A 57,083-nucleotide genomic window follows, 5' to 3' on the forward strand; every position below is an offset into this window, starting at 1 on the left:
GATTCGAACCCCCGACCCCCCGGGTATGAACCGAATGCTCTAGCCAACTGAGCTACACCGCCACGGTCGTTGCTGTTGTCATCTCGTTGCGTTATCCTGTACCGCTGACGACAGAACCTATAATATCATCCCCCTTGCACCTTTGCAAGTCTTTTTTCGAGAAAAAATGCACAAAAAAAGAACCAGAACGCAACGTTCTGGTTCTTGCTCTCGTTTCTTCACGAATTCGCGACAAGTCGTTTGTAGAGTTTCGCGTTCGTGCGTTGCTCCAAATCGTCGTTGAGCGAATCCAGACCTGCCGACAGATCGCGGCGGCGCAGCGCCAACTCGATCATATGATCGGCGAGCACAGGGTTTTTCGCCAACAGCGGGCCGTGCAGGTACGTGCCAAAGATATTGCCTTGGCGCACGCCTTCGAACTTGTCTTCCCCGCTGTTGCCGTAGCCCTTGAGCACACGCATCATCGGTTTGGCGTTCGGCCCGAGGATCGTCTTGCCGGAATGGTTCTCATAGCCGATGATGTTGTGCGCCACGCCGGCGATGTCCATCTCCGCCACGACGTTGCCGACCATGCGGGTTTTCGCGCCGATCGTATGAATGTCGAGGATGCCGAGGCCCGGAATGCGCTGGCCGGTCGATGTTTCAAAGTAATGGCCGAGCAGTTGGTAGCCGCCGCAAATTGCCACGATCACCGTTCCCGCGTCCACCGCCGATTGGATGTTCTCCCGGCGCTTTTGCAGGTCTGCTGCGACGATGCCTTGCTCGCGGTCCATCCCGCCGCCCATGACGAGGATGTCATAGTCGGCAAGCTTCGGTTCGTGGCCGACTGAAATCTGGTCGACGACGACGTCCATGCCGCGCCACTGGGCGCGTTTTTGCAAGATGATCACGTTGCCTCGGTCGCTGTACAGATCGAGGAGGTCAGGATACAGATGCCCGATTTTGAGCTGCAACTTCGCTTCCCCCTTGGTTCAAGAGATGATCGCGCACGGCGTACAGCGACGTGTACGTCGAGAGGATGTAGAGCATGTGTCCGGGCGGCAATTGATGCAGCGCCGTGTCGACGCAGGCGATGTCGCCTTCGACCACTTCCGTAATCTCGCCGAGATCGGCGTACTTCAAGCGAATGGCAAAGTCTTCCGCCCGCGTGCCCGCACAATAGATGCGGCGCAGATCGGCAAACTCTTGCAAGCGTTCGATGTTGGTGTCCCAAATCCACGACACGTCGGTGCCGTCCGCATAGCGGTCGTTCAAGATGATCACCAGTTCGACCGGACGCTTCTCGTGCTCCACGACTTTCAACACTTCGTTGAAGCCGGTCGGGTTCTTGACGAGGGTGAGCATCAATTCGCGGCCGTTGCCTGACATCAAGCGTTCCATGCGGCCGAGCTGGGTCTTCATATAGCTCATCTCGTTCACCAGCACTTTATCTTGCACCCCGAACACCGTCGAGGCCGTGATGGCGGCGAGCGCGTTGTAGACGTTGTAGACGGCCGGCGAGTTGATGAAACCGGTCACTTTGCCCACTTGAAACGCGATGCCCTCTTCATGCAGGCGCACGCGCTCGGCCGCGATCCCCGGCTCCGGGCGGGTGAAGTCGCAGGACGGACAGTTGTAGAACCCGAGTTGGCCGTAGTGGTAGAGCGAGTATTGCAAGTTGCCCCCGCACTTGCGGCAGAACTTGCCGTCGCGCACTTCCGAATGGTTCTGCGCGTCAAATTGGCTGGACTCGATGCCGAAATAGACGACGGTCTTGTCCTTCGGGGCGATCGACGTGACCAGCGGGTCGTCGGCGTTGAGAATGACGGTGGTGTTCTCCGGCGTTTTCTTCAGCGCGTTGCCGACCATCTCGACGACGGTGTCGAGTTCTCCGTAGCGGTCCATCTGGTCGCGGAAAAAGTTCGTGACGACGACCGCCTTGGGTCGCAGCGGCACGATGACGTTGCCGATGGTGGCTTCGTCCACTTCGAGCACGGCGGCTTGAGAGCGGGCGCGGTCGAACTCCACGCCCTCGATCAGCGTGGTCGCGATGCCTGCGATGAGGTTGGCCCCCAGCGAGTTCGAAATCACATCCCGCCCGTCTTGGCGCAGAAAATGCACGAGCAAGTTGCTCGTCGTCGTTTTGCCGTTGGTGCCCGTGACGAACACGATTCGCTCGCCGAGCAAGTCTCCATAGGATTGGAGCAGATCCGGGCAGATGTTGAGGGCGACCTTCCCTGGCAGGGTGGTGCCTTTGCGGCCGGTGAGTGTCAGTATGCGCTTGATCGTTCTCGCAGCCAAGACGGCTGCGCGAAACCGCCAACTAGACAAAAGCGATTCCTCCTAGCTGTCTTATCTTCTGAAACCTTTCCACCCATGATACACCTAGTCACCCGAAAATAAAAGAAGCGAGGGGACTAGGAAGTCGCCCCTCGCAAACTTTTTTTGTATTCACGCAAGATTCCCAAAACTTCATGAAACCACGGGCCGCCGTACGCCACCAGCACCCCGGCGACGCTGAAATCGATCAAGTTGGAAAGCCACGGCTGCAAATTCGTCCACAGCGGCTCCAACTTCAAAAAGGAAAGCGGATGTATATTGGCGCATGCGGCCAAGACCGCGCCGTTCACGCCGCAAAGCAGGTGGATGTTGCAGTGGAGTTTGCCGATCTTGTGCTTCTTAAGCTCTTCTTCCAACTCGTCGAACTCTTTGCTGTGTTCCAACCGGAAGACCTTGAAGCGGCGGCGCATCTGCTGCGTCATCGTCTGCGCCGATGCGGAGAGCGCAGACATCACGCCCAAGAACATGAGCAGATCATCCATCTTCCAATCCCCCCTTTTGACAAAGGGTTATGTCACTCCGCTTGCTCATATGCCGATTCCATGAGATTTCACGAGATTCCATGGATAAGAAAAAAGAGGAAGAGCGTCTGCCCTTCCTCTCTGAGTTTACGGCGTGCCGGTCGTCGGAGCCGGGGTTTCCCCCCCGCCGCCGGTTCCCGGTGTCGTTCCGCCGGTACCGCCGCCCGTTCCGGTGCCCGGCGTCGTGCCGCCCGTTCCCGGCGTCGTGCCGCCCGTTCCCGGCGTCTTGCCGCCCGTTCCCGTTCCCGGCGTCGTACCGCCCGTTCCCGTTCCCGGCGTCGTACCGCCCGTTCCCGTTCCCGGCGTCGTACCGCCTGTTCCCGTTCCCGTTCCCGGCGTCGAGCCGCCCGTTCCCGTTCCCGGCGTCGTGCCGCCCGTTCCGGTGCCCGGCGTCGTGCCGACCGTTCCGGTGCCCGGTGTCGTGCCGCCCGTTCCGGTGCCCGGCGTCTTGCCGCCCGTTCCCGTGCCCGTGCCCGTTTCCGGCGTTGTCGGACCGGTTTCCGGCTTCGTCGTTTCGGTCGGCGGAGGCGTCGGATCCGGCGTGTCCGGTTTGACATTCGGGTTGTTCGGGACGACCGGTGTCGGGTCGTAGTATTCCTTCGGTTGACTGGTTTCGTTCTTCTTCAACTTCGATTCGTCCAACCCGAGGAATTCAAATACTTTCTTCTGCGTTTCATACACATCCGGCAAGATGACCGCTTGTCCGCCTCCCGCCCAGCCGTCGCGGGACGTCTCGCGGGGCGGCACTTGCATCTGCTGAATGTCCGATTTGTCCACTTTGAGCATCAATTGGCCGAGCTTCAGCATGTCCGACGCGTCCATGTTCGTCTCGATGTACGGTTCCACCGCGGAGAGTACCGACGGGAGCTTGACGAGGCCGGAAGTCGAGATCATCTGGTCGGCGACCGCCTGCAGGAATTTGCGCTGACGCATCGTGCGGTTGTAGTCCCCGAGTTCGTCATAGCGGAAACGCACATATTGCAGAGCGTGGTTGCCGTCGAGATGCTGATAGCCCTTCTTAAGATGGATGTCGTAGATGCCGTCATCGGCGTAGTTCAAGTCTTTCTCGACGTCGATATCCACGCCGCCGAGGGCGTCGACGATCTTCATGAAGCCTTTGAAGTCGGTCTTCACGTAATAATGCAGAGGAATCTGCAAGAAATCGCGCAGCGTCTTCATCTGCAAATCCGGCCCGCCGATGGCGTTGGCCGCGTTGATTTTCTCAAAATCATGGCCGGGGATGTTGTACCACGTATCGCGCATGACCGACATGACTTTGGCTTTCTTGGTCTTCGGGTCCACGGAGATGACGAGGATGGAGTCCGCGCGCGGATTGGGGTCGTTGTTACGATTGTCCACGCCCATCAACACGATGTTCACCGGCTCGGTTCCCGTCCACTGTTCCGCTTGCACCGGAGTTTGGTGCGAGTCTTTCGGTTTCTGAATGCTGGTCATAAAATGCCCGATCGCATATGCGTAGATGCCGACGATGATCACAACAACCGCCAACAGGGAGATCATGATCCACTTGAATTTCTTGGTCTTCCAGAACCGCGGCTTTTGCCCTTTGGGTCCCTGGGCGGCCGCCGGCGGTTTTTTCACCCGGTTGTGCCGGTCCTTGCGACTTTCCATTCTATCAACTCTTTCTGCGTAGGCTGTTTCACGAGTGTCATAAGGTAAAACTGTTCCGATTATATCACAAATTCTCCACGGGACGTGTTACAAATCTGGAACAATATCCTTTAAAAAAAGTGCTCCGAAACCGCCGAAGCACTTACTCCACGATCTCCACCAAGGTGCCGACATGGACGTGTTCGTACAACCACGTCACCTCTTCGTTCTTCATCCGCACACAGCCGCTCGACGCATGTTTTCCGATCGAAGACGGGTCGTTCGTGCCGTGGATGCCGTAGATCGAGCCGTCCGTGCCCGGAACCTCCAACCCGATCCAGCGCACGCCGAGCGGATTCTCCGGGGCCCCGCCGGGGATGTTTTTTTTCAAGTACCAGGGGTTTTTCACGAGCATGACGACGGGAAATACGCCGTTCGGCGTATCTTGCACCGTCCGCCCGGTCGCCACGGAGAACGATTTGACTTTGACATTGTGTTGATAGTAGGTCAGGGAGTTTTCCGACTTGTCCACCACGATGTAACTGTCGCTCAGCGTCGGATAGGAGGAAAGAGTCGCCGTCAACGCGAACATGCCCGCCAAAAGTCCGCTTCGCACACGCATGAGTGAAATCACCTCTTGCGCAAAAGCGTTCCCGCCCCCGTCGCTGTTTATCCTGATTCTTCAATAGAAAAAGAGCTGCCTCCCCGATGGGGAAACAGCTCTCCTGTGTTCTCATATGGCGTGCCCTGAGAGATTCGAACTCCCGACCTTTTGATTCGTAGTCAAACGCTCTATCCGGCTGAGCTAAGGGCACAAGCAACGAGTAGTAGTATAACAAGCGGATAAGAAAAAAGCAAGCCCTCAAGTTGTTCAGGCTTGCTCCAGTTGCGCCACGCGGTGCAGCACGGTTTGTATCACGTCGCGCTCCCACAAGTGGCTGTTAAACGTATGATCGGCTCCTTCGATCGCGTGCAAGACGGCGCGCTCTCCGTAGCACAAGTCCCGGTAGCGCTCCGACACAACAAACGGGACGGTCTGATCTGCGGTGCCGTGCACCAGCAGCACGCCGCCGGTGTACGTTTTGGCGCGGTCATAGACGTTCAAACTGCGCACATCTTCGCCAAACGCACGTCCGATCAAGTTGCCTCCGTAGTCGATCACTTGCAGATTCGGATCGGACAGGTGCAGGTCGACCACCGGTTTGACGATGTCGTACATGTTGCCCGCCGGGCACAGCAAGATCAAATCGCGCACCTCTTGCGGACGGTCGCCCGCCACGACAGACGCGACCAACCCGCCCATGCTGATGCCCAGCAGCACGATGCGGTTCTCGTCGATGCGCGGGTCTTGGCGCACCGCATCCAAAATGGCATGCGCTTCGGCAATTTCGCCGGAGACGGTCATCTCTTCAAAGTGGCCGTCGCTCTCTCCGCTGCCGAGGAAATCGTAGCGAAACGCCGCCGCGCCGAGTTGCTCCAGCTCGCGGGATAATTTCCAAAACATGCGGTGGTTTTGCAGTTTGTTCGCGGTAAACCCGTGGTACAGAATCACGGCGGGCACACGACCGCCTGCCGCGTTCTCGGGAACATGCTCCATCCCGCGCAGAGTTTTGCCGTCGAAAGCCAATTCAATCGCTCGTTGCATCGTCGCTCTCCCCCACTCCACAATCATCCTCAATCGCCTCATTATACCATTCCCGTCGAAGGATTTCTGTCTTCTCTTGTCGAAGTGGGTCAAAAAGGAAATTGGAGGAATTGCAACCCAATGAACAGACCTACATTTCTCGCTTTGCTTACCGCATCGGTGTTGTTCGGAAGTACAGCTGTCCCGCTGGCTGTACCGGTTCCGGCTTATGCAGCCACCACTCTGACACCGCCGACCAATGTTCAATTGAACCCGGACGGCACCGTCCTGTGGATGCCTGTGCAAAACAACAGCGGCTATACGATCTATCTGTACGACGCATCCAACAACACGTTGCTCAAAACGCTTTTTGCGGGCACCAATTCGAATTCGTACTCGCTGACATCGCTTTTGTCGTTGCAAACGGCGTATTACGTCAAAGTCGTTACGCGGGGCAACGGTGCGTCCACGCTTGATTCTTCGCCTTCGAGCGCGTCCAACGTGTTGAGCATCTCGACCCAAGCCACACTCTCTCCGCCTAAAACTCCGCTTTTGTTCGAAAACGGCGTCACGCAATGGACCAACGTGCTCAACAACGGCTATCAGGTGAATCTCTACCATTCCCCGAGCAATACGCTCGTTGGGTCCCGAGTCTTGCCCAAAGACGTCACCTCGTTTGATGTCAGCGCACTGGTGCCGGGCACGGCGCAATATTATGTGAAAGTGATCGCGCTTGGAGACGGCAACCAGATGATCAACTCCGCAGAGTCCAGTTCTTCCGCTCCGATGACGCTCTCCACGGTGCAACTTTCCGCCCCGTCCAAGCCTTCGCTCTCCGAGGAACGTGTCGCGTCTTGGACGAATGTTCCGAACAACGTCGGGTACCGCATCACCGTCTACAACGCGGACAACGACCAGATCGTCGGTTTTGCTCTGGCGTCCAAAGACGCGCAATTTTACGACGTAAGCAAATTGATCACACAAGACGGGACGTATTACATCCGCGTATCGGCGCTTGGTGTCAGTTCCAACGCATCTCCGGATTCCCCGCCCTCGGCGAAACAAACGTATTATCTGGCGGACGACGTCTACTACGTCAAACCGGAGAAGCTGGTCACCACCAGCAATTCGACGCTCACCACGGTTGAACTCGACGTTCCCAACGTCATTTCCGACCTCAACAAAAAAACCACCGCCTACAACTTGCTGGTGAAGCTCGATACACCGAAGCAAGGGATGTTCCAATTGAATGTGCCGGGTATTGTGGTTGACAAAGTCGTGAACCGCCTCCCCGCTTCCTCAACGCTTCGCTTGCAAACCGGCGTCGGCAACGTCAACGTGCCGCTCAATGAACTCGTCAACCTCGCGAAGAAATCCAATCTGAGCTTGACGGACCTCACCGCACAAGTGGAGATCAGCCAGGGAAGCGCCCCATCCGCTCCGTTGAGCATGAACCCGGTCACTCTCAACGTGAAACTGTTGGACAAATCGAACAAGGAAGTTGCAAGACTGACCGATTCTTCCACCTACCTCTCGTTTGCCGTGCCGTTTACGTCCGACCCGTACGTCGACGTGCACATGTACGCCGGTGTGCGCGTGTCGGATGCCAATACCTATTCACCGATTCCGGCGACGTTCACGACCACCGCGGACAAACAGACGTCCGTCACCTTCCATTACCAAGGCACCGGGACGTTTGGCGTCATGAAAAAGGAACTGCACTTCCCGGATGTGCTGTCCACGCACTATGCGAAGAATTCGATTGAATCGCTGGCTTCCAAGATGGTGATCAGCGGGTTCGGAGACGGCACGTTCCGTCCAAACGACACCGTCACCCGCGCGCAGTTTGCCACGATGCTCGTCAAATCGCTCGGACTGCAAGACAAATCCAAACCGGCGGGGACGCAAACGTTCACCGACGTTCAACCCGACGCTTGGTACAACTCCTATGTCGAGACGGCGTTCTACACGAACTTGATCAGCGGTGTCGGCGACGGACGTTTTGCGCCGGACGACAAAATCACCGCTCAAGACATGGCCGTCATGGTCGCGCGCGCTCTCAAGTTCGCGGACCCGACCGTCCCGCAGCTGAGCGACGAGCAGCAAACCGCTTTGCTGGCCAAGATCGAACGCCGCTTTGAGATGGCTGCCTACGCATCTCCGGCTGTGGCGTTGTGCGTCTCCAAGAACATCCTCTCTCCCATGACGGTGAATTCCTTCTCGCCGACCGTTCCGGCCGACCGCGCAATGGCGGCGGACATGCTCTACCAACTCTTGAAGTCGCTGAACTTCACCAACTAATCTGGGAGCCGCAACGTGAGCAAAAACTTCCATTGTTGCGCGACGTGTCAACATTATCGGATTCTCAAAACCCCGTCCGGCACCGCCACCCGTTGCGACCGGCTCGGATACGAGACCAAACCCGCATACCAATTCAACTGCTGGAACCCGAAAGATCAGGTTCGCCAGTTGATCGACAAACGGGAGCAATCCTGAAGCGAAGCGAGGCCTTCCTATGGAGCAATCTCTGCAACCGCAACCCTCATCCCGCAAAAACCGAGCTTGGAGCCTCGCGGGGATCTTGCTCGCGGCGTTCGTCTTGATGCGCCTGCCGATCATCGGCACGTATCTGATGATCGTCGACACGATGATCCATGAGAGCGGGCATGCGCTGATGGCGCTGCTCACCAACGGCAAAGTCGTGTCGATGTCGCTGTTCATGAACACGGAGGGGCTGACGTGGATCGCCAGCGCCTCCCGGTTCGGGCAGATTCTCACGTCGCTTGCAGGCTATGTGTTCTCTTCTCTGGCTGCGTTTTTGTTTTTCTGGCTGTTAAAACAAGAACGCCACCATCTCATCTGCTGCATCTTGCTGGGATTTGTGGCGGCCGACTTGCTGCTTTGGGTGCGCAACCTCTACGGGATCATCTGGCTCGTGACGTTTGGAGCTCTGCTGATCGCCTTGTTGCGCGCCAAACGCGGCTGGTTTGTCCGCTACGGCATGCTGTTCATCTGCGGAATCGTGCTGGTCGATTCCGTGTACGCGGCGCTGCAAGTGCTGGAACTGTCGATGTTCTACCCCTATTCGGCCGGCGATGCCGCCAACCTCTCGCACTACGCCGTCCTCCCCGCGTTCGTCTGGGGCCTGCTGTTTTTCGCGCAATCGTTGTTCTTCGGCTGGCGGGCGGTTCGCTTGTGGCTGCGTTAACCCTCCCTACTCGGGAGGGTTTTTTGAATGGAGAAGCGAAATCTTCCGTAGTAGTCAGTCACGAACAACGCAAAGGGGGTGCATCCCGATACATGGTACGAGATTCCTCTATGGAAGCACTGAGTTTAACCACATCGCTCTCATCTAAAACACAACGCAAAGTCGCGTTGATCATCTCTTTGGCAAACTTGGCGGTCTTTGCGCTGTCCATACCGTTTGGCCGCACCGCCGGCCCCACCGTCGCGGCGTTTCTGCCCGCGTTTCTCACGGCCGTGTTTGTGTTCGATGTGCTCACCGCGTATCTGTTTTACAACCAGTACCGCATCAACCGCCGGGCCTCGCAACTGGCTTTGGCACTGACTTATTTGTACTCTGCTCTGATTGCCGTCCCGCATGCGCTCACGTTTCCCGGCGTTTTCTCTCCGACAGGGCTGTTGCACGCCGGATCGCAGACCGCCGTCTGGCTGTGGGTGTTCTGGCACGCCGGCTATCCGCTCGGCATCCTCGTCACCCTGTGGCTGGAACACCGACGCAACGATCCCTACACGGAGCAAGGAGCCAAACGCCGCGCCGCGCTCGGCGGCCCGGCCATCGTGCTCTTAGTCACGGGGATCAGCCTGTTGGCGATTTGCGGCCATGATCTCTTGCCCGTGATCATCAAAAAAGACAATTTCACCCTCTTGATCACATCCGGCGTCGGAGTCGTGGTGTGGGTGATCAACGCGGCGGCGTTTGCCTGCACGTTATTCTTCACACGCGGACGATCGGTCGCGCAACTGTGGCTGATCGTCGCCGTGTTCGCGATGTGGCTCGATGTGACGCTGACGTTGTTCTCCGGCAGCCGCTACAGCATCGGCTGGTATGTCGCACGGCTGAACACCCTGCTTTCCGCCAGTATCGTGCTCCTCGGGCTGATTCATGAAATCACCGCGCTCTACGTAAAAGTGGCGCGCCAAGACCAGCGTATCAAACACCAAGCGTACCATGACGCGCTGACGAATCTGCCCAACCGCACGCTGTTTTCCGAACGGCTGCAATCGTCCCTCCAACTGGCGGCGGAGCGGGACGAGAAAGTCGCGGTGCTGTTCATCGACCTCGACGGGTTTAAATTGATCAACGACACCTACGGGCACGACATGGGCGATCTGCTCTTGGTGGAAGTCGCGAAACGGCTGTCTTCCTGCGTGCGCGCCCACGACACGGTGGCGCGGATGGGCGGCGACGAGTTCACCGTAATCCTCCCGCACACCAAGCGGTTGGAAGATGCGGAGATGGTCTCGGAGCGCATCCTCAACCTGCTGCGGGAACCGATTCGACTGCAAGATCACCACTTGCACATCTCCTCGTCGATCGGGCTGTCGTTCTACCCGGACGACGGAACCGACACGCTGTCGTTGATGAAGAACGCCGATATCGCCATGTACAAAGCCAAGGAAAGCGGCAAAAACCAAAGCTTCCGCTTCCAAGGAGGCACCTCGAAATGATCGACACACACCGAAGCCCTGCTTTGGCTGAGCTCGCAACTGAACTCGCATCACTTGAGGGCAACCAACGCCGCACCCGCGTCGAGCAGTTCTGGCAAGAGATCGCCGCATGCGGCACGCCGCTTTGGGAGCGCGACGAGCAAGGTTTGCTCGTGACGTTTCTCTGGCGCTCTCTGCACGACGACCGCGTGGTCGTGCTCGGCGGGCCTGCCGGATTCGACGCGGCGCAAAACAAACTGGAGCGGCTCGAAGACACCGACATCTGGTTTAAAACCTGCCCCGCCGAAGAATGCCTCGCTTCCATGTACATGTTCGTCCCGCACCATGAAGAGGGCTGGGACTGGACGACGCGCCGCAACGCATGCGTCCGCGACCCGCTCAACCCGCATTCCTTTGAAGTTGCGCCTCATCAAGACCTGTTGCCGTTGACGGGCTACAGCGGCAGTGTACTGATGCCGCACGGAGCAAAGCGTTCTCCCGTTCTCACGCGGCAGACGAACACGCCGCAGGGAACGACGACAGAACACCGCTTTGCGAGCAAACGGCTCGGAAACGAGCGGAGCGTCTATGTGCATACCCCGCCCGGCTACACGGCGGACGGCGAGCCGTATCAACTGCTGCTGATGTTTGACGGGATCGCCTACGACACGTTGATCCCGTCTCCGGTGATTCTCGACAACTTGCTCCGGGAAGGAGCGATCTCTCCGACCGTCACCGTCTTGATCAACAACTTACACCTCACGCGAAACGAAGAACTGCGCTGCAACGACGAGTTTGTGCGTTTTGTCACCGAGGAAGTCCTGCCGTGGGTGCGGGGAAACTGGCACGTGACGGACGACCCCGCGCGAACGATCATCGGCGGAGCGAGCAACGGCGGGCTGTGCAGTCTGTACGCCGCGCTGAAGCACCCTGAACTGTTCGGAGGCGTGCTGGCCCAATCGGGCAACTTCGGCTGGAGCCCGGAAGGGTCCGCCCCCGCTCCCGTGCTTCAGGAAGTCCTGACGCGCACCGACCTCACGCTCCGTTGTTCGCTCGACGCCGGGACGCTGGAACCCGCCATCCTGGAGCCCAACCGTACCTTGGTGTCCCTGCTACGCGAACGCGGGGCGCAGGTGCTCTACCGCGAGTTTGTCGGCACGCACGACTTCCTCTGCTGGGCGGAGATGTTCGCCGGAGCCGCCAAAGCCCTTTTACGCTAAAAAACACCGTGCCCGCATCGATTGGATGGCGGGCACGGTGTTTTTTAGGAAGCGGAAAGTTTGAGAAACAGTTCGACGTCGCGCACAAGCAGGCTCATCGCGTCTTGCCAGAACGAGGGTGCGGTCAAGTCGACGCCGAGATGTGTGCGGGCGAGGTCTTCCACCGACATGCGGCCGGTGTCGCGCAACAGCGCGGCGTACTTGTCGGCGAAGCGTTCGCCCTCTGCGAGCGCACGGGCGTAGAGGCCTGTCGAAAACAAATAACCGAACGTGTATTGGAACGAGTAAAACGGAACTTCCGTCGCGTAGATCTGCCCTTGCGACGCCCATTGGTACGGATTGGTGCGGTCGAGAGCGCCCTGGAACGCTTCTTGCTGGCAGTCCGCCATCAGTTGGCAGAGCGCCGCGACGGAGAGCGGACCGTTTTGGCGCTGTTCATGGAAGCGCACTTCGAACAAAAACGCGCCGCGCACGCCGAGGATCAGCGGGATGATGCGCTGCATCTTGGCGCCGAGCAGTTTCAAGCGCTCTTCGTCGTTGAGGGCGTCGGCGATCGCCGCGTCCAACACGACCATTTCGCCGAACGTCGAAGCGGTTTCCGCCACGCTCATCGGATACTCCCGGGCGAGGTGCGGCAAGTCGTGCACGGCGGCGTTGTGATAGCCGTGCCCGAGTTCGTGCGCAAGGGTGAGCAGCGAGAGCGCGTTGTTTTGATAGCCCAGCGTGATGCGCGATTCGCCGCGCAGGTGAAACGGAATGCACACGCCGCCGCCCGATTTGCCGGGGCGTTCTTCCGCGTCGATCCAGCCCGCTTGGAAGGCGCGTGCCGCAAATTCTCCCATGTGTTTCGAGATGCGGCTGAACTGCGTCACGATGCGCTCCTGCGCTTCTTCATAAGGAACCGGAACGTTCAAGTCGCCGATCGGGGCGAAGATGTCGAAGTGGGAGACGACGCCGGTGCCGATCAGTTCGGCTTTGCGCTTCAAGAACGCCGTCAATCGGTTCGTGCTCTCGTCCACCGCGCTCCACATCGCCTCAAGCGTCGCTTCGCTCATCTGATTTTGCGCCATCGCTTCTTGCAAGACGCTCGTGTACCCGCGATGGCGGTAGACGTTCAAACGGAACCCGGCGAGGTGGTTGAGCGTCGACGCGATCAACTCCGCTTGCTGCTCCAACGCCGCTTCCATCGCGTCCGCCGCTTTGCTTCGCACGTCCGGATCGGGGCCGACCAAGAATCCCCACATCTGGCCGCGCGTATACGCTTTCACTTCTCCGTTCACGGAAAACGGGATGCGCATCGCGTTTAGCATTTGGAAGTACACCTCGCCCCACGCGTGGTAGCCGTCGGTGGCGAGGTCTTGGACGAGCAGTTCGCGGGCCGCGTCCATTTTTTGCTCCAGGCGGGCTTTGCGGTCGTTCAACAGATAGCGGATCGGGGCGACGGTCGGCGCTTCGAGCACCGCGTGCCACTCGGCTTCTGAAAGTTCCGTCATCCATTGCTCCAACTCGACCATCCGGGAGTTCCATTTCGCTTTCAGGCCGCCGATGCGCCCCTTCAGCTCTTTCACATCGGGATTCTCCGGTTGCTCGACGTTCAGGCAATAGCTGAACATCTCCGCATCGCTCAGTTGTGCGCCCGCGTGTTGCAGGTCGTCCAACGCCTGCACGAACACTTCCGCATTCACAGCTGGCGGCCGCACCTGTTGAAGACCCGCTTCCACCGCAGCCAACATCGAATCCAGCTCTTCGGAAGCCGCTCCGCCTGCGTACAACTCCTCAAGATTCCATCGCATGTATGCATACCCACTTTTTCTCAGAATTGATTGTTAATCCAGCTTACTACAACCATAATCTCCTGGGTGTGACAAAATTGGGAACAAAAAAACGCCCCGTGTCGAGGCGTTTTTGGCAGGTGCTTACGAAGCGGGTTGGCTTGCGCGCAAAACGCGGCGGAACTTGAGGAACGACGTGATCCGCCACAGCAAGACATACACGAGTGCCATCAGGTAAAACAGCCCGCCCAACGTCATCTGGTCAAGTCCGGTGATATACTCTTTTAACACCAGACGAATCACCACGACCCCGACGAGCGCGACGAGAAACATTTTGCTCTGCTTGGCGTAGATCAGACCGTCTTCGCGCACTTCGTACTGGGTCGTCCAGATCATCGGAATGGAGAGCAGCACACCGATGGCAATCGCCGCCAACACTTCCCAGACGTTGCCTTGAAACGACTGTTGCGGATTTAAGAACAACATAGGACCCGGCAACAGCAGGAAGATCAACGGCCAGATCATGTTGTAGCCCTTGCCCTTGATCGGACGGCGCATTGCAGACGTCCGCCGCCATACCATCAGCCCGAAAAACACGAGGAAAATAAAAATACCGATCATGCCGGAAGAAGAACTGTTCATCACTCACGACTCCCCTATTCTCATGTTGCTGTATCTGCTATACGAACGCCCTTCGCAAAAGTTTCACAAAAAAATGCAAAGGCTGGTTGTTTTGACGATCTCTACAAATCTCATTATACTTAGGATACAGAATCTGTTTACGACACGGGAGGTATTTTTGTTGAAACGTCTCGGTTTTTTCGTCCTTGCTGCCGCCCTGTTGCTCTCGTTGAGTCCTCTCGCCCCTCAAGCCGCGCACGCGGCGGACGACAACGCCGCTCCGGCGGTCTCGGTGACGGTGGACGACCACATGCAAATCTACGACCCGGCACCGGTGCTGCGAAACGGCCGCACGATGGTGCCGTTGCGATCGCTGTTTGAAACGCTGGGGGCCACGGTGTTGTGGGAAGACGCCACCCGGACGGTCACGGCGCTGAGTTACACCGCGAAGGGGCAGATCAAGTTGACGTTGCAAGTTGACAACCCGATCGCGTACCTCAACGGCAACCCGTTGGAGCTCGACCAACCTCCGACGGTGATCGACGATCACACGATGGTTCCGTTGCGCCTCGTCAGCGAATCGTTGCGCGCCGCCGTCGACTGGAAAGAAAACACGCAAACGGTGGAAATCTACTCGCTGAACTACCAGCTGTTTCTCTCGTCCCTTCGCGGCAACGTCGACCTCGTCACCAAAGAGCTCGATCTCGGCGCGAACCCGAACTACCGCAACCCCGACCGCGGCGACACGCCGCTGATCGCCTCCGTGGTGCTCAAGCGTCTCGATGTGGTGCAGTTGCTGCTCGACAACGGAGCGGACATCAACGCGCAGGCGTCCGACGGATACAGCGCGCTGCTCGCCGCCGTCAGCGGCCAAGATGTGGAGATGACGAAGCTCTTGTTGAAGCAGGGCGCCAACCCGAACTTGGCTTCTCCGAAAGGCACCGCCTTGCAGATGGCGCGCCAAACGCAAAACCAAGCAGAGATCAACCTGTTGCTGGCAGCCGGAGCGACCGAATAATCCCGCCCTGCCCGCGCACGAATAGGCACCAGACCCGCAACCGGGCCTGTGCCTTTTTTTTGCCAGATTTATTCTCAGTCCTTCACGGAGACGCCGGCCGTCATGCAGAAGCGCAACGCCGCTTCCACCGTCATGTCAACCGGCTCCAGCGATTCTTTGGGGAGCAAGAGCAAGTCGCCGCCCAATTGCGTGCCAAACGGAAGATAGACGGCGACGAGTTGCTTGGGCAGGTGCAATTCCTCCATCTGTTGCGCGGTGAGCAGACCGATGCGCTTGCCGCAGCCCGCCTCTTGGACGAGCACGACTTGCGTGAACGGGTCTTTTTTGCCGATGGCGGAGCGGGTGATTTCTTTGACGACCCGGTAGTACGACGAGACGGCGGGCACGCGGAGCATCTTGCGCTCGCAATACCCGACGCCGTGCCGAAACGGCGGCCAGCTCCAAAGCAATCCTGCCAGCACCACCAAGAGCAGCAAAACGAGAAGTCCTCCGCCCCGGAAGTGCGAGAAGCGGTCGGGGAGCATCATTTGTCCCACGAGGTTCCCCAGTTTTAGAAGGTAGATTCCGGTGTACACCGTCACGATCACCGGAAACGCCACCAGCATCCCGTCTTGCAAAAACCGCCACAACCGTCTCACGCGCGCTCCCCCGTTTCTTTTCCCGAAATAAGGCTCTGGTGCTAGGATGCACCGGAGTCTTTTTTCTTATTTTCACATGCCGCGTTCGGCGGCGGGTTTGGGGTTCTGGGCAGGAGTCTGGAATGGTGCTTGACCCGAGGGGGAATCGTACGAGTACAGGTCTTTTTTACTTTCATACTCTGGAGGACTCATCTATGAAAACTTGGTTTGGTTCTCGTTCGTTGCAAGGAGCTGCCGTCATCCTGCTGGCGTCCTCGGTCCTCGCGGGTTGCGGCAACCAAAGCGGTTCATCGGTGAACAACGCCGTGGACAATGCGCACACCAACACCGTGCCTCGCTTGTACACCGCGTCGAACCAACTGGGGTTGCCGGGGCTGACGCACGGCGCAAACTTGCGCAGCGACCGCAACATCGAAGCGCGCGTGAACGCGATTCCAGGCATCAGCACCACTTCCGTTCTGACGACGGGCAACACGGCGTACGTGTTGTTGGACGCCGGGTCGCGGACGGGCAAAGGCAGCACCGGAACCGGAACGACCGGCACGCGAAGCCTCGGCGGACACACAAGTACGATGAGAGGAACGTCATACAACCCGACACCGGGCACCGGCATGGCGTTTAACGGTCCGGCGAGAGCACGTTCCACGAATACGTACGGCGGCACGCGCGAGATCGGTGCAGGGCGGGGGGGCACGACCGGCGCCAGCGAGGGCACCGGAGTCCGTATCGACCCGCCCGGATTGGCCGGATCAAACGATCGCTCTTCCGAACTGACTCCCACCAACCCGATCACTCCGACGACTCCGAAGACCGGAAAGGTCGTAACCGGCAGAAGCGGGATGGGCACGTCCAGCGCAAACGCAAACACCAACGCCGGCAGCCGCAATCTGCCGCCCGTCGGCATCTCTTCGACGTCCAGCATCACGACCGATATGCAAACGCGGATCATCTCGACGATCCGCGCCGCCAACCCGGTGATTCAAAACATCTACTTCGTCACCAAAGTCCACTAAGAGTCCCGGTGCACGCCAAAAAGAGACCGCCCTGCCGCGGTCTCTTTTCTTCTTGCTTATTTCGATTGTTGCGCGCGATACGCGGTGAGCCACTCTGTCCCGAAGTCCACACACTTCACCAACGAGAACAGCCTCGCTTCTGCCGATCCCACGCGGCCGGTGCGGACAGGTTCGTTTTTTTCAAACGCGGTGCCGATTTCCGGGAACAGATCGGAGTCGCGGTGAATGTCGGTCATCGCCTTCCACACCCGCGCCCCGTCCTCCATCACCGGCGCGTACTGGGTCTGCAACTCCGCCCCCGGAGCCCGCAGCTCGGACAGGTGCAAGCAGGTGGCATTCCCGTAGCCGACGCCAAGCAGCAACACGTGCGCGTCAAGTTCGTACATCCGCGCCAACGGCGATTGTTCGCCGAACGCAAAATCGAGACTGTGCCCGGCGATGATCTGCTCCCGGTGTTTGCCCCAAGCGGCAAACGACACCTGCGGGTGCCGGCTTCGCAGGACGCCGGGAAACGTGCGGAACGCCTCGACGACGCGTCCCATTGAACGAGTCGGCGTGACGACAGGATCATAGGCGGGCATCGCGGCGCGAATCGTCTCCCACCAGCTCTCCGGCACGGGCGGGTTGCCCCACAGCGACGGATCGGACAAATCGGCCGATTGCGTCGGCATCACCAGCGTCCCTTCCTCCGTCAACACATCCATCAACGCTTGCACGACCGCGACAGGCCCGCCGCACACCCAGCCGAATTGGCTCATCGACGTGTGCGTGATCACCGTCATCCCCGCCCGCAACCCCAGTTTGCGCAGGTCGTCCGCCAAACTTTCGCGCGTGCGGGGCGATTCAATCGATTCTACCGCTTTCAGTTCACTCATCTTGCAACCCTCGATTTCTGCGGGTTAGATCCATTTTTCCAATTCCAGTTCGTCGCGGATCGGGAGGCCGTTGTCGGCGATCAGCGGAATTTGCGGCTTCACGCGGCGTGCCGCTTCGACGGCGCGGGGGTAGAGGCGGACGAGTTCATAGCCGCGCTTTTGGTAAAACGCCAGCGCGTTCAAATTGTCGTTGGTGGTGATCAGCCGGATGCGGGCGAGGCCCTGTTCGCTCGCCCATTGCTCAACGGCTTGCATCAACGCCGAACCGATGCCGCGTCCCTCCCGCAACGAGTCGAGGGACACTACTTCGCAGGCATCCTCTTGTGCGCTCAGCGTGGCCACGCCGACCACTTCTCCTTCGACAAACGCCGCGAAGCCCGGCAGTTGATCGCATTCATGAACACCCTTGCTGTATACCATCTGCGGACTTCCCCAGTGCTCGATCAAAAACGCCCGGAGCCATGCCCGATCGTCGGCGACCAACTCGCGAATTTCCACCTTCATCTGCTCTGCCCAACTCCCTTGCGGTTTCGTTGCTCTCTCTATTCGCAAAAAAAGAACGCTTCCCTTCCGGGCGCGTCCATTTTTTACAGATTCGTTTATTTTCCGTCGCGTTTTCGGTGGATTTCTATCGCCGCCGACGCTAACTCGCCCGGAATCGGGGCGCTCGGTTTGGTGATCTTGACCTGCACCCCGTGAATCAGCGGGAAGTGGGCGAAAATCGCCGACGCGATGCGCTCGGCGAGCGTCTCGATCAACTGCACCGGCTCCCCCGTCATGATCCGGTCGATGTGCTCGTAGACGGTGCCGTAGTTGGTCGTTAAGCGCAAATCGTCCGCCCGCCCCGCCGCTTCGAGGTCCGCTTCCATCACGACGTCTGCGTAAAAGCGTTGGCCGAGCTTCTTCTCTTCCGGGTAGACCCCGTGGTAGCCGTAGAAGACCATGCCGTTCAGAAAAATTTTATCCATGCCTGCACCCCCGTCCAGATTTCGGTTCGTGGACTAGGGTTGCCAAAACCGGCGGGCACTATTTTTCGCGGGCGAGCTTCAAGATGTCGCGGTACACTTCGTCGGTCGACATCTCGTCTCCCATGTTGTAGACTTTGCGAATTTGGTTGTCGGCGTCAACCAAGTACAGCGAGCGGGTGGAATGCACCCACGACCCGTCCGCTTGCTTTTCCAGATACACGCCGTACGCGTCCGCCACTTGCGACGTTTGCGCTTCCGTCCCGCGCAGGACCTTCCACCCGGAGCGGTCCATGCGCATGCGGTCGGCGTACTCGCGCAATACTTGGTCGGTGTCGCGCTCAGGGTCAAACGAGATCGAGAGGAACTCGACTTGCTTGCCGAACAGATCCTTTTGCTTCAATTGGTCTTGCACGTTCGCCATGTTCGACGTGGTCAGCGGGCAGATGTCCGGGCAGTTCGCGAAGAAAAACTCCACCAACCGCACTTTGCCGCGCTCTCCGTACAGGCTGGTCTGACCGCCGTCGATGTTTTGCAGGGTAAAATCAGGCGCGGGCATCACCGTCGGAAGTTTTTGCTGCTCGGAATGCCAATACCACCACGAACCTCCCGCCAATGCGAGAAGCACGAGGATCAGCGTACTGAACACGCCGACTCGCCGCTTTCTTGCCGGGTCCATTCTCCAGTTCCTCCTCTAAATTCCGCGCTCGTTTGTTCAGGGCGCGACTTGAAACTCCACCGTCGGCATCGTGTGCACGTCACGGGTGGTCGTGTGGATCGTGACGTGGTAGATGTCCGCTTTGGCGAATGTTTTTTTGATGGAATAATGTCCGTTGTCATCGCTTGCGGCGGGGAGTTTTTCATGGTTCGCCGCGTCGCTGTCTCCCCAGATTTCAAATTCCACGGTCGCTTGTTTGACCGGGTCTGTGTTGACGGTCACCGTTGCGGTCAGACTCCCTTCTTGGTTTACGTGCAGCGGAGTCGGATTTGTCGCAAACACAATCGTCGGCACAGCCGGTTTGGCGGGCAAGGGTTCCGTCTTCTGGCTGCCGCACCCGGTCAAGGCGAGCGCCGCCAACGCCGGAATCAGCCACAGCATGCGTTTCATAATCGAACCAGTCCTTCCAAAGTATCTCTCTCCCATCATACTCTGTCTTCTGTCCGCCTCCTATACCTTGCAAGCGTCTTCACCAATTTGTCATCTCCTCAATTCCATCTACCAGTTCATATGATAGAATAAGTCCAGAACCAGAAATTGAGGAGTGCAATTCATGGCCAAAGAAAAACCGACTTTCTCCACCCGTTCCGCCGAAGAGCTCTATTGGGCGGTTCGTCAATTTTTTAAACTGCTTGCCATCGTCATCGCCTGCGGGATCACGCTGTTTATCGCGCAGTTTTTCTCGAACGTGTTGTTTTTGCTGATCGCCGTGATCGGGTTTTTGCTGTCGCTGGCGACGGTGGTGTATATGTTCGGGCATTTTATCCGGTTTTTTGTGTTTAAGTCAAGGGGTGAATGATTACTTTTCAAATGAGCATCGCTCCTTTATACTCCTTACTTGTAGGGAAAATGAAGAAAGGTCGTGACCTCATTTGAAAACGCTCGTGCTTCTCGCTCACCCGAACCTCGAGGAATCCCGCATCAACCAACGCTTTGCCAAGGAACTGGAGACGCTGCCGAACGTGACGCTCCATGCGCTCTACGACGTCTATCCGGATGAAAAAATCGACGTGGCCCGCGAGCAACAGCTGCTGCTCGACCATGACCGCATCGTGTTGCAATTCCCGTTGTACTGGTACAGCTCGCCGTCGCTGTTGAAAAAGTGGCAAGACGAAGTGCTCACCTACGGATTTGCGTACGGCTCCACCGGAGACAAGCTGCACGGCAAGGAACTGCTCGTCGCCATCTCGACCGGCGGTCCGGCCGAAGCGTACCAAGCGGGCGGCTACAACAACTACACGCTCTCCGAACTGCTGCGCCCGTTCCAGCAGACCGCCAACTTGATCGGCGCGCGCTACCTGCCGATCTTCTCCGTTTCTTCGACGTTCCAGATGTCGGACGAACAACTTGACGCAAACGCCAAAGCTCTCGCGGAGCATATCACCCGCGAGTGGTAATGATCTGGACCAGCGCACTCGCACGAACGGTCGGTGGAACACAGGCTCCACCGCGCTTTTTCACGGGGCGTCCCTTGCAAAAAACACTCAATGTTGTCGCAAAAAACCACCTCGACCTTCGCGGCCGGGTGGTTTTTTCGTTCACTGTTCTTTGTCGTGCCCGTGCACGCGGGAGTAGGCGGTCTCATGGCGCGGGCCCTTCGTCTGGACGTGTCGGTCTTTCAAAGCTTTGCCAAGGCCAAAGTGCGGCATGTTGCCGTAGAGGGTTTCAAACTTGCCCGGTTCGATCAGGTACGTCTCGTGCCAAATCCCCACCACGTCGCTGTTCAGCCCGACTTTGCGGTGGAAATCCTGCCACGCCTTCAAATGTTTCTCCATGTGCGCGTACCGCTCCAGAAGTTCAAACGACCGCCAATACTGCACCACGCCGATGCCCCGCCAATAGAGGATCACCTCGCTGTCGAGAAACCCTAATTCTTCGTTCGTATACAACTCCGTCATCATCGGGAACATCGCCCGCGCCACCGGCAGCCACTTGTGCACCGCCCACAGTTTGTTCACGCGCAACCCGATCAAAAACAACACAAACGGCTCGTCCGATTGAACCGTATATCGACCTTTAAATATCTCTTTCACCAGCGGCACACCCTTTTTATTTTCCATTATATAAGAAATGCGCCGCCGGGTCTTACGAATTTTGCGAAGTGTTCAACCTCTCCCAATCTTCGTCGAGAATCGCCCAATGTTCGAGATCGACCCACACTTCTTGCACCAGCAAACTCTTGCGGTGAATCCCTTCAAATTGATACCCCGCCTTCGCCACCAAGCGCTTCGACCCGGTGTTGATCGGCATGATGCCCGCTTCCATCCGATGCAAGCCCAACTGCTCAAAGCCAAATCCCGTGCACAGGCGCACCGCTTCCGACCCCAAGCCTTTGCCGTTTTGCGCTTGGTCGATCGAGTACCCGATCATGCCGCTTTGCTGCGGCCCGCGTCTCACGAAGTTGATCCCGATGCGGCCGACCAACTCGTCGGCTTCCTGCGAAAATACGCCAAACAAATACGCTTCGTCCCGGTCCCACGCCTGCGCCGCGCGCTCGATTTGCTGCACGACCGCTTCCCCGCTGTACGAATGTCCCGGACGAGTCGGTTCAAATTGAACAAAAAATTCCTGATTGCGCTCATGGTATCGCACCAAACTAGCAACGTCCTCCTGCGTCAACGGACGCAGATACACTCTGTTCCCCGTAAGTTTCATGTTGGCAATCCCCTTTCTTGCATTCCCGCCGTCCCCTCGATGACTGACAGGAATTCCCTCTCACTATTGTAACACGAAGTCTCGTCTTGTACCTCCCGAGTCTGCCAAAACCTGCTATACTGAGTCTGAACATCCAGAAAGTTCCCGTGGAGGTGAACGATGACATTTCCGGTCTACATTTCAATCGGCTCGTGGAGCATCCATCCGCATGTGCTCTTTGAATCGTTGGCGTACTTTATCGGCTTTCGCGTCTACCTCTGGACGCGAAGCAAAGACCGCATCCCGTTTAAGGTCTCAACCCTGCTCTTGCTCGGCATGATCCTCGGGGCCGCACTTGGCTCCAAAGCCCTGTACTGGTTCCAAGACCCGAAGCTGACGTGGGCGCACATCACCGACCTGCCGTATCTCATGCAAGGCAAGACGATCGTCGGCGGCTTTCTCGGCGGTCTGATCGGCGTGGAAATCGTCAAAAAGTGCGTCGGCTGGACGTCGCGCACCGGCGATGATTATACGATCCCGATGATCGTCGGCCTCGCCATCGGGCGGATCGGTTGTTTTTTGACGGGGCTCGCCGACGAGACGTGCGGCAACCCGACGACGTGGATCACGGGCATCGACTTTGGCGACGGCATCCCGCGCCATCCGACGCAGCTCTATGAGATCGCGTTCCTCGCGCTGCTTGCGGGCGTGTTGATTTTTTTGAAAAAACGAGCTTCGCTGCCAAACGGCGGAATCTTCCAACTCTTCATGTTCTGCTATCTGCTCTTCCGCCTCGGCGTCGAGTTCATCAAGCCGGTGCCGCACATCTATTGGATTTTCAGCAACATCCAAATCGCCTGCATCCTCGGGCTGATCCACTACATCAACCTCCTGCGCCAATGGCCGCGGGAAGCTTTCAAGAAGGAGACCCTCCATGCCTAAAAACCGCCCCTACATCTTCTATGAACTCACCAACTCGATTTGCTCGACCTGCTTGACCAAAGTCGAAGCGAAAGTGATCATCCAAGACAACCACGTCTACCTGCACAAGCACTGCTTCACGCACGGCCCGGAGAAAGTCTTGATTTCCACCGACGCCGACTACTACAAACTCTGCCGCGAATATTTGAAACCGTCGGAGATGCCGCAAGTGTGGAACACGCCGATGAAGTACGGTTGCCCGTATGACTGCGGCCTCTGTCCGGACCATGAGCAGCACTCGTGCCTGACGCTGGTGGAAATCATCGAGAAGTGCAACCTCGCCTGCCCGATCTGCTACGCCGAATCGTCGCCGCAGCAAGAGAAAATTCGCTCGCTCGAAGAAGTCGAAGCGATGCTCGACGCCGTCGTCCGCAACGAAGGCGAGCCGGACATCGTGCAGATCTCCGGCGGCGAACCGACGATCCACCCGCAGTTCTTTGAAATTCTGGATCTCGCGAAGTCGAAGCCGATCAAGCATCTCATGGTCAACACCAACGGCCTCCGCATCGCCCAAGACCGCGAATTTGTGGAACGCCTCGCGACGTACATGCCGGGCTTTGAACTCTACTTGCAGTTCGACTCGTTTGAAGGAGACGCCCTGCGCGAACTGCGCGGCGCCGATCTGCGCGAGATTCGCCGCAAAGCGATCGAGCATCTGAACGAATTCAACATCTCCACCACGCTCGTCGTCACGCTGAAGAAAGGCCTCAACGACCACGAAGTCGGCGACATCATCCAATACGGCTTGAAGCAGCGTTGCGTGCGCGGCGTGACGTTCCAACCGATTCAAGCGGCCGGCCGCTTGGAGGAGTTCGACCCGGCGACCGACCGTCTGACGCTCTCCGAAGTCCGCCAGATGATCATCGACCAATCGGGCGTGTTCACCGCCGACGACATGATTCCCGTGCCCTGCCACCCGGATTCCCTCGCGATGGGCTATGCGCTGAAGCTCGGCGGCGAAGTGCTCCCGCTGACCGGCCTGATCGACCCTTCCGTGCTGTTGCAGGGCGGGCGCAACACGATCGTGTTCGAGCAAGACGAAACGCTGAAATCCCGCATCTTCGAGCTGTTCTCCACCAACCATTCGCCGGAATCGCAGACCTTGTCGCTGAAAAACTTGCTCTGCTGCCTGCCGATGATCGCGGTGCCGGACGGGTTGAACTACAACAACGTGTTCCGCGTGCTGATCATGCAGTTCCTCGACCCGCACAACTTCGACGTGCGCTCCGTCAAAAAATCCTGTGTGCACATCGCACATCCGGACGGCCGCATCATCCCGTTTGACACGTACAACATCTTCTACCGCGGCGACAAAGAAGCGAAATTGGAGGAACTGCGCAAAAAGTACAGCCCGATGTACGAACACGAACTGGAGGTGCTGTAGTGGCAGAAGAACAAAATGACTTTAAGACCGGTCTGTGGTGGGGCATGGGTGCCGGGTTGGTCATCAACGGGATCGCCGCCCTGATCATTTGGTTGACCGGCGGAGGGCCGATTCTCATCGCCATCGGCCTCTTGCAAATCGTCTACATCACGCCGCTGTCGTTGTTCGCCTTGCTCATCCGCAGGTACGGGCAAGGCATCTCCGTCGGCATGTGGATCATGGCGGGCATCATCTTCCTGTTGAACATGATCGGCTGCGGCATCATGGTCAGCGGGTTGTCCCATCTCTAAGTCAAAAAAACACCCCGGCTCACGCGCCAGGGTGTTTTTTCGTGCTGTCCGATTTGCTTTCGCGAAACGTAAACCATTTATGTCCGAGATACGACGTCAACGTGTACAGCACCGATCCGACCAGCACGGCGACGTTCTCAATCCACGCGGTGTTGTCGGTGAACAGCGCCAGCACCCAGCGCGTGATCTGCAAGCCGAGGGAGTAAGAAACCGCGTACGAAGCGAGCAGCACCAAGATGAACTTCCACCAGCTCGTGCCGACGCTCGCGCTGTTTCGAAACGTAAAGCTGCGGTTGAGGAAGTACGACGTCACGCCCCCGGTGCAGTTCCCGGCAAACGTCGAGATCCAATAGGAGATCCCGAACAAGTTCAACAGCAGATACGTCGTGGACAAGCCGACGATCGTGTTGATCACCCCGATCAACAAAAAACGGGTCAAACTGTGGTTCCACACTTTCAGGACGAGAGTGCCCACGGGAACTTCCTCCTCTTAGCGCGTGCCGACTTCTTCGCGCTCGTGCGTTTCGCCGCCCACGTACTTGGCGTCGCCGAGCGGGTCGAGATCGATGTCGAGGATGTACTTCGGGCGGCGCTTCGTTTCTTTGTAGATCTTGCCGACATACTCGCCGATCAAGCCGAGGCACATGATCTGCACGCCGCCGATCAGCCACAGGGACACCATCAGCGACGACCAGCCCGTCACGGTGCTGCCCGCGATCTTGGCGATCAGCGCCCAGATCCCGGCGAGGATCGAGAGCACGAACATGATAAACCCGAGCATCGTCACAAAGCGAATCGGCGTCACCGACAGCGACGTGATGCCGTCAAACGCGAAGGCGAGCATTTTCTTGAGCGGGTACTTCGATTCGCCCGCGAACCGCTCCGCCCGGGCGTAGTAAACGTTGGTCGAGCGGAATCCGATCATCGGCACGATCCCGCGCAAGAACAGGTTCGACTCTTCAAAGCGGCCCAAGTTCTGCAGCGCCCGCTTGCTCATCAACCGAAAATCGGCGTGGTTGAACACGATGTTCGCGCCCAGCCCGCGCATCAGCTTGTAAAAGCCCTCCGCCGTGAACCGCTTAAAAAACGTATCGGTCGTGCGGCTCTCGCGCACGCCGTAGACGACTTCATAGCCTTCATGGAACTTCTCGACCATCGCCCGAATCGCCGCCAGATCGTCTTGCAAGTCGGCGTCGATCGAAACGGCGATGTCGGCGTTTCGCTTCGCTTTCATCAGACCGGAAAGCAGCGCGTTTTGATGGCCGGCGTTGCGCGCCAGCTTCAAGCCGGTGATGAAGCGGGACTCGCGGTTGAACTGCTCGATCAACTCCCACGTCCGATCGCGGCTGCCGTCGTCGACGTAGAGGATCACGCTGGACTCGTGAATCAACTCGTCCGCGATCAGCTCCTCCAACACGTCGATCAGCCGTTTCGTCGTCTCCGGCAACACTTCTTCTTCGTTGTAACAGGGCACCACGATGCTCAGAACGGGCAACTCGGGCAAATGATTACTTTCCAACACGGAAGATCCTCCTCACAATCCAAATCCCAGCTGTCACCAGCATGACACTTCCCAACAGATCAAACAGATACAGATGCTTCGCCAAGTCCGCTTCTCCGTCGCCGAGGATCGGCAGCACAAACTGTGCCGTCGCCATCAGCTCCAGGGCGAGGAAAAACTCCGCGAGCAGTTTCCCGCGCACATGCACCGCCCGACGCCATTCCCACATCGCCCCGGCGGCAAACGCAACCGAGAAGAGCAGCAGGAACCAAATCGACTTCGGCAAGATGTTGTACGCGAAGTAGGTGTACGACGTCCAATTCGTGCTCTGTTGCAATTTCGTATGCACGCCGTCGTTTTCATAATTGCCCAGGTAATAATGCAAGTTGAACGAACTGGCCGCACATACTTTCAGTTTGTCAAAAAAGCGGTCGAGATGCTTGGCATAGAACAGCAACACTTTGCCCCGCGAGATGTGGTCATAATACCCCGCTTTGAATTCCGGTGTTGTGATGTCAATCTGATGCGGGACGAAATAATCGGTGTTCGCCAGCACGACATACTCTTCCGGCAAGCCCAGTTCTCGCAAGTCGGCGACCGGGTCGGGCGAGTCTTTCAACACGCCGTAGAACACCGTCTGGTAGATGTTGATCTTCTCAAACGAGTTGTAAAACGACAAGCCCGCCGTGAACACGAACACGCAGGCGGCGGCGATCAGCACGGCTTTTTTCCAGGCGCGCTCCCCGTGGAGGCGCAAGAGGCGCAGCATCCACAACACGATCAAAAACCCAAGCAACGCGTTTTGCACTTTCGCCGTCACGAACAGGACACCGGCGACGGCTGCTGTGATCAACGCCCACTTTTGCGGTTGCTCCGACTCGGCGGTCAGATGCAGAGCACAGCCGACCAGCGCAAGCAACATGAGAAACGTCGTCGCTTCGGAGAACATAGAGTTGAAGTACAGCGAAATCCCTTTGTCGGTCGACACCCACACGAGCAGAACGGCTGTCAGCCACGCCAATCCCGTGTTGCGGCGACGGACGCCGGAGATCACCAGCCACGCGCCCGCAAGCAGAGTCAAGATGTGCAACGCGCCGAGAAAGCGGATGTCGAACTGGGTGTAGCTGTGGAACGCTTTGTTGATCCACACCGCGACTTTCAAAAACAAGATCGTCGACGACACATACCCGCCGAGATGGGTGGCGCCGATCTCATAGACCCGGTTGAAAAACCCGAAATACTGCGCGTCACCCGTGACGCCGTTCGGGACTTTCAACCCGCCCCAGACCATGATTCGCTCAAAATCTCCGTTGTTGGCAAGCCCCGCCACGGGGGCGATCAGCAGTTGTCCGATCAGGACGGCTGCGAGGAAGAGCAGCGCCGCCCACTCCGGAAACGTCAGTTTTTTAAACACCGCGTCATCACCTAATACTTTCATTGAGTTGCTTTCAGGACCTCCATCTAGAGTAGACGAAGTTTCTCGTTCTAGCAATTCCCAAATTGTGAACGAGTTGTGAGATAATATGAAGAAAAAAGGAGTTCTCCCCCGCTTATGAAGCAAACGACACTCTTGCTTTCCTCTCTCGCGCTGACTGTCGGCATTGTTGCAACCGGTTGCACGAATCAATCGACGCCGAAAAACGCCCCGCTGCTCCACAAACCGCCGCACGGCGTCTACTATGAAGTGTTCGTTCGCTCGTTTGCCGATTCCAACGGCGACGGCGTCGGCGACCTCAAAGGTCTGACGCAGAAGCTCGACTATCTGCAAGACCTCGGCGTCGAAGGGCTTTGGTTGATGCCGATCAACGCCTCGCCGAGCTACCACGGATATGATACCACCGATTACAAAGCCGTCAACCCCACGTACGGAACAGCGGACGATATGAAACAGTTGGTACAGGAAGCGCATAAACGCAACATGTCCGTACTTCTCGATTTCGTCGCCAACCATACGTCCAACCGGCACCCGTGGTTTCAATCCGCCGAATCTTCGCCGACCTCGCCGTACCGGGATTATTACATCTGGGCGACTCCGACGACGAACACCAAGGAGCGCGGCGACACCGGGCAAGAACTTTGGCACGGCGACCCCGGCAACCAGTATTACGCCTACTTCTATGACGGCATGCCCGATCTGAACTACGACAACCCGAAAGTCCGGCAAGAAATCATCCAAGCCGGACAGTATTGGTTGAAAGACATCGGCGTCGACGGATTCCGTCTCGATGCCGCCAAGCACATCTACTCCGATCCTGATCCGGCCCGCAACGTCGCGTGGTGGCAAGAGTTTCGCAAAGGGATGGAAGAAGTCAAGCCGGACGTCTTCCTCGTCGGCGAAATCTGGGATTCGCCGACCGTCGTCGCGCCGTATCTGAAAGGATTGAACTCGGCGTTTGACTTCGACCTCTCCAAGATGTTGATCGCCGCCGCCCAGAGTGAAAGCGACTCCAACTTGGTCTCGCAGTTGATCGCGACGCGCCAACTCTATGCGGAGACGGCGGGCAAGGACTACATCGACTCGACGTTCTTGACCAATCATGACATGGACCGCACGATGAGCCAGTTGGACGGCAACGTTGACCATGCCAAGATGGCGGCTTCGCTGCTCTTGACGCTGCCCGGCGACCCGTTCCTCTACTACGGCGAAGAGCTCGGCATGGAAGGCAAGAAACCGGACGAAGCGATCCGCGAACCGATTCTGTGGAAAAAAGACCCGAAAGCTCCCGAGCAGACAAACTGGGAATATGCCAACTACAACACAGACAACGCCGCCAAGTCGGTCGAAGCGGAGCAAGCGTCTGCCACGTCGTTGTACGCCCATTACAGAGCGCTGATTCAGGCCCGCCGTCAAAGCGACGTCCTGATTCGCGGAGAGCTCGCCGAAGTGCCGTCGATCCACGCAGAAGGGCTCGTGGCGTTCAAGCGCACCCTCGACGACCAATCGCTGCTCGTCGTGCACAACTTGAGCGGCAAAGCGCAAGACGTCGCGCTGGACGGCGACCTCAAATCGTATCAAAACACCTACTTTGCCAGCACTCCCGAAGCCAAAGTCAAAAGCAACGCTCTGACGATGCCGCCGTACTCCAGCATCATCTTGCAACGCTCATAACGACAGAGCCCCCGAACTCCATCCGGAGCCGGGGGCTTTCTCATTATGCTTTTACGAGCTTTTCTACGCTTTCAATGAGACTGTTGGATTCGATGCCGAGATGCGCGTACGCTTTCTTTTTCGTCTCTGCGTATGTTTTCTCACAGAAGTGCTTTTCCAGTTTGTCCATGCCCGTTTGTTGTCCCAGACGGGTCATCTGCATGACTGTCGTTACGCGCCCTTGAATGACGGCGATCTGATCGCCGGCTTCCGCGCTCAGGTTGGCGATAAACCACTTCTGCAACTCGCCCCACTTCTCCGCAACCGCCTGAGAAAACGCAGTAGCGCCCTCTTGCGACATTGCGAAGTTGTCTACGATGATCTTCAAACTTCCATTGGCATTCTTCGCGCGAGAGATAGTCGCTTGAATCGCTTGGATGGAATCCACGACCTCTTCCAATTCCAACCGACCCAAAATCGCCCACGCCACAACGTTGCCGTCTGCTTCAATCTTAAAGTTTTTCGACATGTCGAACATCCTCCCGACAGAATCTATTAAATTTCATCTTCTTATTTATTAATTTATCATATTTCGTTCGACAAAAAAAGAGCCTGGATGTCGAGTTCCAGGCCCTTTCCCAAATTTTTATTGGAGCCAGCCAGCCTTCATCTCGTAAATCGCTTCCATCGCGACTTCGACGAAATGGAGCGCCTGCCGCGCCTCTTCCTCTGTCAACTCGGAGATATACGGCATGATGTTGCCGTGCTCTTGGTCGACTTCCGCATGCAGGAACCAGTAGTTCAACTTCGGGAACCCCAGGTTCTGGAAGTGTCGGTACGTTTCCATATAGTAATCTTGCGCTGTTCCCTCACCGGCGCCATTGATCACCAACAACGATTGATTTTTCGACAGCGTGGTCGCCGCCCGGTAGATCAGCGAAATGTAATTTTCCGTCTCCACGCTCGGGAATTGCTCCGCCGGGTCCTTCATCCCCATCTGCAACATCCAACGGCGCAACATCTCCGCGTGACCGCGTTCTTCTTCCATGTGCGACTTGAAAATCGATTCCGGCGCGTCGTGGAAGCGCTCGTAGCGCATCGTGATCGCGTCCAGAAACTGTCCGGAAAGATGATAGAGATCAACACACATGGCTTCAAAATCAGCGGGGTCTTTTTTGTCAGGAAGCAGCTTGAAGTATGGATTTTCCGTCAAGAGTCGATTGCGTCCAGATTCGATGGCTTGTTCCAACAGATCTTTCATTTCAAAATCGCTCCTTCGCTTCTTAATTTTGATACTTCAAGTCAATCTCCCTACCCCTACTTGTATCATAAATTTACCTTTTCATAGAGTCAATGAATTAAATTGTAAAATTTTGTCGTTTCTCGACGGAAAAATGATCCATTTTAATTGTGGAATTTAAATAAAAACCGTGTCATCCGCCGTGCCGCCTGTACAAAAGTCCACATAGAATTGAGTATCCGCGTTACGAAAGGAGGAATCCAGATGGCTCATCATCCGTTGTACAAAAAGTGCTGCAAGATGGTGAACAAGCAAGTCACCTTGCACCACCATGACGGCCGGCGCATCCATGCGACCGTCCGCCACGTCACTCCGGAGGGAGTGTATGTCACGCCGCACGGCTATGCGGGGATGATTTCCGCTGCCAATCCCTCCCTCACGCTCCAAACGGCCGACCGTGGATTTGACGGCGCAGAAGCGACTTCGGTGTTTTTCGGCGCTCTGTGGGTCCCCTTTGCGGCTCTGGCCGGCTTGACGGTAGGTTTTGCCGCCGGCGCGTTGGCTGCACGTCCGTACTATTGGTAACACCCTGCACGCAGAAAAAAAAAAACAAGCGGGAGATTTCCCGCTTGTTTTTTGCGTTCATGAACAGTCAGGGGCGGTCAACGACGCTCGATTCGCTGGTTGACGGTTGATCGACGATCCCTTTGCGTTTCTTGTACCACTTGATCACGCGCGAGATCATCGGCCAGCACAACTGAGGAACACTGAAATAGACGCAGAGGACGGCGGCAACGATGTGCCAAAACCAATCCCACGGCGTTGCAGCGGACAACCACTGCAATTGTTTCTCCCACATAAGCCGATCGCTCCTTACACGACTTTGGTCCGCGCAGGGCCTACCTCTATTTTATGCGAAGGTTTGGTTTCGTTAAATAGCCAAAAACAGCCATCCTGTGACACTTCTGTTGCGTTCTCTGCTTACGAGATGCGCGCGCCCTCCAGTTTGCGGTAAATCCACGACATCACTTGCATCGCATGCGCCCATTGCTTGGCTTGTTTCATCTGCTTGAACCCGTCGGCCGCCCGCTGGTAGTGCCCAAGCGCCGCTTGGTACGCTTCCCGCTTGCAGGCGATCTCTCCGAGCAGCGCGCAGACGGCGCTCTCGTACTGGGGCTCATCCGGCAGCCGCTCGAACGCCAGCCGGCAGACGGCGTCCGCTTGCTTGGGATCGACCGCCAGCAGCATCTTCGCCAGTTCCACATACCCGATGCCCGCTTCAAACGCATAACCTTCGTCGTCCAACCGCGTCAGGTACTCGCGCAGGACTTTGCAAACTTCCTCCATGTTGCCGGGGATGCCAAGCAGTACGCCGTAGTGAGTGGGAATGTCCGTATCCTCCAGCAGCGGGTCTTCGCGCAGCAGAGACGCCGCCCGTTCGGTGTACGCTTTGGCTTCCCACTCAAACGACATCTCTCGAAACAGTCGCGCAATCAGCAGCAACAACCACACGGCCGAGCGGCGGTTCACGGTGCCTTCGCAGCAGGAGACCGCCAAGCGGAAGCATTGCATCGCGTCTTTCATGTTCTGCATCCGCTTCTGGCAAAGGCCTTGCAACACGTACAGATGCGTCGTCAGCGCTCCGTTTTGGTTCGGCAGACGCTCGGAGAGCGCAAGCGCCCGGTCAAAGTGACGGAGCGCATAGGGAAACCTCCCTTGAGCGAACTCCAGATGGCCGAGGCCCTTGTACGCGAGGATCAAAGCCGCTTGGTCTTGGGCGGCGCTCGCCGCTTCCAGTGCGTAATGGTACCAATGGAACGATTCCGGGTGATTGCCTTCGTGCAAGTAGCACTCCGCCGTCTCACACATCAATTCGCCCTCCGACACACCAAAAAAGGGTTGCATCAGCAACTCTTCCAATAGGTCCAAAGCCCCCGCAAAATCCAGTTTTTGTTTTCGCTCCATAGCCGTTTGGTAGCGGCCGAGAGCTTGCGCGCGACGTTCGTTCTCTATTGTAACTGGATCCAGCGCCCCCTCCAGCCGGTCCGCAATTGCGCTCAGGACGCCTGACGCCGCACGCCCCTCCGTCGACTCGATCTGTGCAAAACCTTTGCCGACCCGCACCTTACGAATCTTCTCGCCTAGAGTCATACACGCTGCCCCTCTCTTGAAATACTTGGTATATGCCAAATTGTAGCGAATTCCATTCCAATAAAAAATCTGTAGTTTTGATAGTAGTTTGCGTAGGTTCTACTACCAAGCAAAACACAACAAAAAACCGCCCGTTTCGACACGGGCGGTTTTTATGAACGAAATAATATTAAAGCTTTACGGCAACTTTCAATTCGAACGGAAACTCTTCATGAGCTACCAGTTTCGCAGTCGAAACAAAACCGGTCACCATCATCGAGAGAACCACCAGCAGGATTACTTTCTTCATTCGTATGACTCCCTTCCGTCTCTTCTAAGAAGTTTATTCACTCGCGTAAGCACTTCGTACGCCTCCTGGAATTTGCCCATTTGGGAGTATGCTTCCGCGGAGATTTGCAACGATTCAGCGCTTTGCGAGTACATCTTCATCTTACCATATAATTCGCTAGATTTTAACGACTGTATAATAGCATTTTCAAAATTTTTCTTCGACATTTCATTAAGCGCTTTACACCTGTGAAGATAAGCAATTCGATGAGAGTCCTGATTTTTCACTTTAGTAGAAATTCGTTCAGCTTCAATTAGATTTATTTCACCCAACTCGACATCTCCGCTCTTCAAACTGACCATAAACGCCCGCCCGTACATATACACGGACATTTCCGGGTCTTTGAGCTCTGAATCGAACTTAAATGCGATCTCTTGCAGCTCGTTGACCGCGCTTTGGTAGTCGACTTGCGACTCGTAATAGTAGAGGAAATACTGACGCGCGATGTAGGCGTTTTTGATATCATTCAAAGAATTGTACAAACTCAGAGCTTCCATCAAAATTTCTTTGTTTTTCGTTGCGATCGCCAGGGAGAGCATCGAACGAGCCAAGTTGACGAGGTCGGTCTTGTCCGCGAAATACTCGCGGGCAATGTCAAGATATTGCCGAGCGTCGTCTTCAAACCCTAATTGGCCGCAAAGCATCCCTAAATGAAGCGTCACAAGCGCCGCTGTTCGTGTCATATTTTCCAAGCGCAAAGAAATATGATACCCGTGCTCATATGACGAGAACGCTTTTTCAAAATCGCGCAAGTAATAATACGCTTTGCCCAATTTGTAATACGCGTCGCAAAGCATTTCGTCAGAAATCGTTTGCTGCTTCTCTTGCGTCTGCACAAACTCTGTCGCAATTCGCGCGGCGACTTGCGGTTCCCCTGTGCAAGTCAAACATTCCACCCGGCACAGAAACAGCACATGGCGCTGGTGCTCCAATAGCTCTTGCACTTCAAGCTCCGCGATCAACTCCAACGCGTACTTGTAGTCCCCCTTGGTAACGGAGACGCGCAGTAAATCGAGTTGAAACGAGACATCGCCGCTCTTCTCTTGCTCGCCCAAGATTTCCCGCAACGGAACGCTCAAGCGCTCCGCCAACTTCTCTAATGTCCCGACAGACGGCAGCGCACGGTCACACTCGATCTGGCTGACTGTCGAATACGAACAAATGCCCTCCGACAGCTGTTGCTGCGAAAGGCCTTTTTCCTTGCGATATTTCTTAAAACGTTGTCCGATTGTCATCTCTTGATCCAGGATCATCGTGCCACCGCCTATATCGTTCATAGATTCCAACAATTATAATAACAGCGCCGTGAAAATTAGTACAGTAAATTTAACACAAAACAAGGTTTATTGACAATTCCCCCTCTAACAAAAAAACACCTGTTCCGCAAAGGCAGAACAGGTGTCTTTATTGAGTGGATTTCGACTGGTTTGACGACTCCGACTGGGTTGTGCTTTCCATCTTGGTAAAGAAGAAAAAAAACACCGCCAAGAAAGCCGCGATATAAAACCGCGTTCCGGTCGGCAATTGGATCGCAGGCAAATTGAACAGAGGCAAGTCTCACGCCTCCTCCGATTAGTTTTTCTGACCCGGCACATTCGGCACAATCCTTCGACTGCCGAACACCGGCCCTCCTATCAGCAAACTCAAACGTCCCGTCTGAATGAAGAGCCCGATCACTTGGATTTGTTCGAGGATCAACAACAACGCAAGGAACACATCCGTCGCATCAATTCCAAATGCGATGCCGGGACTTTGGACGACAGGCACGGCTCGCGGTCCGCCAAGAATCGGTCCTGTCACAGAGAGGCGAAATTCCGATCCGATGGAGAAGATGATGGAGCGGACTGTGAGCTGCCCGGTTAAGAGCAAGACGGCCGTTGTGATGTCAATGCTTTGCTGAAGGGTTGAGAGGAGCGATTTCCACGCCTTCCACACCTTTCTCCCCCCTCTTCTCTATTTGAAAAAAAGCAGACAGGATCGGGACCTGTCTGCTTTCATTCCCTCACGTTCGGATTAGCACCACGGGACCAACAAGAAGAACAGGACGAAGATGATCAGGAAGACAACCGCCCATTGCGTATAGCTGCCGAATACACCGTACATGCCAATCACGCCTTTCCTGAGAGATAGTACATCTTATGGAAAAGCACGCCCCGCTGCCTCAGGCACCTGTCCCGTGTGCAGGGCCCGTTTTTTGAAAGATTCTCAGGAACGAATTTCTTCATTAAGTATAGGTCGATTCTGAACACGGGGCGTGAAGTACACCCCGACCAAGATCATCAAGTCGCCCAGCAGTTGAGCGAGCGTGATCGGCGTGCCCAAGAGCAGCGAGATCAGCGCCGCTACCATCAACAGGTCGCCCCGGTTGTAGTCGGCAGCAAGCAACACATTCCAGTCGCCCTTGGACAGCAAGACGAGCACGCCGATCAACGACACCACCAACCCTGTCGTCTGCTTTCCATGTAAGCGCTCCCGCAAAAAAATCATCGCAAACAACACCAGCACCGCCGGGTTGAGCGCTTGCACGAACGCAGCCGACGTGGCGGAGGTAAATTGCAAAGCTTCATATAAAGTAAATTTGTACAGAAGCGATCCGGTCAGCCCCATGCAAAGCAAAAGCGGCCAACGGCGCAACACAACTCTCCAGTGCGGACGTTCCACAAAGTGCGCCATCGGCACCAACAGCACGAATGCGCGCAGCCGTCATCCACAGCGGAGTCAATTCCGTGACGACAAATTTGCCGAACACGTAATTGCCTGCCCAAAACAAATTGCACAACACCAGCAAAATCCACGCACGATATTTGTCCAAATATTTCGCCTTCCTAGATATTCATTGTAACACCTATTAACTCCAGGAAGGTAAAAAATCAGATTACGGTGACCAAGCGTACTCGTCGCTGTTGCTCGACGAAGAATCCGATCCGGAGCGCGCACGCAGAACCTCTCGCTGGTGGTTATTGAAGCGTAACAGACGTCACGCTTTCCACGGCGGAGAGCTCCAGCACGACTTTCTCCCAATCCAGATTCGGCGGGGCGGTCAGCTCCATTTCGGTGATAGCTGTCCCGTCTTCCTCATGGATGGAGACGTCGATGATGTTGACGCGGTGTTTGCCGAGGATCGTGGCGATGTCCGCCAAGAGCGCCGGACGGTCGATCGACGTGTAGAGGAGCCGTTTTTGCCGCGGGCGGTGCAGGCGGTTTTGCAACGGATCCAGCCAGATCATGCAGACCACGACGATCAACACCGTCACGATCGCAACGAAATACTGCCCGCCGCCGACGGCAAATCCGATGATCAGCGCCAACAGCAGCATGCCTGCCGTGGAGTACCCGCTGATTGCAAAGCGGTCGCTGCGCAAGAAGATCCCCGCCGCCAAGAACCCGCCGATGCCGCCTCCCACCTGCGCCGCCAAGCGCGCCGGGTCGACGCTGACTCGCGGATCGTTTTGAAAGTCGTCAAACATGTGCGTGGACAGCCACATCAAGAGACAGCCGGAGACCGTGACGAGAATGTGCGTCTTGAGCCCGGCCGATTTGTTTTTGCGCTCGCGTTCCAATCCGAGCAGCGCGCCCAACACCACGCTGATCACCAAGCGCAGCAGAAACACCAGATGCGAAGAATCGATCATCATGCCTTCCTCCGTTCTATTTAGGAACTTCACCCTTATTTTATCATCTTGCCGACAAGATAGCCTTGTGGTATAAAAGTGAGATAACTACAGTTGAGAAAAGTGGAGAGAGAAGGGGCAGAAGAGCATGAGCAGAGAACAACGACAAGACGAAGTCTTGGCGCGCAGTCTGAAAGCGCGCCATATCATGATGATCGCGCTGGGCGGCGCGATCGGAGCCGGGATGTTCAAGGGCAGTTCGTCCTCGATTGCGATGGCCGGACCCAGTGTCATCCTGTCATACGTAGTAGGCGGTATCATTCTGTTGTTTGTGATGCAGGGCTTGGCACAGTTGGCTTTGCAAAATTCCAAAGCCGCGACGTTCCGCGAATTGATGGAGCCGATACTCGGCCGCTTCACCAGTTACTTTGCCGGGTGGAACTACTGGCTTGCGTGGGTGCTGGTCATGTCGGCGGAAGTCGCGACGGCCGGCATGTTTTTGAACCATTGGTTTCCAAGCGTCCCGCTGTGGCTGTTGTCGTTGATCGTGTCGCTTGGCATCACCCTGTTGAACTTGTTTCAAGTCAACGTGTTCGGCGAAACGGAGTTTTGGCTGACGGGCGTGAAGATTCTCACGCTGGTGCTGTTCATCATCATCGGCGGCGTGTTGCTGTTCACCGGAGTCGGCGATCATCCGGCGACCGGCTTCTCGCATCTGACCGACAGCGGCGGGTTCTTCCCGAACGGGCTGTCGGGGCTCGCGCAATCGATGCTGGTCGTGATGTTCTCGTTTGGCGGGACGGAGATGATCGGCATGACGCTTGGCGAGACGGAAGACGCAGAGAAAGTCGTGCCGCGCGCCGCTCGCGGCGTGATCGTCCGCATCTTGGTGTTTTACGTGCTGCCGATTCTCGTGATCACGTCGCTGGTGCCGTGGAACCAACTCGATGACAACTCTCCGTTCGTGACGGTGTTCACGGCGATCGGCATTCCGTACGCGGGCGACTTGATGAACTTCGTCATGTTGACCGCCGTGCTGTCCGCCGCCAACACCGGCATGTACGCCGCGTCCCGCATGCTGTACACGCAAGCGGGTGCCGGACAGGCGCCGCGCTTTTTTGCCAAGTTGTCCGCCCGCAAAGTGCCGGTGCGGGCGATGCTGATGTCGACGTCGTTTTTGTACATCGGCGTGATCATTGCGTTCTTTGCCAAGGGGAACACGTTTGATCTCTTGATGGTCATCCCCGGCTTCGCGATCATGATCGTCTGGATGCTGCTCTTGGTCACGCATATCAAGAGCGCCCGCAACGCCGGGACGTCCGCGACGGGTTCGCTGCTTGCCTTGATCGCGTTGATCGTGATCTTCGTCGGCGTGTTGCTCACGTCGCCGCTCAGCGGAACGCTGGTTCTCGCGGCGGCGCTGGTGCTGATCGCCCTGTCTTACAAGCTGATTCCCAGATTAGCATCGAACAACAACAAATAGCAGGAGAGAAAAGCCCCTTCCGGCCGCATTTGGAAGGGGCTTCTCGTTTCAAAATCTGGTAAAATGAGGTCATACTTCTGGAGTGATGGAGGATGACATGAGTAAATTTTTTCTTTTTTACATCTTGCTTACCCTGACGCGAAGTCCGATCGTGGCGATTCTGGTGCTGCTGGTGATCGTCTACCTCGCCGACCGGCGTTTCGTCGGGCTGCTTCCGAGCTTGGTGGAGCCGTTCCGCCGCTCGCGGCGCATCTCGCAGTTGCGAAACGACTTGCGGATCAACCCGAACGACACGCAGGCGAAAGTCGAACTCGCCCGCCTGCTGCTGGACAAGAAACGCTACGAGGAAGCGCACACCCTGCTCGAAGAAGCCCGTCTGGTCATGCGCGATTCGGCCGATGTGCTGTGCGAGTCCGGGTATGCGCTGTTGAAAACCGGCAACTTGGCAGCGGGAGAAGCCCGCATTCGCGAAGGCCTCGCGCTCAACCCGCGCGCCAAGTACGGCGAGCCGTATCTGAAGCTGGCGGAAGCGCTCTCCGCTGTCGACCAAGGCAAAGCGGTGCAAGCGCTGCAACACTTCCAAGAAATTCACTCCTCCTCCTGTGAAGCGTATTACAGGCTGGGGCTGCTGTACCAACAACTCGGCAAGGCCGAAGAAGCGAAGCGGGCGTTCCGCGAATCGGTGGACATCTACCGCAGCCTTCCCAAATACAAGAAACGCTCGGAACGCAAATGGGCGCTGCGCAGTTGGTTCAAAAAGTGAGGGGCCCGCATGACGATCCACTTTCGCCTGCGCGACTTGCCGCCGGAGCGCGTCGTGTTCACGCCCTCTCCCGCCCAAGAAGCGCTCCAAAGCCTGCACATCCTCCATTTGCCGAAACGCTTCCCCTTGCACACGTCGTGGGTGTTGCGCACGCGCAAGCAGTTGAGCGCCGAACTCAAAGCCGAACTGCACTACTTTGAGCCGATGTGGGGCGATAACGCCATCCCGCTGATCTGGGACATGCGGGTGGCCGACATGCCCGCCGACTTTGCCGGGCAACTGAACTGGCTGCGCGAGCAGCCGTTGCCGTGGTACGCAGACGAGATGCTGGGCGGGTATTCCTTGAAAAGCACCGATCTGGTCGAGCGGCCGGAGTTGCTTCAACAGGCGTTTTTTTCCGATTTAAAAAACGACCCCGTCCGGCACCGGGAGCGGTTTCTCGCGATGTTTGCGCGGTATTGGCAAGAGGCGTTTGCAGACACCTGGCAAGACATGCAGACGTTGATCCGCCAAGACATCGAACGCCGCCTGCGGGTGATGACGCGCAAGTCGGTGCTGCACGGGCTGGTCAACCTCTCCCGCTACCTGCTCGTCAACTTCAAAACCCGCACCGCCACGGTGACGTACAACACGCTGGATACCGAAGTGCAGTTTCCGCCGGAGAAGCGCTTGTACCTCATGCCGTCCTACTTCACGTGGCCGTTTTTGCTGCTCGGCGTCAGCGGCGAACATCCGCTGATCGCCTACCCGTTGATGCAGCAGCAAGAGGAAGGAAGCGCCCCGGTTCCGCCCGACCGTTTGCTGGAGCTGTTAAAAGCGGCGGGCGACGCCACGCGCCTGCAAATTTTGCAACTGGCGGCGCAAGAGCCGCGCTCCACCCGCCAACTGGCCGGCCTCCTCTCGATTTCGGAAGCCACCGCTTCCAAACATCTCAAACAGCTGCAAGAGGCCGGGCTCGTCACACCGAAACGCCAAAGCCACTATGTGTTCTACCACTTTGATCGAAACGGCCTCTCCGACTTGTTGCTCGGTCTCACTGAAATTTTCCCCGATTGATTTGCCAATGATCGAAAAAGTTGCCGCCCCGCGCTTCCTTCTCGTAAGCTTTTGCCAGAAGGAGGCGTTTTGGGCATGATCCAAGAAACTCAAAAAACCAAACGATCCAAATTCGGTGTGCTGACCAACCCGCAGTACCGTCGGCTGTTTTTCGCAAATTTTACGTCGCAACTGGGCTCGGAGATCGGCACGATCTCTTTCATGTTCTTCCTCTTGCACCACTTCGGCAACCAGCCGGGCTATGCGACGCTCACAGACTTGATGATCTCGCTGCCGACGCTCACCGTATTCTACATCGTCGGCGTGCTCGCCGACCGGATGGACAGGCAGAAGATCGCGTCCAACGCCAATCTGATCTGCGCCGGGCTGACGGCGGTGTTGCTCGCCGCCGTCCACGTCGGCTGGCTGCCGCTGATCTTCGCCGTGCTGTTCTTGCGCAGCGCCGTCCAGAAGTTTTTCAACCCCGCGCAAGCCGCCCTCACCCAAGGCATTCTCGGCCCGGACGAGCGTGTGGCGGCGGCGGGCGTCAACCAGATGATGGTGAGCGTCCTGCTGGTGTTTGGCAACTCGGTCGGTGCTGGCGTCTACTGGGCGATCGGCGTCGAAGGAGCCCTGCTGATCGATGCCGTGTCGTTTTTGATCTCGTCGTGGTTGATTCGCTCGTGCACGGTTTCCGAAGCAGTCCGCTTGCCCAACGGCAAGACCTCTTGGCGCCGCTTGAACGTGCGCACCGTCTGGCAAGACCTGAAAGTCGGTTCGCTCTACATCTGGAACTTCCCGCTGCTCGTGCGCTTGATGGGCGGGCTGTTGATCCTCGGGCTCACCATCGGCGGCATGGGCGTGATGCCGATCTTCAAACTGAAGTATGTGCTCGCACCGGACAACTACGAGACCTACGCCGCGATGATGGGCGCGATGTCGGGAAGCGGCGTGTTGATCGCAAGTCCGATCGTCTCCAAACTCGCCAAGACGATGAAGCTGTGGAATTTGCTTTCGTGGGGCTTTCTGCTCGGCGGCTGCTGCTTCGTCGGCTCGGCGTTCGCACCGAGCGTGCCCGTGTTCTTCCTGTTCCATTTCGCGTTCGGCTTGACGATGCCGATGGTGAACATCTCGTTTTTCGGGTGGATTTCCCAACTCGTCGACCCCAAGATGATGGGCCGCGTCCAAGGTTGGATCTCGCCGGTGATGATGGTGTCGCAAGGGATCTCCCTGCTCTTGATCACCGTAACGTTTCCGGACTGGCTCAGCGTCACCGGCGCGTATGCGACGATGGGCGCGCTGTTGATCGCGATCTCCCTCTACCAATGCCTCTCGCTTCCGACGTTGGCAAGAAAAATTCCAATCACGCAATGAAAGATAAGACCCTGTCTGCGCGACGGGGTCTTTTTTTGTAACTTTCAGGAAACTCCTGTGTCTATTTCTGATAAAAGGGGGTTCTTGTTTGAGGTTTCTGAAAGCACTTCTCATCTGTCTGTCCATCTTCGCCGGGATCTTTCTTGTCGCCAACGTGGACAAAGGCATTCAACGCGAGGCGCTCGACCAAGTCCAAGTGGAGCTCTCGCACCAAGCCGCGCTCGACGGCTTGAAGCTGGATGCCGTGTTGCAGTCGGTGCCGGGCACCTCGACGGCCGGGCCGAATCTCGTCAACGTCCCGTTTGGGCGCGTGCAAGACTTCATCACGTTGCTGAAAGCCAATCCCTACATCGTGCAAGCACGACCCGTACTAGTTTCGCCGCCGAAGTTTACGTTCCGGGCGTACGTCTACGGGCTGAACCAACAAGTGTCGCAATACCTTGGCGGCGATCTCGGGACGCTGACGTACAAATCCACCCCCACCCGCGCGTATCCGATTTCCGAACTGTTGCCCGACATGATCTCCCGCTCGCTGTCATACTTGATTCCGGGGTTTCTGCTCTCTGTCGTGCTCGGGTACGGACTGGCGGTTCTCTCCGCGTGGAAGCCTCGGTTCGGACTCGTGATGGACCGGGGGCATGCCCTGCTGTTGGCGCTCCCCGACTTTCTCGTCGTCGTGCTGTTTCAATTCGGAGCAATTCTGCTGGCCAAACTCGCGGGGCATAACGTCGTGCTCATCATGCAGTTTGCCGGCAAAACGCCGCTGTTGATTCCGCTGCTCACCGTCTCGATCATGCCGGCACTCTTGCTCTACGGGACGCTGCGCATCGCCGTCGATCGCGAGTGGCAAGCGGCGTACATCAAAACCGCGTACTCCAAAGGGCTGACGTCGACAGCGACGCTTTTGCGCCACATCTTGCGCAACACGACCGCCGATGTGCTCGCCGTGTTGCCTCGCGCAGTAACCGTCTGCATCACGGCGCTCGTCATGTCGGAAGTCATGTGCGGCATTTTCGGGCTCGGCGGCTATGCGCTGACTCCCAAGATGCTGTTGGTCACGTCGCTTCCGACGACCTGCGGAATCCTCGCCGCGTTCGCTCTGCTCGCCCACGGGATTCTCCACCTCCTGCAACGGATGCTGATCGTTTCGACCAAGGAGGGCGCGTAAATGAAACCGACACCCGATACGTACTCCCCGTGGCGATACCGCCTCGCGTGGGGACTCCTGCTGTTACTGGTCTTCCTCGTTTTCTTCGGCCATCATCTCATGCCCTACGGCATCGACCCGGCCGACCGGGTGAACCTCATGAAAGGCATCGACCCCGCGACAGGCAAAGTCAAAATGCTCGCCCCGCCGTTCGGCCCCTCTTGGCAGCATTGGCTTGGCACCGATCACCGCGGATACGATCTTCTGTCTCTGTTGCTCAACGGCGCGAAATACACGCTGGGCTTTGCGTTTTTCGCCACGGCGGTGCGGTTTTTGCTGGCGCTGCCCGGCGGGCTGTTCTCCGGCGCGACCGGGCGCGGGCGCGGCGTGATTTCGTTTTTGAATGTGGTGTTGTCCGCGGTGCCGCCGCTGGTGTTTATCTTCCCGACGCTGTTTGGTTCGGCGGCGTTTCTCTCGCCGGATCAGACGGTGGTGCTGTTGTTTGCGATGATCGTCTGCATCGGCGTGCCGCAAATCGCCAACCAGTTTGCCAATCGCTCGCAGTTTTACGCGGAACGGCTGTACATCGACGCCGCCCGCACGATGGGCGCTTCCACGAGGGGCATCGTGTGGCGGCACATCTTGCCGCACATGCGGCCGGAGTTGTTGTTTGCGTTTCTGTCCGACTTTATCGGCGTGCTGTTCTTGATCGGGCAGCTCTCGATTCTGTCGGTGTTTCTCGGCGGAGGCGAGACGTTTATGGTCGACGACGGGCCGCCGCCGGTGATCCTCTACTTGACGAAAAACGGCGAGTGGGGCAGTTTGGTCGCGTACGGGGCGAAGTACATTCGCAGCTATTGGTGGCTCGTCGCGGGTGCCGGGGTGTTTTTTGCCGGGGCGGTGTTGATCTTGCAATTTTTCTCGAAGGAATTGCAGAGGTACTTGTCTTCGCCCGCGGCCCGTCACCAAGCCAAACCGATTCTGCAAAACCGACCCTTGCAAGCGGCGGTCGGCGGGTTTTCCGCGCTGTGTCTCGCCGCTGTGCTCCTGCTCCCCGACCACGCGCCGCAGCAAAAAAATAAAGATTCCGCAGAAGCTGCCGGCAGCCCGCCTCCGCGCACGGCGGCGATGCCCGCGTTCTCCAGCAGCGCGGCCGCGTTGCCGTCTGAAGACGAGATCATGCGGAGCGAGTTTCAAGCGGATGCCACAAACTTTTTCCAAGGGCTGAAAACGGACTGGACGCTAGCGGCGATGGAGTTGACGTCCCCGCCGTACAACCCGTCCCGCAAGTACGAAACTCCCAAACAGCCGATCCCGCCGTTTGATCAGTGGATCGCGGCGATGAAAGAGCGCAACTTGAGCTACAGCAACATCGGCAAGATCTCCGACGGCCCCGTGATCAAAACCGACTGGGGCGCGCCGATCGAGACGAAGCAGGTGGAAGTGTACATGCACGGCCCGGACAACCGCGAGGAAATCTGGACGCTGTACATGAACGGCAAGCCCCGCGAGCCCAACAAGATCGTCTCGGGAAAGCCGCTTCCTTGATGAAATGGACGAGACGTCAAACAGCCCAACCTGTCGGTTGGGCTGTTTTCTCGTTTCTGCAAGGGAATTACTCTTGCCCCGCGCCGACCGGTTCGTTGTTCTCGGCGAGTTGCGCTTGGAGTTCGCTGTACACTTCGTCTTTGCGCTTGGTCAAAGACGGGCAGGAGTAGCCGCCCGCGCACATGAAGCACGGTTGGGAGCTGCCGTGCAGAACTTTCAGCGGTTGGTTGACGCCGCCAACGCGTGTCAAGAGCAGGCGGTAACGGCGATTGAAGCCTTCAAACCCCGAAGAGCCGCCGATCAAGAAGTCGATGAACGACTCCTCTTGATTGTCGTTCAGGTTATGTTTCTGGATCTCCAGGTCGAAAATCCGATGGTTGATTTGCATGTGACAATTTCCTCCTCCAATATGTGGTCCCTGTTTCTACTCTTCCCCAACAGTTTGTCCCAACTCCTGCGAAAGCACGCACCGGGAGCGGGGACTCTGATATGTACTCTCGTCATCATACCTCGAAATTGTGAATTCGTCATGTTCATCTCCAGTTGATCTTCGCCTATTACGGTGAAGAAAGCGCAGTTTCAGGGAGAGTAGGTGCATTATGCAACAAAAGCAAGGCCGTTTGATCAAAATTGGCTTGATTCTGGTGAAAAGCGCCTCGCCCCCGCGGGCGGACACCCATTTCACGGACAACTAGGCACTCGCCGTTGCTGGAACGGGGGGACTGCCATAGGATGTGGTGTAAGTTGAGTGAGGGGAGGTTGCAAAATGGACGGTTACGGCGTATTTGGCGGTTACACCCGCTGGGCGGTTGTATTCCTGATCATCTTCGTGCTGTTTATCCTTCTCGTTCCGTACTGCTACCCGGTACAAACGACGACCATGCATTGCAACTAATCTTGTCGGGAACTTCCGAGGGAGGTGATTCCTGATGTACGGTGCTTTCGGTGCTTACACCCGTTGGGCGGTTGTGTTTCTGATCATCTTCGTTCTGTTCTTCCTGTTGGTTCCGGGATACGGTGCTGGTTACGGTTACTAATCCCACGTCGTGCTGAAAACGCACAGACCCCAAAAACACCCGTCGCCTCAGCGCGCGGGTGTTTTTTGTGATGCTTTCCATTCGGCTGCATATTGATCCAACGCTTTGTGCAGCTCTTCTCCGATCTGCCTGTACTGCTCGTCGTTCAGGTTCGCCAGCGACACGCGAATCGACCACGTCGGTCCGTGGAAGCCGCCCCCGTTCAGCAACACGATCGAAGAGTTCTCCGCGAGGCGGAACAGGATGTCGACGGGCTCGTACTTTTTTTGCAGAAAATCGGTGAAATCCTTGCCGTAGTGGTGGTTCGACCAGACTTCCAAGTCAAATTCCGTGTAGTAATCGGCGTGATACTTCAATTGCGGCTGCGGGAGACCCAAGCCTTCGTAGAGCAATCTCATGCGGCGGCGGCAGATGTCCTTGGTCAAGTTCTTGTACGCGTTCTCCCTGTCGAGCAGCGCAAACGCGCAGAAGATCGCCATCTGCACCTGTTGCGGCGTGGAAAGACCCGCCGTGTGGTTGAGCGCCACAGAACGGCTGTCCGCGACGATCCGATCGAGAAACGGAACTTCGTCGGGGTGTTGGGTCATGGACGAATAGCGTTTGTGCAGGCTCTGCTTCTGCTCGTCGGGAAGCTGTTGGATCAGGCGGTCGAACACGTTGTGCTCATGCACGGCGATCAAACCCAAGCGCCAGCCGGTCACGCCGAAGTATTTCGAGAACGAGTAGACGCCGACCGTGTTGTACGGCAAGTCCACCATCAGCGAGCGGAAGTTGTCCACGAACGTGCTGTACACGTCGTCGGTGATGATCATCAAGTTCGGGTTGCGCGTTTTGACGATCTCGACGATCTGTTGGACGGTCTCCGGCTGGACGGCGACCGACGGCGGGTTGCTCGGGTTGACGAGGAAAAACGCTTTGATCGACGGGTCGGCGAGCTTCTCCATCTCTTCGCGGGGAAATTGCCACGTGTGATTCCCCTGCTCGTCCACCCCGCTTGCGTGAATTTCCACCACGTCGAACCGGTAGCGCTCCAGCTCGGGAATTTCCACATACGGCGGGAAGATCGGGACGGTGATCGCGATCTTATCTCCGCGCGTGAGCAGGAAGTTCGACGCCAATGTTTCGAACAGATAACACATCGCGGCGGTCGCTCCTTCGACGGCAAACAAGTTGAACGCGCCGCTCGTCGTGTCGTTGCCGCAAAGCTCCTGCACGACGAAATCGCGGACGACTTGCTCCGCGTGGATCAGCATGCGGTCCGGGACCGGGTAGTTGTCGCCGATGATCCCGTCGACCAATTCATAGACCCAGAGGTCCGGGTCGAAGTTCTTGGTCTCGATGCCGTAGTTGACGATGTTTTGGAGCAACGCCATCCCAGGCGCGTCGGACTGCTGCTTCGCGTACTGCGCAAAGCGCTCGGCGATGCCTTCGCGCTGCGCCATGCCTGCGAGGTCTTGTTCCGTCCACACGCGGCGGCACTCCTGCACCGCAAATTGCCCAAGGGTGAAAAAAGCTTCGCGCGGCGTGGACGCAATCCAGTTTGGATTCCCGCGACCGGCATCGAGCAGAGCCCGCGCGCATTTTTTGCGGCCCTCTGCCAGTTCGATCAGCTTGTTTTTGAATTCAAACGGAGAGATCGCCGAGAAGGAGCGCTCCATTTCACGTCGTTGTTCAGGGGTGTAGTCCATCGAGTGCGTCACCTCCAAGAGAGGAGTTTATTGGGAGTCCTCGTGTATTGTGTGCCTTGGAGGTGGATGTTATGTGCCGTCAGACGCGCAACTGCACGCGGTACTCGCGCATCCAGCTGTCGATTTGCAAGTAGTAATCCAAGCGCCATCTCATGTACATGTCGCGCTCGATCGTTTTTTCGTCGAGGATTTTGCGGAGGTGTTCGCGGTCGATCAAGTCGTAGAGCGGCGCTTGCGGGTCGCGGAGAATCGCTTCGGCCGCTTCGTGCAGGCGCTTGGGGTAGGAGCTTTGGAAGACCATCGGGACGTTGCTTTTTTTCCGATCCACGATGAAGTCGGGCAGGTAGTTGCGGAAGGTGCGGCGCAGGATTCCTTTGGGTTGGTCGTTGTGGTTTTTCATCTCCCACGGGATGTTCCACGCGTATTGCGCGAGGCGCGGGTCGACAAACGGCATCCGCAGTTGCACGCCGGCGGCGGCCGCCATCCGTTCGTTGTGGCGCATGTTGTAAGGAAGGTACTCTTTGAGTGTGAAATAGGCGAGTTCCCGCATGCGGCGGTTCGGCTCGTCCTCTCCGGGGAGCGTCGGAACTTCGCGCAGGTGACGCAGGCCGCATTCGTGGAGGTAGTCGGAAGCTTGAAGGGTTTCTAGGAGAGCGGGTGATGCCAAGATCGAGGTTTGCGGTGCCAGCCACGGGAATTTGGGGTCTCCCGCTTGGCGGTCGCGGTAAAACCAGTACATCGAAGCGAACATCTCGTCCGATCCTTCGCCGCTGACGATGACGGAGTATTGCTCGCCGATTTTGCGGTAGATTTGATAGGTGGAAGCTTCGTACTTCGCTTCTGTGGGGAGGTCGTGCGCGCGGCGCGGGATGTGGTTGATCTCCCAGAGCGCGTCGAGGTCGAACAGAAATTCCTCATCCTGCATGCCCAAGTGTTCGGCGACCCGCTTCACCCATGTGAAATCCATGTCTTCCGCATTCTCCACGTTGTACGTTTCCTTGGTATTGCCGGAGAACGACTTCCAATCCGGGTGCTTGTGTCCGAAGAAGCGGTGCATCATGGCGGTCAATCCGCTGGAATCGAGTCCGCCGGAGAGGATGACCGTCGGCGGGGTCGGCAGATTTCCCCACTGGATCACGTGCGATTGCAGCAGCGAGTCGATGTTGTGCACAGTCTCTTCAATAGAATGTTCATGCGGGCGGGATTGCACGTTCCAATATGGGTGCGTTCGGGTTCCATGCGGGGTGCAGATCAAGAGATGGCCCGGCAGGAGTTCCCGAACGTCGGCGAAGACAGCCTGTCCGGGTGAGAAGTACGGCCCCTTGGCGAGCAGTTCGATCAACCCGTCTGCCGCGACGTTGCGCGTGACGTCCGGGTGCTCCAAGACCATTTTGATTTCGGTGCCGAACGCCAAGGAGTCGCCTCGGTCCGAAACGTATAGATTCTTCATGCCGATGTGATCGCGTCCGAGGAGCAACCGTTGTTCACGGGCATCCCAGATCGCAAAAGCAAACGCCCCGGCGAGCCGCTCGACGAACGAGTCCCCCCAGTGGAGAAACGCCGTATGGAACAGTTCCGGGAGCTCTCGGCCTTGGAAGCGGTGACCTGCGCTTTGCAGATCGCGCGTAAGTTCCTCTTGGTTGTAGAGATAGCCCCAAACGGCAACGGTGACGCCGTCTGAGCCGGCAAGCGACGAGGACGCCATCGCGGCGTGAGCGTCATAGTGCGTGTGGACAACGTCGAGAGGTTGCGACATGCTGCGGAGGAGTTCTCTCGGTTGTGCGATGCGTTGCTTCCAATCAAGAAAGCCGGTGAGCCCTGTCATGGTTATTGCCTCCTGTGGAATTGCGTTTTTCAAGGAAATATTACATTTACTTATACGTTACATTTCTATGGTATCACAAAATATTTTATACATAAATACAAAATGCACCTCTGGCCGGTTGGAAGTTTTTACATGGTTCTATCATAATTAAGAGGTGAAGGGAAATCTGGCGAAATTGTCGAATCTTTTTCTCAATCATCTTGTCAGCATCTAGAACGAGACAACAAAGGGGATCGGCAACAGATGAAAAACAGGTTTCGCATGACCCTGCGCAAGAAATTGATTTTGTCGTTTGCACTTATCCTCTTCGCTCCGAGTTTGGCGATTGCGTACGGTTCGTACAGCACCGCCAAAGCGGACATCCGGCAGCAATTGGTGGAACAAGCGCGAGACAACGTGCAGTTGCTCAACCAATTGATCGACCGCAACGTGCAGCCCACGGTGACGGATGTGGAATTTTTGGCACAGCGCCTGAAAGCGGGCGATGAGGCGGCGAACCTGTTGGAGCCGCTGAACCAGTATGAAAACCTGCACAAAGAGCTGATGCACACGTACATCGGGACTGCGTCCGGGAAGATGTTGATCGCGCCGCAGGTCGAGTTGCCGAAAGACTTCGACCCCCGCCAACGCCCGTGGTACCGGCAAGCGATGGCGGACACCGGCAAAACGGTGATCACCGAGCCCTACGTGGACACCGACACGAAGCAAATCACCGTCACGATCGCGCGCGCGACGGCGGACGGCCAAGGCGTCGTCGCGGCCGACTTGAGCTTGGAAGCGCTGGCGGAAACCGTGCACGGCGTCCACATCGGGAAACAGGGCTATGCGGCCATCTTGGATAAAAACCACAAGCTCCTCGTCCACCCCGCCGCTGAAATCGGGTCGGAAGCGAAGGGCGACTTTCTCGATACGGTCTATCAGGCACCAAGCGGTCAACTCACGACGACGGAGAACGGCAAGTCGGAAGAGTTGTTGTTCAGCACGAACACCCTGACCGGATGGAAGTTGATCGGCACGCTGTATTTGTCGGAAGCGACAGACGCGGCACAGCCGATTTTCATGCGGACGCTCGCGACGTTGCTGGTGGCGTTTGTGATCGGCGCCGGGCTGGTCTACGCCGTGATCCGCTCGATCATGCGCCCGATCCGCACCTTGATCGCCGCGACGAAGGCGCTCAGCGAGGGCGATCTCACCCAGGAAATTCACGTGCACCGGCAGGACGAACTGGGGAGTTTGAGCGTGGCGTTTAACGTCATGCGGGAGTCGCTGCATCGCGTGCTGCTCGACGTGATGGACACGTCGATGCATCTGGCGTCGTCGTCGGAACAGCTGTCGGCAAGTTCGCAGCAAACGTCGAAAGCGACGGAGCACATCGCCGAGACGATTGAGCAGTTGGCTGTCGGCACCGACGAGCAGACGGTGCGCGTGGAATCCAGCACGCGCGCGGTGGAAGAGATGTCGATCGGCATCCGGCAGATCGCCGGGAACGCGCAGACCGTTTCCCAAAGCGCTGCGCTGGCGGCGAACCTCGCGCAGAACGGGAGCGCCTCGATGAACACGGCGATCTCGCAGATGCAATCGATTCAGAAAACGGTGCACCAGTTGGCGGAATCGGTGCGCGATCTCGCGGCGCGTTCGCAGCAGATCGGCGAGATCGTCAACGTGATCACCGGGATCGCGGCGCAGACCAACTTGCTGGCGCTCAACGCCGCCATTGAAGCGTCCCGCGCCGGAGAGCATGGACGCGGGTTTGCGGTGGTCGCGGATGAAGTGCGCAAATTGGCGGAGCAGTCGTCCGGTTCGGCGCGGCAGATCGCGGAGTTGGTCGTCTCGATCCAGAGCGGCACGCACCGCGCGATCACGTCGATGGAGGAAGGGATCGTCGAAGTGGATGCGGGGATCGGCGTGGTGAACGAAGCGAACGATTCGTTCCAACAGATTCAAGACGCGGTGGAGCATGTCACCACCCAAGTCCAAGAAGTCACCGCCTCCGCGCAGCAGATGACGATCGGCGTGGAGCACGTCGTCCTGGCGATCCAAAGCATCGCCGACTTCGCGGAAACGGCAGCCGCCGGTTCGCAAAACGTCTCGGCGGCAACGGAAGAGCAGTTGGCTTCGATGGAGGAAATCGCCTCCACGTCCGAGGCGCTCTCCAAGATGGCGGACGAGTTGCAAGGGTTGTTGGCGAAGTTTAAGATTTAAGATGCAGGAAAAAACTCCTGATCCCGGGCGGGGTCAGGAGTTTTTCGTTTCTATACTGTCGGACGGTTTTAGATCTTGACCTCCACCCCGTACTCCCGCATCCAGTGATCGATCTGCAGGTAGTAATCCAGCCGCCACCTCATCAGCTTATCGCGCTCGATCACGCCCTCGTCCAAGGTCTTGCGAATTTGCCCGCGGTCAACCAAGTCGTACAGCGGCGCGTTGCGATCTTGTAAAAAACGCTCTGCCGCTTGCCGGAGTTTCTGGGCGTAGGGACTTTTGAACACCACCGGCTGATTGCTTTTTTTCCGGTCGATCACGGCGTCGGGCAGGTAGGAGCGGAAGACTTGCCGCAGCACGCCTTTGGGTTGGTTGCGGTAGTTTTTCATCTCCCACGGGATGTTCCAAGCGTACTGTGCCAAGCGATGATCCACGAACGGCATCTGCAGGCGCACGCCGACGTCGTCGGTGATGAGTCCGTTGCGGCGCAGGAGGTAGGGCAGGTATTCCTTGATCATCAAGTAGGTCAACTGCCGCATCCGCACGTTCGGTTCATCGTCGCCGGGCAACAACGAAACTTCGCGGAACAGCGCCGCCCCTTGCTCTCGCGCGTACTCTTCGGCGCGAATCGACCGCAGCACGTCGGGCGACGCGTAGATCGCGGGTTGCTCCGGCAACCATGGCTGACTTGCATCCCCGACTCGACGCTCGCTGTAAAAATGATGCGTCGACGCAAACAGTTCATCCGCCCCTTCGCCGATGACGACACAGGGATTCTGTGGCTTTATGACGCTGTAGATCTGGTGGAGCATCGCTTCGAATTTGGCTTGTGTGGGGAGAGCGTGCAGGTGACGCGGAAGGTCGTTGCGCTCCCAAGCAGCGGCGAAGTCATACAGCACCTCTTCGTTCGTCACGCCAAAGTGCTCCGCCATCCGCCGCACCCAAACGAAATCCAAGTCTTCCGTGTCTTCGGCTTCGTAACTTTCCGCCGTGTTTCCGGAGAACGACTTCCACTCCGGGTGCGCTTGTCCAAACGAGCGGTGCATCATCCCCATCAAGCCGCTGGAATCCAACCCGCCTGACAAAATCAACGTCGGCGGGGTCGGGAGTTCCTTCCACTCGGATACGTGTGCATTCAACAGCTTATCGAGCGTGGAAACCGTCTGCTCAAGCGAATCTTCATGCGGGAGGCTTTGCAAGTTCCAATAGCAAATGTTCTTCGTTCCGGCAGTCGTGCAGATGACGAGATGGCCGGGTTTGACTTCCCGCACGTCTGAGAACACCGCGTTTCCGGGCGAGAAGTACGGCCCTTTGAGAAAAAGTTCGGCGAGACCCTCCCCTGTGACCGTGCGCGAGACGGCGGGGTGTGCGAGGACTTGTTTCAACTCGGTGGCAAACGGGATCACGCTACCCCGGTCAGAATAGTACAAATTCTTCATCCCCAGTTGGTCGCGCCCCAAGATCATCCTCTGCTCGCGGGCATCCCAGATCGCGAACGCGAACGCTCCGGCGAAGCGCTCGACGAACCCGTCGCCCCAATGGAGGTAGGCGGCTAGAAACAGGTCCGCGAGAGTTCCGTTTTTTGCAAAGCGGTATCCGGCGTTGGACAGCTCGTTTTGGATCTCGTTGCGGTTGTACAGGCCCCCTTCGGCGGCGGCCGTTACTTCTCGTTGTGCGTTCACTGCGGCATCTTGGCAAGTGAATGATTCGGCTGCCTCCCGCTTCCAATCCAGAACTCCCGCGAATCCTCTCATACTGACATCTCCTCTTGTCTACAAATCTTGTGAACTTACTATAATGCATCGAGCAAGAATTGTATATACAATACCTTAACCTGTTCTAAGTTTATAAATTTACGAACAAACCTCCGTTGCGGCTGTACGCAAAAGAGATGGTATCCCAACGCCCTTTGCACTATATTGAAAGTAGAAACAGGAAATGGAGGCTGGTCCATTTGAACGAAGTGTTTCAAACGTTGTCTACCCCGCTGCTCGCCGATGCCTGCTTGCGGATGAAGGTTCCGTACCGTGTCGCTCCGGCGGGTATTCAACCGATTACGGCAGGAACTCGTATCGCCGGACGCGTGTTGCCGGTGCGGCATTACGGGAGTGTGGATATTTTTTTGGAAGCGATGCATGGCGCGGCGGCTGGAGATGTGCTGGTGATCGACAACCAAGGCAGAACGCAGGAAGCGTGCATCGGCGATTTGACCGTCTTGGAAGCAGCGGCAAGCGGCTTGGCGGGGATGGTGGTCTGGGGTCTTCATCGAGATACGTTCGAACTGCGCGAGATCGGGTTCCCGGTGTTCAGCTACGGTTCCTGCCCGACCGGGCCGCAGCGGTTGGACGCTCGCGAAGAGGAGGCGTTGGAAAGCGCTTCCTTCGGGGAGTTTCAAGTGACGGCGGACGACCTTGTGTTTGCGGATGACGACGGGGTGCTGTTCGTGTCCGGTACGGTGGATGTGGAGCAACTGTTGCAGATTGCCGCGGCGATCTCCCAGACGGAACGCAAGCAAGCGGACTTGATCCGTTCGGGAAAAACCTTGCGGGATCAGCTGCGGTTTGCGGAGTATCTGGAGAAGCGGGCGAGCGATCCGGGGTATTCGTTCCGGGCGCATCTGCAAACCATCGGAGGTTCCATCGAGGAATAAAGCGAAGCAAAAACGCCACCGGCACGAGGCTGGTGGCGTTTTTTATGTATTCGATGCGCTCGATGTCTTAGTCGTGGAATCTTCCCATCACCACGGTGTTGTAGTACTTTCCGTCGGAGAGGAGTTTGTCATTTTTTAATATCCCTTCCCGCTCGAAGCCGAGCTTTTCGTAGAGCCGGATGGCTTTTTCGTTGGTTTCGAGAACGTGGAGGGTGATTTTACGGATGCCGTGTGCGTCGGCCCACGCGATGGATTCCTGCAGAAGCCGCTTGCCGATGCCACAGCCCCAGAACTCTTGGAGGACGCAGACGCCGAACTCCACTTTGTGAGCGGAGCGTTTCAAGTACGTGCCCGCACATCTGGAATACCCGACGATGCGCTCCCCGGCGACGGCGACCAAGAACAAGTTTCTCGGCAACTCCGTGTCCTCTTGGATGATCTGCTGGAATCCCGGCACATCGAGAAACCCCTCGCCCGCTTCCCGGTCCATGTTCTCCGTTTCGCCGTCGATTTGGACGCGCACTTCCGACAACTGTTCGGCGTCTGGTGCGATCGCCGAGCGGATGGAGTACCGCAGTCCTTTCACAGTAAACTCTCGTGCGTCGATGATCATACGACGACACCCCCGCCTTCCTGAATTTCACAATCTGCAAATACGACCCTCTCAATATACTAGACTTTTCCTCAAAAAACAAAAACGCCCTTTCCCCACTATCTCGCCGCTTGGATCGCCTGTTCCCTTTTCTTTGAGGCGATCCCTGTAGAAAGGAAAATAACACCGCCGGCAGTCGCGCCACAGCTACGGGAACGAACCCCTGCTCTGTTTTGTCTTCTCAGACGACCTTTTGAGTTGAGCATCGTTGTATAACGCGTAGTTTTTCATTAAATACAATAATATATATTGAAAAATAAAAAATATCACAGTATAGTGATAGATGTAATCTACTAAACAATGAAAAAGGTGATCCCGATGAAAAAAATCGCAGCCTGTCTCGCAACTGCCGGCGTTCTTGCGACTGCCTTGATGCCGATGATGGCAAGCGCATCGACCGTCCAAAACCATGCAACTTCGGTGAGCCCCCTCTCTATGTACAGTGTCAACAGCATCAAGCCCGAAGGTTCCTATTCCAACGCGTGGGGAACCGCTTCACTGTCGGCCGATGATGCCAACCTGCAGTTTATGTGGCAACTTTCCCCGAACGATAAGTCCAAGACTTATACGTATAACATGGGGATCGATTATTACCGCGGTTCCACGTATGTCGGCACCATCTCGATGAAATCGGTGACGGGTGCAGGCGTTCTGAGCGGCTATGTCCCCTATCCTCGCTATCTGCCGTTGACCCTGTATACGGCGAAGTTGAACGGCTATTGGACCGCCTCTGACGGCACGACCGGCAGCATCGGCGATTACCTGGGTCAAGCGACCACTCCGTTTTATCCCAACTATTAAGTAAATTCGTTCGGATCGAACCAAGACCTCTCCTTCCTCCCGGAATCAGAGGTCTTGGTTTTTTTGACACACAAAAAAACTGCCCCTAACCAAGTTAGGGGCAGTCGTTCTGCTAGGAGTTACAGCTTTACAACGTTTTCAGCTTGCGGGCCGCGGTTGCCTTCAACAACGTTGAATTGTACGCGTTGGCCTTCGTCCAAGGTCTTGAAACCGTCGCCGGTGATTGCGGAGAAATGTACGAATACGTCGCTGCCGCCTTCAACCTCGATGAAACCGAAACCTTTTTCAGCGTTGAACCATTTCACAGTACCGTTTTGCATTTGAGAAAACCTCCATAAAGTGGGATTGTTAACATGCGCTTCTTATTCACCGTAAAATAAATAAAATTCACACATTGCAAAAGGCTTCATCTAAAAATGATCCCCTTTGCAACGAGTGAATTCAGGTTTCATCCTTATATTTGATTTCAGTATACCATATCTGGAGCCAATAGCAAGCGATTGAGGAAAAAAGAAAAAACGGGCCGATCCTGCAATCATAATTTTAGATTGAAGTTCGAAATCATTACCAGTACAATACTACATAAGAAATGATTTACATCCAAGTAAACCAAGGAGGGTTCCTATGAAAAAAACAACATCCATCCTCGCCGCCGCTGCGTTGCTGACCCTGCAAGTCCTCCCCGCTCAGGCTGACTCTACAACCTATGTGGCAAACATTCAAGACTTCGGCGCGGACGGCACCGACCAAGTCGACGATTCGGCTGCCATTCAAAATGCGATCGACGCTGCAGCGGCTCACGGCGGCGGGACGGTATATATCCCGAAAGGCACGTATCTCTTGAGCCAACTGAGAGGGAAATACTCCTCGTTGTTGATCTTGAAAAGCAATGTCGCGTTTCAAGGGGAGGGAGCGAGCAGCGTGTTGAAAGTCGCCGATCACCTGAATCAGGTCGGTCAGGAATTCAATGTGTTCGCGCCCTACGACAACACGACCGCCAGCCGCGTGGACAACGTCAGCTTCTCGAATTTTAAAATCGACGAGAACGGAGTGAACAACCTCCTCCCGCAATCGGAGCCCAACAAAGGCAACCGCGCCATCATGGTTCGCTTCGGCTCTCACATCCAAGTCGATCATATGGTGTTTGAAAACAACCCCGGACAACAGACGCTTTCGTTTGGGAACAACACCAACCCGCAAACGGTGTCCAACTTGGTGATCACAAACAGCCGCTTTGCCAACGTTTCCGATTCGGTTGCGGGAAATGCGTACGCGCGCGACCACAGCAGCATCTATGCACAAGCGGATACGGTGCAGATTTCCGACAACACGTTTGTGAACGCTGCACCGGGTCGTTTTTCAACGGCAATTGAGTCGCATTCTTCTCACGCGACCGTATCGGGCAACTACATTGAGAACTACTATACCGGCCTGAACATCGTCGCCACAGTTACGGATCACAAAGATTCGCTCTACGCCAACAACACGATCATCCGCCCGAACACGGCGTTCCAGTTCTGGACGAGACTAGGGTATCAGATGTCTGGCATCACGCTGGATCACAATACGATCGTGCAACGAGACGGCGGGCTTAATTCCTTCGTGGATACGAGTGCAAATGTCATCAGCCAGATCGGCGTCCTCAAGATTACCAACAATTCATTTACCACGGAGAGCGGGCCATCCGTCAACACGTCTTCGGCGATTCGCATCGGGCGCGTAGGAACGATTGACATCTCCCACAATACGTTTACGAACCTCTTGGCAAGAGCGGTTGAACTGGGGACGATGGACGACAACGCCACGTCGATCTCGATTACCTCCAACACCGTGACCGACTGCGGACAAACCACAAGTACCACTTCGGACGATTTCCATACGGCGTTTAGTTTCATGAGCACGAACAAGCTCGTGAGCCTCAACGTGTCGAACAACACCATCCAGAACCAAAACGGCAAGACGATGAAGACGGCCATCAGCGGAAACACCCCCTTGGGCGCGGGCACGATTGAATCGAACACCCTCACCCATGTCGGATCGGTGCTGAACTGGAGTTCCACGTCCTCCATCGACTCTCTCCACCT

At 56.8% G+C, this 57,083-nt stretch carries 59 protein-coding genes and 1 tRNA gene (1 of these 60 running past the window's edge); 25 read left to right on the forward strand and 35 right to left on the reverse strand.

From position 1 onward, the window contains the following. Positions 1-218: 218 nt before the first annotated feature. The 7 genes from EL26_RS15130 to EL26_RS15160 form a co-directional block, all read right to left on the reverse strand. The gene (locus tag EL26_RS15130) at positions 219-953 is read right to left on the reverse strand and encodes a type 1 glutamine amidotransferase (RefSeq protein WP_038090682.1); all 735 of its coding nucleotides are present in this window, start codon (positions 951-953) and stop codon (positions 219-221) included. Further along, entirely contained in the window at positions 922-2,310 is a 1,389-nt protein-coding gene (locus EL26_RS15135; RefSeq protein WP_038090684.1) for a MurT ligase domain-containing protein, read from the reverse strand. Before EL26_RS15135 ends, EL26_RS15130 begins: the two co-directional genes overlap by 32 nt. Before the next feature lie 86 nt (positions 2,311-2,396). Further along, entirely contained in the window at positions 2,397-2,801 is a 405-nt protein-coding gene (locus tag EL26_RS15140) for a hypothetical protein (protein ID WP_038090685.1), read from the reverse strand. 126 nt (positions 2,802-2,927) lie between these two features. Then, positions 2,928-4,472, reverse strand: coding sequence for an LCP family protein (locus tag EL26_RS23910; protein WP_052036440.1), 1,545 nt, complete (start codon positions 4,470-4,472; stop codon positions 2,928-2,930). A 142-nt stretch (positions 4,473-4,614) separates the two neighbouring features. Then, the gene (locus tag EL26_RS15150; protein WP_052036441.1) at positions 4,615-5,073 is read right to left on the reverse strand and encodes a L,D-transpeptidase; all 459 of its coding nucleotides are present in this window, start codon (positions 5,071-5,073) and stop codon (positions 4,615-4,617) included. A gap of 116 nt (positions 5,074-5,189) precedes the next feature. After that, positions 5,190-5,266: transfer RNA gene (locus tag EL26_RS15155), tRNA-Arg, on the reverse strand. A gap of 56 nt (positions 5,267-5,322) precedes the next feature. After that, positions 5,323-6,096 carry an alpha/beta hydrolase gene (locus tag EL26_RS15160; protein WP_038090797.1) on the reverse strand — a complete coding sequence of 258 codons (774 nt, stop codon included), beginning with the start codon at positions 6,094-6,096 and terminating at the stop codon, positions 5,323-5,325. Between the two features lie 120 nt (positions 6,097-6,216). Between EL26_RS15160 and EL26_RS15165 the strand changes: the two genes are divergently transcribed. From EL26_RS15165 to EL26_RS15185, 5 genes are all read left to right on the forward strand, one after another. Further along, a complete protein-coding gene (locus EL26_RS15165) occupies positions 6,217-8,376 on the forward strand; it encodes an S-layer homology domain-containing protein (protein WP_038090686.1) in 2,160 nt (719 codons plus the stop codon). A gap of 15 nt (positions 8,377-8,391) precedes the next feature. Further along, complete coding sequence (locus EL26_RS15170; RefSeq protein ID WP_038090687.1) at positions 8,392-8,571, forward strand: hypothetical protein; 180 nt, start codon at positions 8,392-8,394, stop codon at positions 8,569-8,571. Positions 8,572-8,590: 19 nt separating this feature from the next. Beyond that, entirely contained in the window at positions 8,591-9,283 is a 693-nt protein-coding gene (locus EL26_RS15175; protein WP_052036442.1) for a M50 family metallopeptidase, read from the forward strand. A gap of 110 nt (positions 9,284-9,393) precedes the next feature. Next, a complete protein-coding gene (locus tag EL26_RS15180; RefSeq protein ID WP_038090688.1) occupies positions 9,394-10,767 on the forward strand; it encodes a sensor domain-containing diguanylate cyclase in 1,374 nt (457 codons plus the stop codon). Further along, entirely contained in the window at positions 10,764-11,966 is a 1,203-nt protein-coding gene (locus EL26_RS15185) for an alpha/beta hydrolase-fold protein (RefSeq protein WP_038090689.1), read from the forward strand. Before EL26_RS15180 ends, EL26_RS15185 begins: the two co-directional genes overlap by 4 nt. A 44-nt stretch (positions 11,967-12,010) precedes the next feature. On the opposite strand, the gene EL26_RS15190 is transcribed toward EL26_RS15185, so the two are convergent. Together EL26_RS15190 and EL26_RS15195 are read right to left on the reverse strand one after the other, a co-directional pair. After that, positions 12,011-13,759, reverse strand: a complete 1,749-nt coding sequence (locus EL26_RS15190; protein WP_038090692.1) for a M3 family oligoendopeptidase — start codon at positions 13,757-13,759, stop codon at positions 12,011-12,013. A 123-nt stretch (positions 13,760-13,882) separates the two neighbouring features. Further along, positions 13,883-14,380, reverse strand: a complete 498-nt coding sequence (locus tag EL26_RS15195) for a cytochrome c biogenesis protein CcdC (RefSeq protein WP_038090694.1) — start codon at positions 14,378-14,380, stop codon at positions 13,883-13,885. 160 nt (positions 14,381-14,540) lie between these two features. Here EL26_RS15195 and EL26_RS23915 point away from each other — a divergent pair, with 160 nt between their 5' ends. Beyond that, a complete protein-coding gene (locus EL26_RS23915; protein WP_052036443.1) occupies positions 14,541-15,377 on the forward strand; it encodes a stalk domain-containing protein in 837 nt (278 codons plus the stop codon). A 74-nt stretch (positions 15,378-15,451) separates the two neighbouring features. Here EL26_RS23915 and EL26_RS15205 read toward each other — a convergent pair whose 3' ends face one another. Next, positions 15,452-16,015 carry a DUF502 domain-containing protein gene (locus tag EL26_RS15205; RefSeq protein WP_038090696.1) on the reverse strand — a complete coding sequence of 188 codons (564 nt, stop codon included), beginning with the start codon at positions 16,013-16,015 and terminating at the stop codon, positions 15,452-15,454. A 194-nt stretch (positions 16,016-16,209) separates the two neighbouring features. Between EL26_RS15205 and EL26_RS15210 the strand changes: the two genes are divergently transcribed. Further along, entirely contained in the window at positions 16,210-17,028 is an 819-nt protein-coding gene (locus EL26_RS15210) for a hypothetical protein (RefSeq protein ID WP_038090698.1), read from the forward strand. Between the two features lie 56 nt (positions 17,029-17,084). Here EL26_RS15210 and EL26_RS15215 read toward each other — a convergent pair whose 3' ends face one another. From EL26_RS15215 to EL26_RS15235, 5 genes are all read right to left on the reverse strand, one after another. Next, positions 17,085-17,903, reverse strand: coding sequence for an AAC(3) family N-acetyltransferase (locus EL26_RS15215; protein ID WP_038090701.1), 819 nt, complete (start codon positions 17,901-17,903; stop codon positions 17,085-17,087). A gap of 24 nt (positions 17,904-17,927) precedes the next feature. Further along, on the reverse strand, positions 17,928-18,407 hold the full coding sequence (locus EL26_RS15220; protein WP_038090706.1) for a GNAT family N-acetyltransferase: 480 nt from the start codon (positions 18,405-18,407) through the stop codon (positions 17,928-17,930). Positions 18,408-18,502: 95 nt separating this feature from the next. Continuing rightward, entirely contained in the window at positions 18,503-18,871 is a 369-nt protein-coding gene (folB, locus tag EL26_RS15225) for a dihydroneopterin aldolase (protein ID WP_038090709.1), read from the reverse strand. Positions 18,872-18,929: 58 nt separating this feature from the next. Continuing rightward, positions 18,930-19,547: an SCO family protein gene (locus tag EL26_RS15230; RefSeq protein ID WP_038090712.1), complete on the reverse strand. Its 618-nt coding sequence runs from the start codon at positions 19,545-19,547 to the stop codon at positions 18,930-18,932. 36 nt (positions 19,548-19,583) lie between these two features. Continuing rightward, positions 19,584-19,976, reverse strand: coding sequence for a FixH family protein (locus EL26_RS15235; RefSeq protein WP_038090713.1), 393 nt, complete (start codon positions 19,974-19,976; stop codon positions 19,584-19,586). A gap of 163 nt (positions 19,977-20,139) precedes the next feature. On the opposite strand from EL26_RS15235, the gene EL26_RS15240 reads away from it, so the two are divergent. After that, on the forward strand, positions 20,140-20,385 hold the full coding sequence (locus EL26_RS15240; protein ID WP_038090714.1) for a hypothetical protein: 246 nt from the start codon (positions 20,140-20,142) through the stop codon (positions 20,383-20,385). Positions 20,386-20,458: 73 nt separating this feature from the next. Next, positions 20,459-20,983: an NAD(P)H-dependent oxidoreductase gene (locus EL26_RS15245; protein WP_038090715.1), complete on the forward strand. Its 525-nt coding sequence runs from the start codon at positions 20,459-20,461 to the stop codon at positions 20,981-20,983. A gap of 141 nt (positions 20,984-21,124) precedes the next feature. Here EL26_RS15245 and EL26_RS15250 read toward each other — a convergent pair whose 3' ends face one another. Both EL26_RS15250 and EL26_RS15255 read right to left on the reverse strand, forming a co-directional pair. Then, a complete protein-coding gene (locus tag EL26_RS15250) occupies positions 21,125-21,619 on the reverse strand; it encodes a DUF4188 domain-containing protein (protein ID WP_038090804.1) in 495 nt (164 codons plus the stop codon). A 52-nt stretch (positions 21,620-21,671) separates the two neighbouring features. Further along, positions 21,672-22,241 carry a GNAT family N-acetyltransferase gene (locus tag EL26_RS15255; RefSeq protein ID WP_038090717.1) on the reverse strand — a complete coding sequence of 190 codons (570 nt, stop codon included), beginning with the start codon at positions 22,239-22,241 and terminating at the stop codon, positions 21,672-21,674. A 159-nt stretch (positions 22,242-22,400) separates the two neighbouring features. Here EL26_RS15255 and EL26_RS15260 point away from each other — a divergent pair, with 159 nt between their 5' ends. From EL26_RS15260 to EL26_RS15270, 3 genes are read left to right on the forward strand one after another with little or no spacing between them, the layout of a single operon-like run. Next, a complete protein-coding gene (locus tag EL26_RS15260) occupies positions 22,401-23,162 on the forward strand; it encodes a prolipoprotein diacylglyceryl transferase (protein WP_038090719.1) in 762 nt (253 codons plus the stop codon). After that, a complete protein-coding gene (locus EL26_RS15265; protein WP_038090721.1) occupies positions 23,155-24,585 on the forward strand; it encodes a radical SAM protein in 1,431 nt (476 codons plus the stop codon). The genes EL26_RS15260 and EL26_RS15265 overlap by 8 nt, the downstream gene beginning before the upstream one ends. Then, positions 24,585-24,875, forward strand: a complete 291-nt coding sequence (locus EL26_RS15270; protein WP_038090723.1) for a hypothetical protein — start codon at positions 24,585-24,587, stop codon at positions 24,873-24,875. The genes EL26_RS15265 and EL26_RS15270 overlap by 1 nt, the downstream gene beginning before the upstream one ends. A 19-nt stretch (positions 24,876-24,894) precedes the next feature. Here EL26_RS15270 and EL26_RS15275 read toward each other — a convergent pair whose 3' ends face one another. The 3 genes from EL26_RS15275 to wsfD are packed head-to-tail and all read right to left on the reverse strand — an operon-like array spanning position 24,895 to position 27,790. Beyond that, entirely contained in the window at positions 24,895-25,350 is a 456-nt protein-coding gene (locus EL26_RS15275) for a GtrA family protein (RefSeq protein ID WP_238546127.1), read from the reverse strand. Between the two features lie 15 nt (positions 25,351-25,365). Beyond that, the gene (locus EL26_RS15280; protein ID WP_238546128.1) at positions 25,366-26,394 is read right to left on the reverse strand and encodes a glycosyltransferase family 2 protein; all 1,029 of its coding nucleotides are present in this window, start codon (positions 26,392-26,394) and stop codon (positions 25,366-25,368) included. Continuing rightward, entirely contained in the window at positions 26,384-27,790 is a 1,407-nt protein-coding gene (gene wsfD, locus EL26_RS15285; protein ID WP_152559283.1) for a glycan biosynthesis hexose transferase WsfD, read from the reverse strand. The genes EL26_RS15280 and wsfD overlap by 11 nt, the downstream gene beginning before the upstream one ends. 138 nt (positions 27,791-27,928) lie before the next feature. Between wsfD and EL26_RS15290 the strand changes: the two genes are divergently transcribed. Beyond that, a complete protein-coding gene (locus tag EL26_RS15290; protein ID WP_038090727.1) occupies positions 27,929-29,485 on the forward strand; it encodes an alpha-amylase family glycosyl hydrolase in 1,557 nt (518 codons plus the stop codon). A 43-nt stretch (positions 29,486-29,528) separates the two neighbouring features. On the opposite strand, the gene EL26_RS15295 is transcribed toward EL26_RS15290, so the two are convergent. Next, complete coding sequence (locus EL26_RS15295; protein ID WP_038090728.1) at positions 29,529-29,993, reverse strand: hypothetical protein; 465 nt, start codon at positions 29,991-29,993, stop codon at positions 29,529-29,531. A gap of 117 nt (positions 29,994-30,110) precedes the next feature. Continuing rightward, positions 30,111-30,725 carry an iron-containing redox enzyme family protein gene (locus EL26_RS15300; protein WP_052036445.1) on the reverse strand — a complete coding sequence of 205 codons (615 nt, stop codon included), beginning with the start codon at positions 30,723-30,725 and terminating at the stop codon, positions 30,111-30,113. Between the two features lie 243 nt (positions 30,726-30,968). Here EL26_RS15300 and EL26_RS15305 point away from each other — a divergent pair, with 243 nt between their 5' ends. Then, positions 30,969-31,289, forward strand: a complete 321-nt coding sequence (locus tag EL26_RS15305; RefSeq protein ID WP_038090729.1) for a hypothetical protein — start codon at positions 30,969-30,971, stop codon at positions 31,287-31,289. 67 nt (positions 31,290-31,356) lie between these two features. On the opposite strand, the gene EL26_RS15310 is transcribed toward EL26_RS15305, so the two are convergent. The 7 genes from EL26_RS15310 to EL26_RS23925 form a co-directional block, all read right to left on the reverse strand. Then, positions 31,357-31,563, reverse strand: a complete 207-nt coding sequence (locus tag EL26_RS15310) for a hypothetical protein (protein ID WP_038090730.1) — start codon at positions 31,561-31,563, stop codon at positions 31,357-31,359. A gap of 122 nt (positions 31,564-31,685) precedes the next feature. Next, on the reverse strand, positions 31,686-32,855 hold the full coding sequence (locus tag EL26_RS15315) for a tetratricopeptide repeat protein (protein WP_081857240.1): 1,170 nt from the start codon (positions 32,853-32,855) through the stop codon (positions 31,686-31,688). 285 nt (positions 32,856-33,140) lie between these two features. Beyond that, positions 33,141-34,472 (reverse strand): helix-turn-helix domain-containing protein, encoded by a 1,332-nt coding sequence (locus tag EL26_RS23920; RefSeq protein ID WP_152559284.1) that lies wholly within the window; start codon positions 34,470-34,472, stop codon positions 33,141-33,143. Positions 34,473-34,587: 115 nt separating this feature from the next. Beyond that, on the reverse strand, positions 34,588-34,737 hold the full coding sequence (locus tag EL26_RS25830; protein WP_162835165.1) for a hypothetical protein: 150 nt from the start codon (positions 34,735-34,737) through the stop codon (positions 34,588-34,590). Between the two features lie 18 nt (positions 34,738-34,755). Continuing rightward, positions 34,756-35,118, reverse strand: coding sequence for a hypothetical protein (locus tag EL26_RS15325; RefSeq protein ID WP_038090814.1), 363 nt, complete (start codon positions 35,116-35,118; stop codon positions 34,756-34,758). Between the two features lie 270 nt (positions 35,119-35,388). Next, on the reverse strand, positions 35,389-35,871 hold the full coding sequence (locus EL26_RS15330; protein WP_052036447.1) for a DMT family transporter: 483 nt from the start codon (positions 35,869-35,871) through the stop codon (positions 35,389-35,391). Between the two features lie 269 nt (positions 35,872-36,140). Next, complete coding sequence (locus EL26_RS23925) at positions 36,141-36,815, reverse strand: MgtC/SapB family protein (RefSeq protein ID WP_052036448.1); 675 nt, start codon at positions 36,813-36,815, stop codon at positions 36,141-36,143. 127 nt (positions 36,816-36,942) lie between these two features. Here EL26_RS23925 and EL26_RS15340 point away from each other — a divergent pair, with 127 nt between their 5' ends. From EL26_RS15340 to EL26_RS15365, 6 genes are all read left to right on the forward strand, one after another. Then, positions 36,943-38,277, forward strand: a complete 1,335-nt coding sequence (locus tag EL26_RS15340) for an amino acid permease (RefSeq protein ID WP_038090734.1) — start codon at positions 36,943-36,945, stop codon at positions 38,275-38,277. A gap of 97 nt (positions 38,278-38,374) precedes the next feature. Next, positions 38,375-39,040, forward strand: coding sequence for a tetratricopeptide repeat protein (locus EL26_RS15345; RefSeq protein ID WP_038090736.1), 666 nt, complete (start codon positions 38,375-38,377; stop codon positions 39,038-39,040). A gap of 9 nt (positions 39,041-39,049) precedes the next feature. After that, positions 39,050-40,096, forward strand: coding sequence for an ArsR/SmtB family transcription factor (locus EL26_RS15350; protein WP_038090740.1), 1,047 nt, complete (start codon positions 39,050-39,052; stop codon positions 40,094-40,096). A 75-nt stretch (positions 40,097-40,171) separates the two neighbouring features. Further along, entirely contained in the window at positions 40,172-41,449 is a 1,278-nt protein-coding gene (locus tag EL26_RS15355; RefSeq protein WP_038090743.1) for an MFS transporter, read from the forward strand. Between the two features lie 88 nt (positions 41,450-41,537). Further along, positions 41,538-42,617: an ABC transporter permease family protein gene (locus tag EL26_RS15360; protein ID WP_038090746.1), complete on the forward strand. Its 1,080-nt coding sequence runs from the start codon at positions 41,538-41,540 to the stop codon at positions 42,615-42,617. Further along, positions 42,618-44,144 carry an ABC transporter permease gene (locus EL26_RS15365; RefSeq protein ID WP_038090748.1) on the forward strand — a complete coding sequence of 509 codons (1,527 nt, stop codon included), beginning with the start codon at positions 42,618-42,620 and terminating at the stop codon, positions 44,142-44,144. Between the two features lie 67 nt (positions 44,145-44,211). Here the strand turns inward: EL26_RS15365 and EL26_RS15370 are convergent, their stop codons facing one another. Continuing rightward, entirely contained in the window at positions 44,212-44,532 is a 321-nt protein-coding gene (locus EL26_RS15370; RefSeq protein ID WP_038090751.1) for a hypothetical protein, read from the reverse strand. 378 nt (positions 44,533-44,910) lie between these two features. Here EL26_RS15370 and EL26_RS26490 point away from each other — a divergent pair, with 378 nt between their 5' ends. Then, the gene (locus tag EL26_RS26490) at positions 44,911-45,039 is read left to right on the forward strand and encodes a hypothetical protein (RefSeq protein ID WP_274518888.1); all 129 of its coding nucleotides are present in this window, start codon (positions 44,911-44,913) and stop codon (positions 45,037-45,039) included. A gap of 189 nt (positions 45,040-45,228) precedes the next feature. On the opposite strand, the gene aspD is transcribed toward EL26_RS26490, so the two are convergent. Beyond that, complete coding sequence (gene aspD / locus EL26_RS15375) at positions 45,229-46,869, reverse strand: aspartate 4-decarboxylase (RefSeq protein ID WP_038090753.1); 1,641 nt, start codon at positions 46,867-46,869, stop codon at positions 45,229-45,231. Between the two features lie 79 nt (positions 46,870-46,948). Further along, on the reverse strand, positions 46,949-48,694 hold the full coding sequence (gene asnB / locus EL26_RS15380) for an asparagine synthase (glutamine-hydrolyzing) (RefSeq protein ID WP_038090755.1): 1,746 nt from the start codon (positions 48,692-48,694) through the stop codon (positions 46,949-46,951). Positions 48,695-48,937: 243 nt separating this feature from the next. Here asnB and EL26_RS15385 point away from each other — a divergent pair, with 243 nt between their 5' ends. After that, entirely contained in the window at positions 48,938-50,896 is a 1,959-nt protein-coding gene (locus EL26_RS15385; RefSeq protein WP_038090756.1) for a methyl-accepting chemotaxis protein, read from the forward strand. A gap of 68 nt (positions 50,897-50,964) precedes the next feature. Here EL26_RS15385 and EL26_RS15390 read toward each other — a convergent pair whose 3' ends face one another. After that, positions 50,965-52,650: an asparagine synthetase B family protein gene (locus EL26_RS15390; RefSeq protein ID WP_038090757.1), complete on the reverse strand. Its 1,686-nt coding sequence runs from the start codon at positions 52,648-52,650 to the stop codon at positions 50,965-50,967. A 209-nt stretch (positions 52,651-52,859) separates the two neighbouring features. Between EL26_RS15390 and EL26_RS15395 the strand changes: the two genes are divergently transcribed. Beyond that, positions 52,860-53,546, forward strand: a complete 687-nt coding sequence (locus EL26_RS15395; protein ID WP_238546129.1) for an RraA family protein — start codon at positions 52,860-52,862, stop codon at positions 53,544-53,546. A 67-nt stretch (positions 53,547-53,613) separates the two neighbouring features. Here EL26_RS15395 and EL26_RS15400 read toward each other — a convergent pair whose 3' ends face one another. Further along, the gene (locus EL26_RS15400) at positions 53,614-54,159 is read right to left on the reverse strand and encodes a GNAT family N-acetyltransferase (RefSeq protein WP_038090761.1); all 546 of its coding nucleotides are present in this window, start codon (positions 54,157-54,159) and stop codon (positions 53,614-53,616) included. Between the two features lie 357 nt (positions 54,160-54,516). On the opposite strand from EL26_RS15400, the gene EL26_RS15405 reads away from it, so the two are divergent. Continuing rightward, complete coding sequence (locus EL26_RS15405; protein WP_038090765.1) at positions 54,517-54,999, forward strand: hypothetical protein; 483 nt, start codon at positions 54,517-54,519, stop codon at positions 54,997-54,999. A gap of 119 nt (positions 55,000-55,118) precedes the next feature. Here EL26_RS15405 and cspD read toward each other — a convergent pair whose 3' ends face one another. After that, the gene (gene cspD, locus EL26_RS15410) at positions 55,119-55,319 is read right to left on the reverse strand and encodes a cold-shock protein CspD (RefSeq protein WP_038090767.1); all 201 of its coding nucleotides are present in this window, start codon (positions 55,317-55,319) and stop codon (positions 55,119-55,121) included. A gap of 304 nt (positions 55,320-55,623) precedes the next feature. Here cspD and EL26_RS15415 point away from each other — a divergent pair, with 304 nt between their 5' ends. Then, positions 55,624-57,083 carry the 5' portion of a glycosyl hydrolase family 28-related protein gene (locus tag EL26_RS15415; protein WP_038090770.1) on the forward strand. 136 nt of this gene lie beyond the right edge of the window, so 1,460 of the gene's 1,596 nt are visible here — the first part of the coding sequence; its start codon is at positions 55,624-55,626; the stop codon falls past the right edge of the window.

The organism is Tumebacillus flagellatus, assembly GCF_000714935.1.
GTDB classification, from domain to species: Bacteria; Bacillota; Bacilli; order Tumebacillales; family Tumebacillaceae; genus Tumebacillus; species Tumebacillus flagellatus.

Bases quoted from the DNA above. Each gene is read 5' to 3' on its own strand.
- EL26_RS15140 (WP_038090685.1), bottom strand. From the start codon at position 2,801: ATGGATGATCTGCTCATGTTCTTGGGCGTGATGTCTGCGCTCTCCGCA.
- EL26_RS23910 (WP_052036440.1), bottom strand. From the start codon at position 4,472: ATGGAAAGTCGCAAGGACCGGCACAACCGGGTGAAAAAACCGCCGGCG.
- EL26_RS15150 (WP_052036441.1), bottom strand. From the start codon at position 5,073: ATGCGTGTGCGAAGCGGACTTTTGGCGGGCATGTTCGCGTTGACGGCG.
- EL26_RS15160 (WP_038090797.1), bottom strand. From the start codon at position 6,096: ATGCAACGAGCGATTGAATTGGCTTTCGACGGCAAAACTCTGCGCGGG.
- EL26_RS15165 (WP_038090686.1), top strand. From the start codon at position 6,217: ATGAACAGACCTACATTTCTCGCTTTGCTTACCGCATCGGTGTTGTTC.
- EL26_RS15175 (WP_052036442.1), top strand. From the start codon at position 8,591: ATGGAGCAATCTCTGCAACCGCAACCCTCATCCCGCAAAAACCGAGCT.
- EL26_RS15180 (WP_038090688.1), top strand. From the start codon at position 9,394: ATGGAAGCACTGAGTTTAACCACATCGCTCTCATCTAAAACACAACGC.
- EL26_RS15185 (WP_038090689.1), top strand. From the start codon at position 10,764: ATGATCGACACACACCGAAGCCCTGCTTTGGCTGAGCTCGCAACTGAA.
- EL26_RS15190 (WP_038090692.1), bottom strand. From the start codon at position 13,759: ATGCGATGGAATCTTGAGGAGTTGTACGCAGGCGGAGCGGCTTCCGAA.
- EL26_RS15195 (WP_038090694.1), bottom strand. From the start codon at position 14,380: ATGAACAGTTCTTCTTCCGGCATGATCGGTATTTTTATTTTCCTCGTG.
- EL26_RS15210 (WP_038090698.1), top strand. From the start codon at position 16,210: ATGAAAACTTGGTTTGGTTCTCGTTCGTTGCAAGGAGCTGCCGTCATC.
- EL26_RS15215 (WP_038090701.1), bottom strand. From the start codon at position 17,903: ATGAGTGAACTGAAAGCGGTAGAATCGATTGAATCGCCCCGCACGCGC.
- EL26_RS15220 (WP_038090706.1), bottom strand. From the start codon at position 18,407: ATGAAGGTGGAAATTCGCGAGTTGGTCGCCGACGATCGGGCATGGCTC.
- folB (WP_038090709.1), bottom strand. From the start codon at position 18,871: ATGGATAAAATTTTTCTGAACGGCATGGTCTTCTACGGCTACCACGGG.
- EL26_RS15230 (WP_038090712.1), bottom strand. From the start codon at position 19,547: ATGGACCCGGCAAGAAAGCGGCGAGTCGGCGTGTTCAGTACGCTGATC.
- EL26_RS15235 (WP_038090713.1), bottom strand. From the start codon at position 19,976: ATGAAACGCATGCTGTGGCTGATTCCGGCGTTGGCGGCGCTCGCCTTG.
- EL26_RS15240 (WP_038090714.1), top strand. From the start codon at position 20,140: ATGGCCAAAGAAAAACCGACTTTCTCCACCCGTTCCGCCGAAGAGCTC.
- EL26_RS15255 (WP_038090717.1), bottom strand. From the start codon at position 22,241: ATGAAACTTACGGGGAACAGAGTGTATCTGCGTCCGTTGACGCAGGAG.
- EL26_RS15260 (WP_038090719.1), top strand. From the start codon at position 22,401: ATGACATTTCCGGTCTACATTTCAATCGGCTCGTGGAGCATCCATCCG.
- EL26_RS15265 (WP_038090721.1), top strand. From the start codon at position 23,155: ATGCCTAAAAACCGCCCCTACATCTTCTATGAACTCACCAACTCGATT.
- EL26_RS15290 (WP_038090727.1), top strand. From the start codon at position 27,929: ATGAAGCAAACGACACTCTTGCTTTCCTCTCTCGCGCTGACTGTCGGC.
- EL26_RS15295 (WP_038090728.1), bottom strand. From the start codon at position 29,993: ATGTCGAAAAACTTTAAGATTGAAGCAGACGGCAACGTTGTGGCGTGG.
- EL26_RS15300 (WP_052036445.1), bottom strand. From the start codon at position 30,725: ATGAAAGATCTGTTGGAACAAGCCATCGAATCTGGACGCAATCGACTC.
- EL26_RS15305 (WP_038090729.1), top strand. From the start codon at position 30,969: ATGGCTCATCATCCGTTGTACAAAAAGTGCTGCAAGATGGTGAACAAG.
- EL26_RS15310 (WP_038090730.1), bottom strand. From the start codon at position 31,563: ATGTGGGAGAAACAATTGCAGTGGTTGTCCGCTGCAACGCCGTGGGAT.
- EL26_RS15315 (WP_081857240.1), bottom strand. From the start codon at position 32,855: ATGACTCTAGGCGAGAAGATTCGTAAGGTGCGGGTCGGCAAAGGTTTT.
- EL26_RS23925 (WP_052036448.1), bottom strand. From the start codon at position 36,815: ATGATCGATTCTTCGCATCTGGTGTTTCTGCTGCGCTTGGTGATCAGC.
- EL26_RS15340 (WP_038090734.1), top strand. From the start codon at position 36,943: ATGAGCAGAGAACAACGACAAGACGAAGTCTTGGCGCGCAGTCTGAAA.
- EL26_RS15345 (WP_038090736.1), top strand. From the start codon at position 38,375: ATGAGTAAATTTTTTCTTTTTTACATCTTGCTTACCCTGACGCGAAGT.
- EL26_RS15350 (WP_038090740.1), top strand. From the start codon at position 39,050: ATGACGATCCACTTTCGCCTGCGCGACTTGCCGCCGGAGCGCGTCGTG.
- EL26_RS15355 (WP_038090743.1), top strand. From the start codon at position 40,172: ATGATCCAAGAAACTCAAAAAACCAAACGATCCAAATTCGGTGTGCTG.
- EL26_RS15365 (WP_038090748.1), top strand. From the start codon at position 42,618: ATGAAACCGACACCCGATACGTACTCCCCGTGGCGATACCGCCTCGCG.
- EL26_RS15370 (WP_038090751.1), bottom strand. From the start codon at position 44,532: ATGCAAATCAACCATCGGATTTTCGACCTGGAGATCCAGAAACATAAC.
- EL26_RS26490 (WP_274518888.1), top strand. From the start codon at position 44,911: ATGGACGGTTACGGCGTATTTGGCGGTTACACCCGCTGGGCGGTTGTA.
- aspD (WP_038090753.1), bottom strand. From the start codon at position 46,869: ATGGACTACACCCCTGAACAACGACGTGAAATGGAGCGCTCCTTCTCG.
- asnB (WP_038090755.1), bottom strand. From the start codon at position 48,694: ATGACAGGGCTCACCGGCTTTCTTGATTGGAAGCAACGCATCGCACAA.
- EL26_RS15385 (WP_038090756.1), top strand. From the start codon at position 48,938: ATGAAAAACAGGTTTCGCATGACCCTGCGCAAGAAATTGATTTTGTCG.
- EL26_RS15390 (WP_038090757.1), bottom strand. From the start codon at position 52,650: ATGAGAGGATTCGCGGGAGTTCTGGATTGGAAGCGGGAGGCAGCCGAA.
- EL26_RS15400 (WP_038090761.1), bottom strand. From the start codon at position 54,159: ATGATCATCGACGCACGAGAGTTTACTGTGAAAGGACTGCGGTACTCC.
- EL26_RS15405 (WP_038090765.1), top strand. From the start codon at position 54,517: ATGAAAAAAATCGCAGCCTGTCTCGCAACTGCCGGCGTTCTTGCGACT.
- cspD (WP_038090767.1), bottom strand. From the start codon at position 55,319: ATGCAAAACGGTACTGTGAAATGGTTCAACGCTGAAAAAGGTTTCGGT.